Genomic DNA, 57671 nt, shown 5'->3' on the forward strand with positions numbered 1-57671 from the left:
TACCCAACTCCGATAATTTGTGGTTACGCTGGTCGGCATTATTGCACGACATTGCCAAACCCAAAACAAAACGTTTTGTTGAAGGCCTGGGCTGGACTTTCCACGCGCACAATTTTGTTGGGGTTAAAATGATCCCCAAGATCTTTAAGCGTATGAAATTACCGCTGAATGAAAAGATGAAATATGTTCAGAAGATGGTAGGCCTGCACATGAGGCCAATTGTGCTTTCAGAAGAAATTGTAACCGACTCAGCTGTTCGTCGCCTGCTTTTTGAGGCCGGTGATGACATCGATGATTTAATGACACTTTGTGAGGCCGACATCACATCGAAGAATCCGGAGAAGGTGAAACGCTACATGAAAAACTTTAAAGTGGTTCGCCAAAAGTTAAAGGAGATTGAAGAGAAAGATGCGATACGCAACTTCCAGCCTCCGGTTGATGGCGACCTTATTATGGAGACTTTTGATTTGTCGCCATGCCGCGAAGTTGGCCTCCTAAAAGATGCCATTAAAGAAGCTATTTTGGATGGAGAAATTCATAACAATTACGAGGAAGCTTTTGCTTTTATGATGAAAAAAGCAGAAGAAATGGGGCTAAAAGCAAAAGATTAATCCACCTGCAACTTTAACAGAATCGGCAAATGGTCGCTAAATCCGCCATTGTATCGAAAGCCCGTGTAAGTACGATACAACTTTCGGCCTCCGCGCGTTTCATCTGGCTCAAATAAGAAAGGGAGTTTGCAAATTGTTGCATTTTCAGGTTTGGCGCTTAACCCATTTGTTGCGGTCAGCAATCCCGGTGACACAATAATCTGATCGAAAATAAACCACTGCCCCTGATATTTCAAAGTCCCTTCTTCCTTATTCATCCAGGGTAAAGATAGATTGTATAAACCAGCGGATTTGTTTTTTAAAGGATCAGTAGCACCAAGATCCTGTGCTATACTTTCATCTATTGGCTGATCGTTAAAATCACCTACGATAACCACTTTTGCCTTATCATTTTTTTGAATGATTTCCTTGCATTTCGATAAAAGCAAACGAGCAGCCTGTTGCCGTGCCGGTCGTGTTTCCAACAAACCGGAATACCGCGAAGGCCAGTGGTTTACAAACACGTGAATGGAATCACCACCATTTACTTCTCCCAACACATAAAGTATTTCGCGACTTCTTCTAACACCTCCATTTTTATCTTCCAGCGGATAATACGCATAATCAAGCGGATAAAAGGATTCGGAATTATAGATCAGGGCTACATCAATTCCACGCGGATCAGGCGACTCTTTATGGATAATTTTGTAAGGCATTGCTTGTATTGGTGTATCTTCAGTAAGTTTTTCCAATACATAACGATTCTCGATTTCGGCCAAAGCTATTAAATCGGGCATTTCCCAACCTCCGGCACTTAGTATTACTTTCGAGATATTATTGATTTTATTTTCGAAACGTTTTCGTGTCCAGTGTCGCTCTCCGGCAGGCGTAAACTCATCATCGGCAGTTAACGAATCGTTTCGTATATCAAACAGGTTTTCTACATTATAAAAGAGTATTGAAAATTCGGCATCACTATTTTGAGCATTACTTATTGCAATGAGCAGAATTAGGGATAAACAAAAAAGGAAGTGTTTCATTTTACTTTTCAAAGCGTTCGTATGCTCCCAGGTCGGGGCCATCTTCGCCGGTTCGGCTTCTGTTCAGTAAGTCGAGCGGAAACCGTTCAGAGTATTTTGTTGCTCCCACATCTTTTGCTGCCGATAAGGTATCCAACTCGAAGTTGTAATCATCATACGGATCAACAAATCGCGGATCAAATTCCATCCCGATCATCGCATTAATGTAATGATTTGTGTTGCTCGTATTCAAAGTATCAGGTGCCTGAATAATACAATGGTCGAAAAGGTAATTGAATGTGTTCTCTTCGTTATCACCCAACTCCAGTTCGTTTCCAATATTACCATAGATAATGCTGTTTCCAAATGTTGCCTTGGTCAAATCACCATTATACGAAACTTGTTCACCATTTGAATTTTCAACAACCAGCACATTCGAAACAACCAATGATGGTGTGGTTCGTACAGCCTGTCCATAATTACCCCAATAGTTGGCAATAGTTGAGTGGTAAAATTCATATTCGCCACCTACCAGCAGAGCTGCCCCATAAAATCCACAGTTGGCGATGAGTGTGTTATATGCATAAATCTTCGACTTCAAAGCAAAAATCCCTGCATAAGCCATATTTTCAATTTTCGTATTCGTAAGCGTTACCGAGGCATACCCTTCGTTTTCAATGGTTCCGACCTGCAACCCAATATTTGCATTTTTAATGGTGGTGAAATTGAATACGTTATCATGACTACCAGAATACAATACAATGCCATTCCACTGGTCGGGAATATTTTCATACGATGGTTCCAGACGATCGGCCCGGAATATGATCGGCGATTCAAAAGTACCATCGGCTTCTACATTTCCACGAACATACATCCCCGCACCTTTGTGGAAATATATTTTTGTTCCCGGCTCAATCGTTAACGTCGAGGTACTGTCAACATAGGCATAATCGTAAACCAGATAGGGTTTTTCAGCCGTCCAGGTAGTTGTTTTAATCCGTTCGCTTTTGATCAGTTTAAAATCCTGCCCGTAAGCTTCCAGCATTATACTTTGGAAATTTGTGTTGGTTGTAAATTCAATCGAATCCTGCACAACCATTGGCAGGTTTTGTCCGGTTGGATCGATGGTAACCTCAACAAAAATATAAATACTGTCTTTTGCAGGTAATGTAACCTCGTACAGTTCGCTACTTTCAAAACCGTTAATATTTAACCGGAAACTGGAAGCATCGCCTCCCGCCAAACGAATACGTGAAATCAAAACATCCTCGTTGTAAGGGTTACTCACCGTAAAACGCCGGGTTGTTGAGCCAATGGAAGTAAAAATGGTATCGAATGTTACGGTATCAGCAGAAAACTGAAGTTGCGCATCAGTAGACGTCAAATATCCCTCGTCCTCACATGAGAAGAACATGACAAGCACAAGGGCTGCAGCCAGTATTTGAAGTAAATATTTAACCAATTCGAATTAATTTATATCCTTATAACGTCCACTTTTCGCCGTTATTTTACAAATATAAAAAATCAATTCACAATTTTTAACATTTCTTTGCAATCCTTAGCTGTTTACGGCATTTTTTTCAGAAATAAGTAATAAACCAAGCATTGTTATTGCCCCATTTAGGATAAGCAATTCGAATCCAAACTGATAGCCATTAAAAAGTACCTCGGAGTAACTTGAAATAAAGTAGCACAAAACGGGTGCAAAAATGCCGATGTACGGCACCCACTTATCTTTCACTTTTCGCGATGAATACATGCCAAACAGAAACAACCCTAAAATTGGACCATAAGTATATCCGGCAACGGTAAACACGGCCACTACAATGCTCTGATTATTAATGGCTTCGAAAACAAGAATTACCGCAATTAACAGCACTGAAAACATCAAGTGCGACAACATTTTTATACGGCGTTTCTTTTCTTCAGGGTATTTATGGATTTTCAGGAAATCGACAGTAAACGATGTTGTTAACGCAGTTAATGCCGAATCGGCACTTGAATAGGCCGCTGCTGTAATACCCAACAAAAAGGCAATTCCCACCGGCAACCCAAAATATTTTAAAGCCAACATCGGGTAAAGATCGTCGGTATTTTCAGGTATGCTAATTCCATGCTCGCGGGCAAAAATGTACAACATTACTCCCAGGCTCAGAAACAGCACCACAGTGAACAGAAACGACAAACTAAACACCAGCATATTTTTCTGTGCCTCCCACTTATTTTTGCACGTCAGGTTTTTTTGCATCATATCCTGATCCATACCAACCATAACAATGGTGATAAACATTCCCGATACAAACTGCTTGAAAAAGTTATTTCCCGAGCGCCAGTCCCAGAAGAAAAGTTGCGAGTTATTATCATCAGCAATGGTTTTCACCAAGCCTGACAGATTCAAATCAAGGCTTCGCGAAATGGCTACAATGGTAAAAATAACCGCACTTACCAAAAAGAGTGTTTGCAGCGTATCGGTCCAAACAATGGTTTTAATACCTCCCTTAAAAGTATAAACCCAAATTAGTGCGATGGTAACAATTACAGTTAACGAAAACGGAATATTAAAAGCATCGAAAAAGGCGATTTGCAACACCCCCGCCACCAAAAATAACCGGAATGCTGCCCCGATCAGCTTCGAGATCAAAAAGAAAAAGGAGCCGGTTTTGTATGATCGTGGTCCGAAACGTTCATCAAGAAACGAATAGATAGAAACCAGGTTGAGGCGATAATACAAAGGCAGTAAAATACCTGCTACCAGCCAGTATCCCACAAGGTTTCCGAGAACAAACTGCAGGTACGAAAAGGCCGAATTACCAACTTCTCCCGGAACAGAAATAAACGTTACTCCCGAGAGTGTGGCTCCAACCATACCAAAGGCTACCAAATACCACGGCGATTTTCGGTTAGCAGTAAAAAAGGCCTGTGTATCGGCGTTTCGCGCGGTTAACCACGAAATAAAAATCAGTACTAAAAAATAACCAAGTACAATTCCCAGAACAAGATATGGACTCATAGTTTTTGTTTATTCGAAATCGGGGTATAATAAATATTTTTTTCTCAGTTGTTTAAATTCTTCCAGCCCGGGTTGCCAGCTTTCAATAATTTCAGCTTCGCTTTTCCCTTCTCTGATTTGTTTGATGATCAAGTCGGTTCCGGCAAGCAAGTTCAGCCAGCGTTCACGTGTTAGGAAATCAGACTCGTTCTCGTATTTATTGTAGAAGTCGAGGAAGTATTTCAAGGTAAATTTTGGCGATTCTTCCAATGTTCGCAAATCAACACCGTAACATTTTTTGTCTTTGTTTAGCGGATCGATCGCCACACCGGGAACACTACGAGGGGTAAATTCAAAAGTGCCAAGATTTTCGTTTAAACCACCCAACACCTGAAACGGAAAATCGGTTCCGCGTCCAACGCTTACACTGGTAGCTTCAAAAAAGCATAACGATGGATATAAACGCACTGAAAGATCGTTGGGCAAATTTGGCGATGGGCGTACCGGCAAAGAATAAACCATCGAATGATCGTAGTTTTCTACCGGAATAACCGTAAGATCGCATTTTTTACTGGCAGCGTGCCAGCCTTCGTCATTGATCATATTTGCGAGTTCGCCAACCGTACATCCGTGAACAATAGGAATGGGATCGAGACTTACAAACGATTCAAAACCTTCTTCCCTGATTGGTCCGGCCACATAATCGCCATTCGGATTTGGACGATCGAAAACAATTAGCGGAATATCATACTCAGCACAGGCCTCGATAACGTAATGCATGGTTGAAATGTAGGTGTAAAAGCGGCAACCTACATCCTGAATATCGAAAATAACCACGTCCAGTCCATCAAAATGTTCTGCAGTCGGTTTTTTGTTTTTTCCGTAGAGCGAAAAAACCGGCAAGCCCGTGTTTTTATCCAGCCCGTCCACTACTTCTCCTCCGGCCGAAACATCGCCTCTGAAACCATGTTCAGGCGCAAATATCTTTTTAACATCAACTTCGTGATTCAATAAAAAATCAACCAGGTGCTGGCCTTTAGCAATAGAGGTGTTGTTTACAACCAACCCCACATTTTTGCCTTTCAAGGCATCTAAATATAGCGAAGTACGCTCCGCTCCTACAATAATTTCATTATCTTGCAGTGCCAGGCAACCACTTGCCGAGATCCATAAAACTAACACTAAAAAAATCCTGAACATAGGCTTTAAAATATTACATTTGCGCAAGCGAAGATAGTTTTTAAATTTTTTAAAAAGCAATCATTTAGTTAAAAAATTGAAACGGAAACGAATTAAAATTATCATGCGCTATTTGTACTATTTTATTTCGATGAACGTTAAACGTGTAGCACAAATTTTTAGCGAATTTACAACGATGAAACCAACACCTGTAATATTTCTACTTTTTACCATTTTAGTATTATCTCTGGCGAACTATACCTCGGCCCAGGAACCTCCGTATCTGAAATACAAGAACGATGAATGGGTAAACCAGCAACTCGAAAAAATGAGTTTGGATGAGCGTATTGCCCAGCTGATGATGATTACCGTTTACCCGAAACAGAACAATGCGGCCAAGGCCATTTTCAGGAAAAGAATACAGGACTGGAAACCTGGTGGAATTCTGGTAATGCAAGGCTCGCCCACAAAAAATGCCGATTGGATCAATCAGTTCCAGGAAGCTTCTGAAACTCCACTTTTGGTGGCTATCGACGGCGAATGGGGGCCAGCTATGCGAACCGACAGCACAATTGTTTATCCTTACGCACAATCGTTGGGGGCGGTGCAGGATACTTCCCTCCTTTACCAAATGGGGCAGGATTTTGCCAGCCAGTTAAAACGTATGGGAATTCAAATGAATTTTGCTCCGGTTGCCGATATTAACACCAATCCGTTTAACCCGGTTATCGGTTTTCGTTCGTTTGGAGAACAAAAACACAATGTAGCTGAAAAGTCGTGGATGGTGGCAAAAGGCATGCAGGACAACAACGTTATTCCGGTGGCCAAACATTTTCCCGGGCATGGCGATACCAAAACCGATTCGCACAAAACATTGCCGCTTATTCCGCATTCGAAAAGTCGTATCGACAGCATTGAAAGTTACCCGTTCCGATATTTATCGGATAAGGGAATTGCAGGAATTATGTCGGGGCATTTAAATGTTCCTTCGCTCGATGATTCAGGGATTACCTCATCGCTTTCGAAAAAAGTAGTTACCGATTATTTGAAAGATGAGATTGGCTACAAAGGTTTTGTGGTTACCGACGCCATTACCATGAAAGGCGTACAAACTACGGAAGGAAGAGCTGAACTGGAAGCCCTGATCGCCGGAAACGATATGATAGAGTTTGTGGATGATGCCGGAAAAGCTGTGGCAACCATAAAAGCGGCCATTGCCAACGGCGAAATTACCGAAGATGAAATAAACGAAAAGTGCAGAACCGTTTTGGCGCTAAAACGCTGGGTGGGACTAAACAACTACCAAGCGGTAGATTTAAAAAATATCACTGCCGATCTTAACGCTCCCGAATATCAGGTTACCAACCGAAAACTGATAAAAAAATCGATGACAGTCGTTATAAATAACGACAGTACACTTCCGGTGCAGAACCTAGAGAAACGCAATATTGCAACAGTAATGATTGGTGGCGACCAAAATTCGGCCTTTCAAAATATGCTGGCAAAATACACTGGCATGGATCATTTTTGGCTGCCAAAAGATGCCTCCGAAAAAACCTGGGCAAATCTTCGTCATGAACTGAGCAACTACAACTTCGTTATTGCCGGAATTACAGGAATCAATAAATACTCATCAAACGATTATGGCATTTCTGAAATACAAAAACAAGCGGTTATTGATCTTGTACATGAACAAAACGTGGTATTTACGCTTTTCGGGAACGCTTATGCATTAAAACACTTCGCCAACATTCATCATGCCGATGCATTGATCGTGGCTCATCAGGATAATGAACTGACACAAGAACTGGCAGCACAGCTTGTTTTTGGGGCATTCAAAGCCAACGGAAAACTTCCGGTTACCTCCGACAGGCGTTTTAAAGCCGGTGATGGATTAGAAGTTGCCTCCAACCAAACGTTTTCATACACCATTCCCGAGGAAGCCGGAATGAGTTCTGCTATTCTGAACCGGAAAATCGACTCGCTGGCGAATCTTGGAATTTCGGAAGGTGCATACCCCGGCTGCCAGGTTTTGGTGGCCAAAGACGGGCAGGTGGTTTTTCACAAGTGCTACGGTTTTCAAACTTACGACAGCATTTACCCGGTAAATCAGAATAATATTTACGACTGGGCTTCGGTTACGAAAGTTACAGGGCCGCTACCTGCAATCATGAGATTGGTTGACGAGGGAAAAATGAACGTAGATGATAAGTTTAGCAAGTACTGGCCTGATTTTATTGGCAGCAACAAAGAAAACCTAAGCTTTCGTGAGATCTTAGCTCACCAGGCTCGTTTGGCTTCATGGATCGCTTTCTGGACAATGACCGTACAGAAAGACGGCACACTCGATAAAAATGTGTTTAAAGATCAGCCTTCGCTACAATTTGATGTTCGCGTGTCGGAACATTTGTGTATGAATCACGACTTCAGAACAACAATGTTCGATACCATTCGCACCTCAAAACTTCTACCCCGAAAAAAATACCTCTATTCGGGATTAAGCTTTTACCTTTACCCAGATATTATTGAAAACCTTACCGGCACTCCGTACGAATCGTATGTAAAAAACACTTTCTACCGGCCTTTGGGGGCGCATACCATTACCTTTAATGCTTACAAACATTTTCCGCTTAGCCAGATTATTCCTACCGAAACGGATGACTTTTTCAGAATGGAAAAACTGCGGGGTTATGTACACGACGAAGGAGCGGCAATGATGGGCGGCGTATCGGGAAATGCCGGTTTATTTGGCTCAACAAACGACCTGGCCAAAGTATTTCAAATGTACTTGCAAAAAGGATATTTTGGTGGACGGCGATATATTTCCGACTTAACGCTTAACGAATTTACACGTATCCAGTATCCCGAAAATAAAAACCGCAGAGGGCTTGGTTTCGATAAACCTAAGATCGACAACTATAAAAATAACCTGGAAGATGCCTACCCTGCAGTGTCGAGCAGCAAAAGCAGTTTTGGGCACAGCGGATACACCGGAACTTTTGCCTGGGCCGATCCCGAAAACGGGCTGCTATACATTTTTATGTCGAACCGTGTTTACCCTACCCGCGACAACAGCAAACTCTACGAATTGAACATTCGTACAGCGATGCATCAGGCCATTTACGACAGCATTATCTCTGAATAAAATCCGGACGACATTCTTCCCTTAAAAAATGTTAACAGATACCTGAATACAACCTGTTCTACAACATATCGCCAAAATCGAATATCGCTACATACCAGCCTTTTACGATAACTAAAAACCTTCGTAATACACATAATTTTCCTCTTGTGTTATAACATTTAACAATCGCTGTTCGTGAAGCTTTTATTATTAAATTATTAATTATAATTTTAATGCACGTTCTTTACAAATACAATATTTATTAATTAATACCACAGCGATATGGAAAAAAGAATAACATTTAACGAGCTGCGAAAAATTAAAGACAGCTTACCTGACGGTTCGATTAGACAAATAGCGCAAGAATTTGAATTAAGAGAAGAAACTGTCAGGAATTATTTCGGAGGCGCTAACTACACCGATGGAAGAGCAGTGGGAATTCACATGGAGCCGGGACCAAACGGAGGAATAGTTCTCCTGGACGATACGGCAATTTTGGAACGAGCGCAGCAATTAGCTGGTACAGCGGTTTAATAGAGAAAAAAATAAAAATATTTAAGAAACTGTCCTATATTTATGGGGCAGTTTTTTTATGTCAATTATATCTAAACCATTACCTCATGAAGAAATTTACATTTTTTATTTCACTTGCATTTCTAACAGCATTATTTAGTTCGTGCGAAGCACCCTGGCAACCGGTGTTTAATGGCGAAAATCTCGATGGATGGGAAACATTCATTGGAACTCCGCTTACCGGATTCGAACAGCTACACGAACAGGCTACACCCGAAGAAGTATTTAAAGTTGTTGATGTTGACGGCGAAAAGCTTATTCACATTTCAGGAGAAGTAAACGGCTCGCTGGCTACTGTCGATACTTTTTCCAACTACCACCTGGAATTGGTATTTAAGTGGGGCGATCAGGTTTACACCAATCGAAACAGCGGACTGCTGTATCATAGTTTTGGCGAATTTGGTGAGGCTATTGGCACATGGATGACCAACATTGAATGCCAGCTAATGCACGAAAAGCTGGGAGACACTTACCTGATGAACAACACTTGCTGCGAAACTGAAATCACAAAAACTGACGAAGGTTTTCAATTTTCAAAAGGCGGAGAACTTACCCAATTTGGAAAAGACTTTAACGGCCCGGGTATAAAAAAAGCGGTTGATGCAGAAAACCCATTAGGCGAATGGAACACTGTTGAGCTGTACAGTTACGGCCGCACTACGGTTCATGTGGTTAACGGACAAGTTACCATGGTAAATACCAATACCGGAATTAATGAAGATGGACGTATAAAACCGCTGAGTTCAGGAAAAATCCAAATCCAGTCTGAAGGCGGTGATTTATTTGTAAAATCAGTCCGGATAAAACCAATTAAGGAAATTCCTGCCGAAATCCTTCAATAAAAAATATACTTTATACCCGTTTCTTTCGCAAACGGGTATATTTTTGCGCAAATTTTAAACAAATACAAAAAACATGAGTGGTAAAACTTTACGTGAACAATTAACCTTCAAAAACACCGTATTGGGTGTACAGTTCTTATTTGTGGCTTTTGGTGCTACCGTTTTGGTGCCGCTGCTTGTGGGCATCGATCCGGCAGTTGCTCTTTTTACAGCAGGCATGGGCACGCTGATTTTTCATTTTATTACCAAAGGACAGGTACCTGTTTTCCTTGGTAGCAGCTTTGCTTTTATTGCACCAATTATTGAAGCCACAAAACTTTATGGCTGGCCCGGTACACTTTCAGGAATTATTGCTGTTGGTGTGGTTTACGGCGTAGTTTCAGCACTGGTTAAATTACGTGGATTAACCTTTGTCGAGCGTCTTTTCCCAGCGGTTGTTGTTGGCCCCATCATCCTGTTAATTGGATTATCGCTGGCATCCACTGCTGTTGACATGGCAAAAACCGACTGGCTGATTGCCGTGGTTTCGTTACTTACTGCCGTAACAGTAGTTATTTTCGGGAAAAAAATGATCAAACTGATTCCTATATTCATTGCCATAATTGTTGGTTACGTTCTTTCCATAATAATGGGGAAAGTTGATTTGACCCCCATTAAAGAGGCTGCTTGGATAGGTTTGCCCGAGTTTACCGCTCCTAAATTTAGCTGGCAGGCTATTTTGTACATGATTCCGGTAGCCATTGCCCCGATTATCGAACACGTGGGCGATATGTATGCCATTGGTGGTGTATGCGACAAAAACTTTATTGAAAAACCAGGTTTGCACCGTACGCTGCTTGGTGATGGTATTGCCAGCGGACTGGCCGGTTTTTTCGGAGGTGTGCCTAACACCACTTACTCTGAAGTAACCGGAGCCATAACACTTACCAAGGTTACAAATCCATTTATTTTACGCATAGCGGCAATAACCGCAATTGTTTTTGCTTTTGTTGGAAAAATCAGTGGTTTCCTGAAAACCATTCCACAGGCAGTGCTGGGCGGAATTATGCTTCTCCTTTTTGGAATGATCGCATCTATCGGTATTAAAACGCTGGTTGATTCAAAAACCAACATGAATGAAACCCGTAACCAGGTTATTGTGTCAATTGTTCTGACCGTTGGAATTGGTGGCGCGGTTATTTCTTACGGAACCTTCTCGCTGGCAGGCATTGGTTTGGCTGCTGCTGTTGGTATCATCCTTAATTTGGTGTTACCTGCAACTAAAAAAGAAGATTTATAAGAAGGATCGAGTTGCTTGCTTCGAGATAAAAAAAGGATCGGATCTTTTAAAAGATCCGATCCTTTTTCTTTTTCCTATAGGAAATTATATCTAAGCTCTATTTCTGACATTCCCTGGGTGCAGACAGCTTGTCATAAATTCATTTCCGGCTTTCCGCGCCTGCGGAAACTTTGTTTTGAACTCATTTCTAACTTTCCGGAGCTGCGGAAACCCTGTTCCGAACTCATTTCTGACTTTCCGCGCTTGCGGAAAGCCTGTTTGCAGTTGAGTTTGGCCTTTCCGGAGCTGCGGAACATTGTTTTCGTATTTTTTTTTACTTAATCTTCCAGGCCATCAAGGCTTCTCCGTGCCGGATATAAAGTACTCCGTTAGCCACTACCGGATGCGAAAAATGCTCCTGGCTTCCCATCGTTACTTTAAATAAACCAGCCTGATTAAGTTTACCGTTTTCGTAATTGAAAAGACGCACATCGCCGTTGGTACCATAAACAATAAATTTATTATCGGCATAAATGGTGCAGCCAAATGACGATCTTACTCTATCCAAAACACTTCCTGTTTCCTGATCCAGTATATTCAGGTATTTATTTTCGGTAGTAACAAACAATTTATTGTCGTGTAAAACAAAACCTCCCATATTATTCTTCACCTCTTCATTACTCCACACTTCTTTTACACTGCTCCCGTCGGCCGAGAGTTCCAGTTTTGTGGTACCCTTTCCTTTATCATCGTTGGTAACAACATACAAATACGGTGCTTTATAAACAGGCGAATTGGCATGATCGCCATCGTAGCGCATGGCAATATCGTATTTCCAAAGCAAGTCACCACTTGCGCAATCAACGCCAAACACATAGTGCCGCGATACGGAAACAAAAACTTTTCTCGAAGGCAGGTTCACAAGAATTGGTGAAACAAAGTGAGTGGTATCGCCGGTTGCTTCCGATGTCCAGATGGTTTTTCCGGAAAAGCGGTCGAGCTTGGCTACGCTGATATCTTTTCCTCCTGGGAAACAATAAACCGCGCGCTCGTCAATAACCACCGACTCGGCATAACCAAAATCATTCAAATGCCCTTTCAGGTCGTTTACCATATCAACTGCCCACAGTTCTTTCCCGGTATTCAGGTCAAAACAGGCCAGTCTTCCCAACCCCGAAGTTGCATAAACCATGTTGTCCACCACGGTTGGTGTTGACCGTGCTCCCGGAAACCGGGCAGAGTATCCGTCTCCTACAAATGATTTTCCGTTTGGCGTTTTCCACAATAAGTTACCGTTCAGATCGAAAGCAAACAGTTTGCTGATCCCGTTTTCAACTCCTACAATCAGTAATTTATCTAAAGTAATTACCGGGGCGGCATAACCGGGACCAAGGTTTTCGGTTGACCACAATAACTGCGGACCATTCTCGGGCCATTCGTTGAGCAGGCCGGATTCGTTGTACTTTCCGTCACGGTCAGTACCGCGCCACTGGTAAACGTTTTGTGAAATTGCAAATTGACTGATAAATAATAAGAGAATCAGACAAAATAAAGAATTGATTTTTTTCATTTTCGGTTATTTAATTTTCGGTTTGTTGACAGAGTGTTGACTCATGCGAATATAAATAAAAAACAGGTGAGACCATGTTAACGCATTCTTAATCACTCTGTCAGAAAACGACTCTGAAAATAACCCTGTAGCTTTATTCTTTCAATTCGCCTCCTGTTTTTCGGGCAGATAACGCCAAAAGCGCCGCGGCATGTGCTGACGTTGTAATTTGAGGTTTTTACGCTCTTCAATAGTGATGTGCTTAAAGTACGAGCGCCATAGTTTTTGATAAAAATCTTCGCCCTCGTGCAGCAACTCCTCTTTTACCTGGCCGTTGTATGCATTAAACTGCTTTTTTGTAAGCACCACTTCTTCTACCTTATCGTTACCGTACAAAATTCCGTAGTTGCGCCGCAAATCATAAATCAGCCAGCGCTGGTCGGTAAAACGTTTTTGGTAGTGATTAATGATTAGCGGAATGACATCGTATTTAGGTTCGATACCACAAAAATACATCCGGTCTTTGGTGCGCTGAAACCGCACAAACTGCATCATTCGCATGGCCTCCTTTTTCACCTTTTGCGAGGCTTGTGTGAGATACAACACATCCGGATCGCCATAATCGGTTTCCAGGTTCAAATGCCCGCTGAACATACGACGTAAGAAGCGGTATATTTTCATCTCAATCCCCAGCTCTTCCGACAGGTAAGCATAAAACAATAGTTGTTTGTTTTTCCCCGACAGGTGTTTCTGAATGCCTTTCCAAACCCGCTCGGCTTTTTGGGGATCGGTTGCAATATCAATGCTTTCAACAAAAAGATAGCGCTGCTCGCCATAACGCGAACATATATCAACCGGAAAATCTTTCCGGCTGTAACAATCGAAAACGCAGGTTAAAAATCCCTCAAAAGTATTATCGTAGGTGTATATTTTCATGTAATCTTAAGAACATAAATTTTAGAAATCTTCATCCCCTCGCTCCTTCGTCGCGATACCCCCTTCGAAGGGGGATTTAGGGGGATGATTTACAGTTATCAAGCCTGCTACTTTTTAGCCACTAATGCAACATTGGCAGCACCGGTTTAAAATCGGTGAACAGCTTCAACTGCGTATCAAGCGACTTTTTGTATTTCGAATTCATTTCGCACAATAATTTGTGCTTTAATCGCTGCGGTTCCCATCCCATTCCCGGCGATGGTAGTTCGTTACACGTTATAAAATACTTGGCACGTTTCATCACTATCCCCAGTTTTTTAAGATGCAATGAATTTAGCCGGCGGTGTTTGCGCGCCAGGATAATCTTCTGTGCCGACTGCACCCCAACTCCGGGAATCCTAAGGATCATTTCGTAATCTGCACGGTTAATATCCACCGGAAACAGGTGCATATTTCGCAGGGCAAATCCCAGTTTCGGGTCAACGTCGAGATCAAGGAACGGCTGATCATCGCTTAATATCTCTTCGGCTTTAAAATGGTAAAAACGCATCAGCCAATCGCTTTGATACAGGCGGTTTTCGCGCACCAACGGCGGCCGGTTAATCGCAGGCAAACGCTCATCGTAACTGTTCACCGGCAGGTAGCCTGAAAAATATACGCGTTTAAGGTTTTGCTTTTTGTACAATCCCGACGACAGCAAAATAATCTGCCGGTCGGTTTCGGGAGTGGCTCCAACAATCAATTGTGTGCTTTGTCCGGCCGGAGCAAAACGAGGTGCCTTACGGTACTTTTGCCGTTCTTCCTTCGCCACCAAAATCGAATCGCGGATTTGCCCCATGGGCGTAACAATATCAGGGTAGTTCTTTTCCGGTGCCAGCTTTTTCAGGTTCGGCTCAGTCGGGATCTCCATGTTCACACTTAGCCGGTCGGCCCAGATCCCGGCCTCATGAATTAACTCGCGGCTCGCCCCCGGAATTGCTTTCAAATGGATATAGCCGTTGTAATTTTCTTCTTTACGCAATTTTTTAGCCACCAGCACCATTCGCTCCATGGTGTAATCAGGGCTTTTTATCACGCCCGAACTCAAAAACAATCCTTCAATGTAGTTTCGGCGGTAAAAACCAATGGTAAGGTCGACGATTTCCTGTGCCGTAAAAGTTGCCCGTGGACGGTCGTTCGTGCGGCGATTGATACAGTAAGCACAATCGTAAATACAATTGTTGGTCATCAGTATTTTAAACAGGCTCACACAGCGTCCGTCTTCGGTAAAACTGTGGCAAATGCCGCACGCCACACCACTGCCAATTCCTTTGCTGCTATTTGCCCGGTTGCTTCCACTCGACGCACACGACACATCGTATTTTGCCGCGTCGGATAATATTTTCAGTTTCTCATGTACGGATTCATTCATGCTCGTTTCATCTCATATTGTAGTTTGTAGTCAAAAAAATCCCCGGCGTTTATGCCGGGGATTAGGAACCTCAGTTCATTTTGGGTTTAAACATTTAGGAACATTAAGGAAATATGTTGATCAAAAACAAATACACTCTATTTTGATAATTATATTATCATTTTCGTCGATAATAAATTAATCATTTCTTTTTAAACTGCAAGAATATTTTTTACTTTTGAAGAAATAATTTTTCCCACATGAACTATTTTGGCAAGAATATAAAGCTGTTACGAAAAAGAAAAAAACGCACACAAAACGAGGTGGCTGTAGCGATGGAGTTAAAACGAACTTCGGTAAATGCACTCGAAAATGAGATCAGCCAACCTACAGTTTCGCACCTTCAGGCTTTTTCGAAATATTTTGGCATCGCCATCGACACACTGATTAATGTGGATTTGCAACAATTATCAGAAAGTCAGTTTGCCGATCTGCAAAATGGTTTTGATGTGTTTATACGCGGCTCCAAGTTGCGGGTAATTGCCACAACGGTTGATTCAGACAACAACGACAATATTGAGTTTGTAAACGAAAAAGCCAAAGCCGGTTATGTAAATTGTTTTGCCGATCCGGAGTACATCGGGAAACTTCCGGTTTTTCAGTTGCCATTTTTGTCGAAAGAAAAGAAATACAGGGCTTTTACCATCGAAGGCGACTCGATGTTGCCCATCCCCGCCGGATCGATCGTAATTGGCGAATTCATTCAGGATTTCTTCCATATAAAAAGCAACGATGCCTATATTATTGTTACGCGCGACGAAGGCATTGTTTTTAAGGTGGCACATAATAATATTAAAACCGAACGCTCGCTACACCTGGTTTCGCTGAATAAAGAATTTCAATCTTACGACTTGCCAATAGCAGAAGTTACCGAGGTTTGGAAATTTGTATGTTACCTGAATACCAAAATTCCGGAACCTGAAACTGACATCGATCGCCTGATGAAACAAATGGACGATATGCAACAGGCCATCAAAAAGCTCGGATCAAAAATTGGATAAGACCAAAGCAACTACTCTCGTTTTCCTTTCGTAACTTTAAAAAAGTTTGACACGGAAAATGCAGGAAGCTTTATTCTATAGCAAAATCACAAACGGACAAGTTCAGTGCGAACTCTGCCCGTGGAACTGTATTTTATCCGACAGCCAAACAGGAATTTGTAAAGTGCGAACCAACCACGGTGGCGTTTTAATCACCAACGTGTATAATAAAGTGACTGCGCTTGGTTCGGATCCCATCGAGAAAAAACCGCTTTACCATTTCCACCCCGGCAAAAACATATTATCGGTTGGCGAAGTGGGTTGTAACCTGCAATGCAGCTTTTGCCAAAACCACCGGATCTCGCAATGCAAAGCTTCTGAGTTCTCAGGCTTTCACAACATCAGCGCTGAGAAGATTGTAAAAGAAGCGCAAAAAACGTGGAACAATATCGGCATCGCATACACCTACAACGAACCTTTTACTTTTTACGAGTTTCTATTGGACACCGCACAACTGGCTCATTCAAAAGGGTTAAAAAATGTAGTGGTTTCCAATGGTTATATCAATAAAGAACCGTTGCAAAAATTGCTGCCATTTATTGATGCTTTTAATATCGATCTGAAAGCTTTCTCGAACCACTTCTATAAAAAATACACCAAAGGGAAATTGCAACCGGTTTTAAATACACTCAAACAAATTGCTGAGAGTCCGGCCCATCTGGAAATTACAACCTTGGTTATTCCAGGGTTGAACGATGACATAATAGAATTTAAAAACATGGTAAATTGGATGAGCAGCGAATTAGGAGACTCAGTTCCACTGCATCTTTCGCGCTACTATCCGCAATACAAGTTAAATGCACCCGCCACGCCAATTGAAACATTAGTTGAGTTGTACGATGTGGCCAAAACACAACTTCAACATGTTTATCTTGGAAACGTTAGCGACCAGGAACGATCAACCACTTATTGTACGAACTGCAACGCGCCGCTAATTTCACGAAACCACTACCATACAGATATTACAACGCTTGATGCGGATGGAAAATGTAAAAAATGCGGGACTTACGCTTCTGTAATTATTTAGCAAGCATTTCGTAAAGCACACCCTCGCGCAAGGCAAAATCGGTTTGCACGATCTGTTTAATTCCAATGGCAGAAATCAACGTTTCAATCAGGATTACTGCCGGCACAATCAGGTCGACACGTACATAATCCATTCCTTTCATTTGCAAACGTTCGTGACGGGTAGATTTCAGCAATTTTTCGTAAACCGTATAAAACTCTTCCAACGTAACGACTTGTGTTACCCGTTGTTTCTCCCCCGGATTTACCTCATCAATCATATCAGCAATCGTATCAAAAGCACCGGAGCAACCAATTAAAGTTGCAACCGTTTTTTCTTTACAGTTATGAATTGCCATTTGATGTTCGGCTGCAAAAAATTGCTGAAGTTCGCGAATCTGCTCATCCCTTATCGGGTCAGAAAGATCAAACGAATTAATGATCCGCGACATGCCTGTTGGCCGGCTTTCTTTCCAAAGAATTGCTTCTTGGTGGGTTAATATCAGCTCGTTGCTACCGCCACCAATATCAAGAATTACAGAAGGGAATTCAATTTTTTGAAAAGCCAGCAGAACACCTTTAAAAATGAGTTCAGCTTCTCGTTCGCCGGAAATAACTTCAACGGAACAAGAGCAAATCTTTTCAATTGCGGCTACAAATTCCTCCTTATTATCGGCTGTACGCACCGCCGATGTGGCAAAAACTTTTATTTCATCAACACCAAAAGTGTCCATCACCTTTTTATGCGAAACAAATGCTGCTTTTGTCCGAAAAGTAGCTTCATCGCTAATTTGATTATCCCTGATTTTTCCGTCGCCCAGTTTCACCATTTCCTTGCTTTGGTGCAAAAGCTTGAAGTCTGCACCATTTATTTCGGCAATAAGCAGGTTGCAGGTGTTGGTTCCTAAATCGATAACAGCAATGCGCATAAAATAATTTTGAGATGTTAATGGCGCCAAGTTAATACACCTTTGCTATAATATCCAAAGCTTTCGATTGATTTCATTCAGGTTTTCCGAACTGCCGCTATTTTTTAGTTCAGGCTGATTGTATTAATTTGCACAACAACATTTAAGTATGCAGCAGCAACTGAAACAAAAAATACAATCGCTCGGATTTCTCGATCACGCCATTCTTCCGGTTTCGTTTTTGGAGGAAGAAGAACCGCGCCTGAAAACGTGGCTCGAAAACGAGATGCATGGCGAAATGGGCTATATGAACCGCAATATCGACAAGCGTCTGAATCCTTCGTTGCTGGTTGAAAATGCGAAAACAATTATTGTTGTGCTGCTGAATTATTTCCCGGAAACAACGCAAGATGATCCAACAGCGCCGGTGCTTTCGAAATACGCTTACGGTACCGATTATCATTTTGTGATGAAAGACAAACTAAAGGAGTTACTTCAGTTTATTCAGGAAGAAATTGCACCTTGCACAGGACGACCTTTTGTTGATTCGGCACCGGTTTTAGAGCGCGCCTGGGCACGAAAAGCAGGTCTTGGCTGGGTAGGAAAAAACAGCAATCTCATTTCGCCGGAACACGGTAGTTTCTTTTTTATTGGCGAACTGATAATCGATATTGAACTACCTTATAACGACCCAAAACTGGTGCACGACCATTGCGGACGATGCACAAAATGTATTGATTCCTGCCCCACAAAAGCCATTGTTGCCGAGCGCGTGGTTGATTCCCGGAAATGTATCTCGTACCAAACCATTGAAGTGCGTGGCGAAATGGATGCCAATTTAAAAGGCCAGTTTGAAAACCGGGTGTTTGGCTGCGATATTTGTCAGGATGTGTGTCCCTGGAATTTAAAATCGGAACCGCACAACGAAGCAGGGTTAAAACCTCACCCCAAACTTTTAACACTTCAGAAACAGGATTGGGAAAATATGGAACGTCAGTTGTTTAACGAGCTATTTAAAAACTCGGCGGTAGAACGAACCGGTTATAAAGGGTTGCAACGAAACCTAAGATTTCTGAGAAATGACGAAGAAATTCAAATTTGAAACCATCCTGATCAACGGGCCGTTTAAAGGCGTTTATGCTGAATTTCCTTTTGACAGCCGGAAAGAATTTGGAACGAAACGACATGTGTGGTGCCAGGTTTCTATTGACAATCATGTTGTTTCAATGAATTTATTACCAAACGGAAAAGGCGGCCACTGGCTTCATCTGAAGAAAGAAATAAGGGATAAAATTGGTAAACGCGAAGGAGATAACGTAACTATTGAATTGCAACAAGCACTTAAGCCTCGTACGGTTGAAATTCCGGACTACCTGCAGTGGCTGCTCGACAACGACGGCGACATGAAGAAATATTTTGACAAGCTTCCCATATCCGGCAAGAAATTCTGGGTTCAGCATATTGAGGAATCAAAAAATGACGATACGAAAGTGGAGCGGATTAACCGCTTTTTTGAATTCCTTCACAAACATTATGCACATAAAAGCTGAGCCGGTCTCGCACAAAATCCTATTTTTGTTATTCAGAATTAACCTAAACTTTTAAAAATGAAAAATCTAACTTCTCTCATTTTTGCAGCAGTAGTTTTATTCACTGCTTCGTGTACACAAAAAAACCAACAAACAACAGCCACGCAGCAATCGCCAAATTTTGTGGTTATTTTTATCGATGATATGGGATATGGCGACCCTTGTTGTTATGGAGGTACGGGATACAGCACTCCAAATATCGACAAGCTTGCAGCAGAGGGTATGCGTTTTACCAACTTTTACGCCGCGCAACCTGTTTGCAGTGCTTCGCGGGCAGGGTTACTCACAGGGTGTTACCCTAACCGCATTGGAATTTCAGGCGCACTGTTCCCTTACAGCAAGGTGGGCATTAATCCGGATGAAACAACTATTGCCGAGATGCTGAAAGAAAAAGGTTACGCAACCGGAATTTACGGGAAATGGCATCTTGGACATCATAATGCGTTTTTACCACTTCAAAATGGATTTGATGAATATGTTGGGCTACCCTACTCCAACGATATGTGGCCACTATCCAATACCGGGCAAAAACTTCCTGAAGGACATGACCGGTTAAAGAACCCGCCTCTTCCGGTGATGCATAACAACGATGTGCTTTTTACCATTAACAGTTGGGAAGAACAAGACACACTTACCACTCTTTATACCGAAAAAGCGGTCGACTTTATTAACCGAAATGCCAACCAACCGTTTTTCTTATACCTGCCACATTCCATGGCACATATCCCTTTGGGTGTTTCCGATAAATTTCGCGGAAAAAGCGAGCAGGGTTTATACGGCGATGTAATGATGGAAATTGACTGGAGTGTTGGACAGATTGAAAAGGCGCTTGCTGAGAATGGGCTTAGCGAAAATACTGTTATTATTTTTACCACCGATAACGGTCCGTGGCTCAATTTTGGCAACCATGCCGGATCATCCGGGGGATTACGCGAAGGTAAAACCACCAGCTGGGAAGGCGGACAGCGTGTACCGTTTATTATAAAATGGCCAGGAAAAACTCCGGCAGGAACAATTTGTAATAAACTTGGCTGCGCCATAGATATACTACCCAGTTTTGCAGAGATAGCCGAAACATCGCTTCCTGATTTAAAAATAGACGGTACCAGTATTGCTGAACTTTGGAAAGGAAATACCACCGCCAATCCTCGCGAAACCATTTTGTTTTATTACGGCAAAAACAACCTGAATGGCGTTCGCAAAGGAAACTGGAAACTGGTTCTCCCCCATACATGGGCATCGTACAACACCGAACCGGGAAGAGACGGGAATGGTGGAAAGCGTATTCAAATGACCGTTGAAACACCCGAGCTTTATAACATGATGCGCGATCCGGGAGAACAGTACAATGTTATAGAATATTACCCGGAGAAAGCCGCCGAGTTGATGCAGGTAGTTGAAAAAGCACGTGCAGAACTGGGTGACTTAAACGTGGGAATGGAAAAAGGTTCGGGCAACAGGGATATTGGCAAGTTGTAGGCTTTCGCCCCTAACCGGAATCCTATTTGTTGATGTATAAACCTTCAAGGTTTTAAAAACCTTGAAGGTTTAAATTTAATCAGAACGGCTTAATCGTTAATTTATATTTTTTCACATCGGGCCGTACGCGGTATTTTTGCAGTTGGCGGATGGCCGTACCCCCAACTCCCGAAACTTCGTAATCCACATTCAGAATCGTAGCTGGAGCTTCCTCCAACTGGTAGGTGTACATGGCGCGCGACAAGTTATCGGTGGTGTATTTATGCAGGCTAAAATTCAGCCGTTCATTTCCTTGTATCAATAATCCACGATCGTCGTCGTTATGCACTTTTAGCCAGCGCACGTCGCTGCGGTTACCGTATTCCTGCGGGATAATGTAAGGCACATACATGGAGTCAGCAGTTGAATGATACAGACCAACTTTTGCCCCTGTTTTGCGGTCGGGGTAGTTTTCAAACGGGCCGCGGCCATACCATTGAACCTGGTTAAAACTTTTTGGCAACTGAAACTGTAGCCCAACCTTTTGCAACATTTCAGGCATTGGGCCATGCGGAATAACTTCCTGATCCAAGTGAATGCTTCCGTCGGCAGAAAATGTCCAGGTTTGTTTTTGCTCGAATGCCGAATAAAAAAACCACTGATCTTTTCGTCTGGCCGGATCGAGGCTTGAATTGGCAAATACAACCATTTTCAATGTCAACTCGTTGTCGCTCACCTGCAGCAATTCATAGTCGTCTACTTCTGAAACCAGATCGCGCATTCCCAGTGTTCGCAACTGGTTATCGATACTTCGTCCCATCCCCGGTGTAACATTGCTGTCGCCAAACATGTAACTCCCCCACGGATCGATATCGTTGGCAATTGGCGCACGCCAAACCATAAATTCAGGCCCGCCCTCGAGGTACTCGGTGCCTTTGTATTTTAATGATTCAAAACTTCCTGTTTTTTTACTAATGGAATAGCTAAAATCGTTGCCGTTTATCCGTATATAATTGTCATCCTCTGTGGCTGTTACCTTCTGGTTGTTCTCTTCCTCATCAACAAAATAAAAATCGGTTGGCACTGCAAACTGCTCCCAGGCAATTTCGTGGCCTTTTGGAGCCCAGTTCAGGTCTTCTTTTAACACAAACGAAACTTCCAGCAGACACTCCGTGGTTGATTCAATTCGTGGCCTGCGGTAATCAATAGTTACTTCACCTGTTTCGCCTGCCGGAATATCGCAATCAAAAAATCCGCGCTGACTGGTTTCGCCGTCTACTTTAATCTGCCAGAATCCTTCCAGCTCATTTAAATTTTTGAAATGATGACGATTGGTTACTTTCAACACACCGTTTTCAATGTCAATAGCTTCAATTTTTACCGGCTGCCCCGATCGTTTTATCTGGTTGATTTCAGGTTGAACCGTTCTGTCGGGCCAGATAATTCCGTAAGTTCTTCCGCCCAAACCAACAGCGTAAAAATCACCGTCTTTTTTATCTTCCTCAAAGTTCAGATGTAACACCAGCCCGTCTTTTTCCTTCTCAATATTATTAATATTTACAGCCCGGTTAAACACCCGCACATCGTCGATCACCATAAGCGACAAACGGCCTGAGTGTTCGCCCTGATCCTGCGTTTCGGCCTCGCGACCAATACAAAGCGGGAACGGTGTAGAGCTAATATTTCCCGAAAACGAAGTAGTGGCTACCCGTTTATTATCGATGTAAAGCTGCAGTTGGTTTCCGTTGTAAATACTGGTGATACGATGCCAGTTTTCATAAAAATTTTCACCAACTTTTGCTTTGGCAGAAATACGATCGTTTCCAAACACATAAAATTCAAGCGTTTCCTCATCGGCCATTTGAATACCATAACCGTGTGCTCCTTTGGCAACAAAAACATTGGACTGAGGAATTTCTGATGGTTTCACCCAAAAATCAATGGTTAGCTGATTTCCAGAGATATCCAGACTCGGGTCGCGGTAAAACTCCACCCAATCATCGTGTCCCGAGAATTCCAGTCCCCAACCATAAACGCCCTGCTGAAATAGGGGGCGTCCCATTATCTGTCCATCATTTTTTTGTGGCGACAGATCCGGCAATATCCAGCGTGGCGTTTTTATTCCGGGGCTGATCCAGTCCCAAATGGCACCACCTGTTAATCGAGGGTATTTCCAAATGTACTCCCAGTATTCGTCCATTCCGCCCAGGCCATTTCCTGTGGCAGCCAGGTATTCATCCATAAACGACGCGCGCATATCGTTGCCAGGTAACACTTTGCCCTGTGCAAGGTTTTTATAATCCACCGGAATCCAGTAACGCGGCCCCACCAAATCCTCGAAAGGAATATAAAAAGCGTTTCCGCCATACATCCACGCCGGGCGGCTCGGATCGATCGCTTTTCCTGTCTTAATTACTTCGTTGATATTTTGTCCGCTTCCCGATTCGTTTCCGGCACTCCAAACAATCACTGCCGGATGATTCCGGTCGCGGTATACCAGTTTCCGCGAACGGTCGCGATACATTTCGGTCCACTCCGGTTTTTCCGATAACCAGATATTGTTGTGCGCCTCATCGCCCACTTCATCAAAAATGTACATGCCCAGTTCATCGGCCAAAGCAATATATTCAGGTGTTGGCGGATAATGACAGGTTCGCACACAGTTAATGTTGTGCTGTTTCATCAGCAGCAAATCCTGCTTTAACGTTTCCAACGGTACCGCCTGCCCGTGTTCCGGATGATGCATGTGGCTGTTTACACCATTTAGTTTTACCGGAACGCCATTTACTGTTAAAATCTTATCCTTGTATTCCACCTCGCGGAAACCGATTTTTTGCGTGAAGGCTTCAGTAACTTTTCCATCAGCATTTTTTAGTTGCACCAGAAGAATAAAAAGGTTCGGAAACTCAGCCGACCACTGTGGCGGCTCAACCACCATAGCAGACAACTGCACCTTAACATATCCAATCGAATCCACTTCGAAATCTTTGCGAAGCGACCCATCTTTTAAAATTGTCCGGCCTTCCGAATCATAAACATCAACAACTATTTCACCCGATTCTGCTTCCGGCAACTGATTCTGAATATGGGTTTCCACCGTCAGATTTGCATCCTTATAATTTTCATCAAAGTCGGTTACCACATAATAATCGTGGATAAAAGTTTTTGGCTGGGCATACAATTTTACATCACGAAAAATGCCCGACAGTTGCCACATGTCCTGGTTTTCGAGGTACGAACCATCGGAAAAACGAATCACCTGAACCGACAGATCGTTTTCACCTTTCTTTATAAACGGTGTGATATTAAACTCAGCCGGTTCAAAACCGCCCTGATTGTATCCAACGCGTTGTCCGTTCACCCAAACATACGAGGCCGACTTAATACCCTCAAAACGCAACATCACCTCTTTGTTTTCCCAGCTTTCAGGAACGGTAAATTTCTTTTTGTAGCATCCGGTCGGATTGTAATAATCAGGAATATTCGGTGGATCATTCTCAAACGAGATGGCCACATTCCGGAATTTCGGATGCCCATAACCTTCCATTTGCCAGTTCGATGGAACTTTTATTTCATCCCATCCTGTTGTTTCAAAATCCGGCTGCCAAAAATCTACAGGCACTTGTTTTGGCGTTTCCACCCACTTAAACTTCCACTGGCCGTTTAGCAATTTATAGTTCGCGCATTTCTTTGGCATATTCTGAATGGCGTCATCAGCCGATGCGTAAGGAATATGAAATGCATGAGGTGCATTTTGTCCTTTTTCAAAAACGGCTGGATTTTGCCAGTCGTTTGGAAGGAAATCAACCTGCTGCGAAAAAGTACTGAGATAAAATGTGAGAATTAAAAACAAGGTGGTCGCTCGTTTCATCTGTTAAAAATTTTTTGATTTCTGAATGTTCATCCGCCAGCTGGCGGAGAATACATTCAGGAACTCACATAAATTTTTATCATTCTTCTTTGTGAATTTAGAATGAGGAAAATTCATGTTCGTTTCATCATAGTTATTGTTTGTCCGATTGTTACCCTTAAAAATACTTTTACTTCCCGAAAAAATACCATAAAGTTCAAATCTTTAACAGAAAAAATGGAAAATTTTATAATCCTCAATCAAAGTGGAATAGTATGAATTAATAACTTTGACTCCCAAAATATTTACGATGAAACCTATTCTGCTATTACCTGTTCTTTCGCTTGTATTTCTTTTTGCTTGTAACACTACTCCGCAAAAAAGCGCTGAAACAACACAACAACAAAGCCCAGCTATTCATACACTTGGTGATGATGGTGCGTGGTGCTGGTTTTCCGATCCGCGTGCGATATACACCGATGCCGATAAAATTGTTACCGGTTGGGTAAAAAAAGACGGATCGATTGAGGTGGCTTCCTTAAATCCGGAAACCGGTGATGCAAAATTCAAAACCATTTATTCGCAGCTTGAAGTTGACGATCATGATAATCCGGCTTTTACGATGCTTCCAAATGGAAACCTATTTACCATGTACGCCTGGCATTCAACAGGTAAAGGGGTTTTGAGCAATACCACAACAAAGGGTACTGATATTGGAAGTTTTGGAGAGAACGTGGTTTTCAAACCAAAAACCGAAGAATTGCTGACGAATTTTCCAAGAGAAACTTACACCTATGCCAATCCTTTTGTGTTAAGCGAAGAAGATAATAAACTGTTTGTGTTTGGCCGTTGGATTGGCTATAAACCCAACCTGATTATTTCGGAAGACAACGGCGAAAGCTGGAACGAACATTATGTGGTAATGAGCGATGTTCCGTTTACACACAACAACCGGCCTTACGTAAAATATCATTCCGATGGTAAATCAAAAATCCACATGATATTTACCGATGGGCATCCACGGAATGAACCAACCAACTCGGTTTATTATTGCTATTACGAAAAAGGTGCATTCTGGAAAGCTGACGGTACAAAAATTTGTGATCTCGGCGGTCTGCCGTTTCAGGTTACTGATGCTACTGTGGTGTACAAAGCCGATGAAGAAACCGGCCGTGGCTGGATTTGCGATATCGTTGAAAGAGAAGGTACACCTTACATATTGTACTCTCGTCACCCGCAGGAAACCGATCATCGTTACTATTACGCCTGGTACAATGCCGACACAAAAACCTGGGAAGACCATGAAATTTGCAAAGCCGGGAAATGGTTTCCGCAAACGCCAGAAGGCCAAACGGAGCGCGAACCGCATTATATGGGCAACATGACTTTCAACCCGAATAAACCCAACGAAATTTACCTGTCGCGAGAGATAAACGGCGTTTTTGAAATTGAAAAACGTACTACGGCCGATGGTGGAAATTCGTGGGACATTGAGCCAATTACGCAAAATTCAACATTGGATAATGTACGGCCATACATCCCCCGCTATCAGCCAAAAGATGCAAAAACAGTGGTATTATGGATGGAAAACAACAAGTACATTCATTACACCGATTACGATTGCAGCATAAAGTACTACATTGAACCTTAGAAAGATTAAATCATTGGGCATTGGGTTCATAGATTTCTAATCTTGATTAACGATTTTTGATTGCAGAAGAAATGGCAGATTGAAAGGTCATGAGTCATTGAACTTTTTAAATTTGGCAATTTAACAGTTTTCAATCTTGAGCCATTTTTTCTAAAATAGCATCTTTTTGCCTATTTCTTTTCCAATCAGAATTAAAAGTATAATTTTGCGTGTACGCTAACGGAAATCTATTAACTAATAAAATTATTTCATGAAACATCTATCAACTGCGGCCGCCGCACTGGCAATTCTGTTTTCAGCATGCACGGGCAGCAACCAAAAATCAACTAATTCTGAAAAAGAAAAGAATATGTTTACGGGAGCAAAAGGAGAAGTGAAAATTATGACCCTCGACCCGGGACATTTTCATGCAGCTTTGGTGCAAAAATCGATGTACGACCAGGTTGATCCGCTTGTAAACGTTTATGCACCTGATGGTGCAGATGTAGAGGATCACCTGAAACGAATTGAAGGCTACAACACACGCGCAGAAAATCCTACTTCGTGGGTAAAAAAGGTTTATAAAGGTGAAGATTACCTTGAAAAAATGCTGGCAGAAAAACCCGGCAACGTTATGGTAACGGCAGGAAATAACAGGAAAAAAACCGATTATATTTTAAAAACTGTTGAAGCCGGAATTAATGTGCTGGCCGATAAACCAATGGTAATTACGCCGGAGGAATTTTCGAAACTTGAAAAAGCATTTCAGGTGGCCGAGGAAAATGGGGTTTTGTTGTACGATATTATGACCGAGCGCCATGAAATTACCACCATGTTGCAGCGCGAATTATCGCAACTTCCTGAGGTTTTTGGCACGCTTGTGAAAGGAACTGAAGAAGAACCTGCAATAACAAAAGAAAGTGTGCACCACTTCTTTAAATATGTTTCGGGAAATCCGCTAAAACGTCCGGCATGGTTTTTCGACACAAATCAACAAGGCGAAGGTATAGTTGACGTAAATACCCACCTGGTTGATCTGATCCAGTGGGAAGCTTTTCCTGAAGTTATTTTATCGAAGGAAGATGTTGAAATTGTTTCAGCCCGTCGCTGGACCACCGATCTTACTCCCGAGATGTTTAAAAAGGTCACCTACCTTGATGAATATCCGGAATATTTGAAAAAAGATGTTGACGGGGATATTTTAAAAGTATACTCTAACGGAGAGATCAATTACAAGCTTAAAGGAATTCATGCCAAAGCATCGGTAATCTGGAATTTTCAGGCTCCGGAAGGTGCGGCTGATACCCACTACTCGATTATGCGTGGAACCAAATGTAACCTTGAAATTATTCAGGGAGAAGCAGAAGGTTATAAGCCAAAACTGTACATTGAATCGACCAACGCTGATGTGAAAGAATTTGCCGGAAGCCTGAATAATGCTGTTACCGGCCTTGCAGAAACATACCCGGGGATCGCTGTAGAAAAAATTGGCGATAACAGGTGGATAATGAATATTCCGGAAGAGTACAGTGTGGGTCACGAAGCTCATTTCGGACAGGTAACCGAAAAATATCTGAAGTATTTAGTTGATGGTAAACTTCCGGAATGGGAAGTACCAAATATGATTGTAAAATACTACACCACTACCGAAGGTTTGAAGGCTGCTTTAAATAACGAATGATGATTAACGAATGTCGATTGCAGATTTAAGAAGTATCTTCCTTAATAATAATCTGTCATCAAAAATCATTAATCGATATACTCAAACCGGGTACCATTGATTTCAATAATTTTGAAAAAAAATAAGGGTTTCACTGTTCGTGAAACCCTTAATAATATTGGCCGCGCAAATCTTTTAAATCTGCGTTCTCAGCGTTCTAATCTCTTAAATGAATAAATTCAAATTCGACTGGTCAGCTTCTTCCAAATAAGTAGCCACACCGCCAATTTCAACACCTCCCATCAGCTCTTCTTTGTCAACGCCCATAACATCCATTGACATTTGGCAGGCAATCATTTGCACTCCGTTTTCCATGGCTGTTTGCAGCATGTCTTCCAGCGAGTCCACTTTTTTAGCCAGCATGCGCTTTTTCATCATTTTAGCACCCACTCCCATCATGTTCATTTTCGAGAGTTTCAAATCGCCGGCATCTTTGGCCATCATCGAACCAAACATTTTGCTCATTATGTCCTTTTCAACATGTGGCTTGTCTGATTTTTTGATCACGTTCAATCCCCAGAAAGTGAAGAACAAAGTTACCTTGCTTCCCATGGCTGCCGCTCCGTTGGCAATTACCAGCGATGCCAGCGCACGATCCATGTCGTCGCTAAAAACCACCATGGTTTTATTTTTTGCCGGTGCCGCACTTGTCTTCTTACTGCTTTCCTCTTGTTTTTTACCTTTTTCAATCAGGGCTTTTACTTTTCCCTTTTCAGCAGAAACCGAAACCAGTTTATTACCGGTCATGTTACACCACGACTTCACATCTTTCATAAAACCCATGTCGGTGGCAATTTGCTCCAATCGCTCCCCGGGTTTAATATTTTCAATTTCCTGTTTCAGCTTCAAAATCGGGCCGGGACACTGCAAACCGCAAGCATCAACCTGAATGGTTTTTACCGCCACTCCTTCATTAACTAACTGTCCATTATCCGCCTTCCCGCGATAGATGTGATCGTTTTTGGTAATGTAGTTGGCCTCGAAAATATCTTCGTTACTCTGTTTGCAAATCGAGTGCTCGTAAGTTTTGTATCCACCGCTGAGGTTGTAAACCTCGCTAAAACCCGATTGTGTAATAATCCGGCAGGCAATGTAACCGCGCAAACCAACGCCGCAATAAACAATTATCTTTTTGTCTTTTGGCAACTCATCCAATCGTCCACGCAAATCGTCAACCGGAATATTCACTGAACCCTCAATATGTCCCAGTTCATTTTCTGCTGCAGTGCGAACATCAAGCAATACAATGTTTTCTGAATGGAAGTTATGAATCTCATCCCAGCTTACGATTTTAAGTTTGCCGCTCACGATATTTTCTGCCGCAAACCCCGCCTGGTTTACCGGATCTTTTGCCGATGAGAATGGAGGGGCATAAGCGTGTTCAATATCCTGCAGATCGTAAATGCTTCCACCTTGTTTCAGTACGGTTGCAATCAGGTCGATTCGTTTGTCAACTCCTTCGTAACCGATCATTTGCGCTCCATACAATTTTCCGTTTTCAGGGTGGAAAAGGATTTTCAGCGTATATGGCAAAGCATCGGGATAATAACCGGCATGCGAGGCACCGTGAATGATATTTGCTGTGTAAGGCATCATTTCATTCTTCAGCGTTTTTTCAGGAATACCGGTTGATGCCACAGTAATATCGAACACTTTGGCAATTGCCGTTGCGATGGCACCTTTGTACTTCCGCGTGTTTCCGCTAACAATATTGTCAGCAACAATACGGCCTTGTTTGTTGGCCGGACCAGCCAGATAAATATTGCTCAGTTTTCCTGTTATCGGATGCGGGAAAGCCATCGCATCACCCAGTACATAAATATTCTCATCGTTGCTCAGCAAGTACTCGTTGGCAATAATTCCGCCATTAGGAGCGAGTTCCAATCCGGCTTCACGAGCCAGTTTATTCTCAGGTTTTACTCCAATCGACAGAATTACCAGATCCGTTTCAATCTGTCGTCCCGATTGCAAGGTAACATTCAATACGCCACCTTCACGTTTAAATGAAGTAACACCGTCTTTTAAGAAGAACTCCACCTGTTTGGTTTTCAGGTGCTGGTGAACTACTGCCGCCATTTCGTAATCGAGCGGCGCCATCACCTGTTTGGCCATTTCCACGATCGACACTTTCATTCCCAGATGATGCAAGTTTTCAGCCATTTCTAACCCAATAAAACCGGCGCCAACTACAACGGCTCTTTTAGGTTGATGGTCGTTGCAGTAGGCCTTAACCTTATCGGTATCGGCAACATTGCGTAAGGTAAAAATCGATGGATCTTTAATTCCGGAAATCGGAGGTTTGATCGGTTCTGCGCCCGGCGACAATACCAGCTTATCGTACGATTCAGTGTAATCCTCGCCGGTTTCCACATTGCGAACAACAACCGCCTTATTTTCGCGATCAATTTTTACCACTTCATTAAAAACCCGAACCTCAACGTTTAGGCGGGCTTTAAAACTCTCGGGTGTTTGCAAAAGCAATTTTTCCCGATCTTTAATAACATCTCCGATATAATAGGGCAATCCGCAGTTTGCATATGAAATATGTGCTCCACGTTCAAACATTATTATCTCCGCCTGCTCGTCTAATCGACGCAGCCTGGCCGCCACTGTTGCACCACCGGCAACTCCTCCAATGATTAAATATTTAGACATTTCGTATTGTTATATGTAGATATCTATATTTTTAGAGCACAAAAATATATAATTAACTTTTGCTCATTTTAAACACAAATGGCGGGTGGTAAAAATTAACACAAATTTATCAGTCAAAAGTCATGACTTTGAAGGAACGGATTGGAGCAAAAAAAAACAGCTCTTTCAAAATGAATTAAAAGAGCTGTTTCTCTGAGAAGTAATTTTCTAAACTATTTAACCGGCTTATCAACAACCAAGCGTTTCGTTTGATTGGCCAGCTTGTAAGCTACCGAAAACGCATACTGTGTAACCCTTTTCATTTTATGGTAATCGATTTTATCCAGCTCATCGGTAATTTCATGATAATCGTCGTGCAGACCGGTTGACAAGCCAAGAATCGGCACACCGTTTTTATAAAAGTGGTAGTAATCACTGCGGGTTAAAAAGGCTTTTGTCAATTCATCGCTCGGTACAAGTCCCAGGTCTTCACAAACCTCATCGCTGATATCCAGCAGCTCGGAACTTTGCCTTCCCGAAATAATGTACATTCCGTTAGGACCTGCCAGACTTTTTGAGTTCACATCCACTGAATCCAGTTCCGTTTCTGCCGAGCGACCGATCATATCAAGGTTAATATCCACCAGTGTATTTTCCATCGGTATAACCGGATGCTGTGAGTAATAATCAGAACCCAGCAGCCCCTTTTCTTCGCCGGTTACCCATGCAAAAACGATGCTTCGTTTGGGTTTCTTTTTCATGCTCTGAAATGCCTCGGCAATTTCCAACAGGGCAACAGTACCTGATCCGTTGTCGTCGGCACCATTATAAATACCGCCTTCGCCGTCGGTTCCCAGATGGTCGTAATGCGCGGTAAAAACAATGCACTCTTTCTTTAATTCCGGATCGCTGCCTTCAACCACTGCGATGACATTCTTTCCGACAATTGATTCATTTGCTTTAATCAGGTAAATTTCTGTCGTCAGGTTGTTTATGGCAAATGATTTTGGGCGCTCACTTTTGCTGATCTCCTGTTGTAAACCGGCTAAAGTTTTCCCTGATCCTTCCAACATTTTATTACCCAGTTCTTCCGTTCCAAAGATCAATCTTATAGGAAGAATAAGCGAGCTTTTTGCTCCTTTTAGGGTCAGACTACCACCGGTTGCATATTTTCGTATACTTTCAATGTATTCGGGATTTGGATTCATTGGATCGTTCACCAAAAGCACCGCTTTTGCGCCTCCCATCATGGCTCTCGACATTTTTTTCATTTCGGTATCCATGTCAGGCCCGGATCCTTCTTTAGCCTGTTCGAGGGTGCGGGTCATCACCAGCACAATCTTACCCTTTAAATCCAGGTCTTTTGTATCATTGTATTTTGTATCCTCGTTGTACCAACCATAACCGGCAAACACCACTTCGCCCGAAATGGTGTCGTTTTTTGGAGGCCCTCCCAGCGAAAAAATATCTTTTGTTTGGTAACTTTTATTTCCGTTGGCGTCTTTTAAACTTAATACCGTCTGGTCAGGATCAGGTGTTACAGCCTGCAATTCAACATTTTGGAAATAGCCTTCAACTCCGGGAGTCAGTCCCATTTTTGCACATTGAGCTTTCAGGTAATCCGCGGCGAGATCAAGTCCCGGCGTTTCGGTAAAAAAATCGCGACCGCGCATATTATCGCCGGCAATAAATTCCAGGTGTGCTCTCAGGTCATTCTCGGTAATGGTTTGTAATTCGTTTTTTTGAGCAACAGCCACTATCGAAACTGCTACACAAAGCAGTGTGAAAAGAAGTTTGGTGTTCATGTTCTTCGGTTTGAAATATTATGATTAAAACTCTATATCTTTTTTGTTGCCCAAATCAAAACCTACTAAAAAGCAAAGATCGGCAACACGTTTTATTTTTTCAAAGTTTATTCTTTCAATCTCATCACCAACTTTGTGGTAATCGGCATGATAACCGGTGGCATAATTTAAGATAGGTACACCATATTTGTGGAAATGGTAATGATCGCTGGCACGTAAAAAACGCTCTTTTGGTAAACTGGTGTCGGGAACCAATCCCAACTCGGCACAGTGTGTTGCATTTATTTCAGCCAATTCGGGCCACACATCGTTCGAAAGGGTGTACAATCCATCAAAGTCTTTCACTTTTTTGGGCGAATCTTTCCAAACATCGTCGCGTGGGCCATCGTAAACGCGGCCTACCATATCAAGATTAATGGAAGCCACAGTTTTATCCAGCGGAAACAGCGGATGATCGCAATAGTAACTCGAACCGAAATGCCCTTTCTCTTCGCAGGTTACCCACAGAAAAACAATACTTCGTTTCGGTTTTACTTTTAACGATGCAAAAGCTTCGGCCACTTCCATAATGGCCACTGTTCCCGATCCATTGTCGTCGGCGCCGTTGTATACATCACCATCTTTTCCAACTCCCAAATGATCGTAGTGCGCCATAAATACAACATATTCGTTCTTTAAAACCGGATCTGATCCTTCAACATATGCAACAACATTTTTTGCTTCCAGCAATTCAGGTTCTGCTCCTGATTTAAGGCTCAGTGTTTCCGCAACTTCAGTAACTGCCTCCGATCCGGCAGCCACCTTTTCAAGGTACTTAAGGTATTGTCCTTTTTTACCCAGCAAGGCATCGGCAACTTTTGAGGTGGCCAGTAAAACGGCAGGTTGCGTGGTAATATCGTCGTTGGTTTTTACGCTGTACCCCGACCTACTCATCCAGCCTTGCAATTGCTTAAAGGTTTTATTTTCCGTGTCTTTCGGATTGGTAATCATCAGCAAAGCTTTCGGTTGCTTTTCCAATATGGCACTTATTTTTGTGCTCTCTACACTGTTTTGCCACTCAAATTTTTCTTCGCCTAAAAACGATTCAGCACTTCCCTGAGCTACAATTACAAGCTTGTCATTTATATCCAGCGAATCAATATTTTCGCCAAAACCAATAAATGTAACGGGTTCCTCATCAAGACTAAAAATGCCGGAAGTCTGGGTCAGTTTTACCAGCTCTTCCGACCGGTAAACCGACTTCCCCTTTTTATTTTTTACTTCAATAAAATCATCTGTGCCCGGTACGGTGTGTAAAATCGGAACTATCTGAAAATAGTTATCTACAGCAGGTTTCAGCCCAATTTCTTTTGCATAAGCGGCCAGATAGTTCGCCGTTATTTCAAGGCCATCAACTTCGGTACCCAATGCGCGTCCCTGCAATTCATCAGACGCAATAAATGTGAGGTATTCTTTTAATTCAGGAATATCAATTTTCGACAATGCTTCGTTCTGCGCACTGGCCGAAAAAAGAAACGCCAGGAGGCTAAAATAAACAAGTACAGTTTTACGTATTAACATACGGGTGATTTTAAAAAATGAAGTAAATATTATCTTTGTATAGAAGCGAATTTAACAATTAAGCGAATACAGGCAAGCTATAAATAACAATTTGACACCTTTAAATGTGAATTCTTAACCATACTTCAAAATTTCAGGAAAAATGAAAACAATCAAAACACTTTCGGTAATTCTTTTAACCGTTTCGTTATTACTGCTGATCCCATCGTGCGCCGTTAATCCGGTTACCGGACAGCGACAGCTCATGTTGATGTCGGAAGAGCAGGAAGTTGCACTGGGAACGCAATACGACCCGACGGTAATTTCAACATTTGGTTTATATGAGGATGAAGCATTGCTGAATTTTATTACCAAAAAGGGAACAGAAATGGGGAAGATTTCGCATCGCCCTAACCTGCAATACCATTTCAGGCTCTTGGATTCGCCGGTGGTAAATGCTTTTGCCGTGCCGGGCGGATACATTTATTTAACCCGCGGAATTTTAGCCCAGTTTAATAACGAAGCTGAATTGATGGGTGTTTTGGGACACGAAATGGGACACGTTACCGCTCGCCACACGGCGCAACAACAAACGAGGCAACAACTTAGCCAGGTTGCCCTTGCCGCCGGAATGGTAGCCGTACCCGAAGTGGCACAGTTTGCCAATGAAGCTATGGCCGCAATGCAACTTCTATTTTTAAGTTTTAGCCGTGCCAACGAACGAGAAGCCGACCGACTGGGCGTTGAATACTCATCGAAGATTGGCTACGATGCCAATAAAATGGCCGACTTTTTTGAGGTGTTGAACAAAATGCAGATGGCAAGCAGCCACGAAGGTGTTCCCACCTGGATGTCGACACACCCCGATCCGGGGCAGCGAAATATTGCGGTAAAACAAACTACTGCTGAGTGGCAAGCTCAATTGCCCCAACAGAATTACGCGGTAAACACCGACGAATATCTTAAAATGATCGATGGAATTGTGTATGGGGAAAATCCACGCCACGGTTTTGTTGAGAACAGCATGTTTTATCACCCCGATCTGGCCTTTCAATTCCCGATACCCAAAAACTGGACACTGATCAATTCACCGCTTCAGGTGCAGATTGTTCCTGAAGACAAAAATGCGGCTATGATTTTTGAGCTGTCGCAGGAAAAAGGTGCCGACGCGGTTGCACAAAAAACGATATCCGACTTAAAACTTACGCTGGTAGACAAAAGCAACCTGACTCTGAACGGCCTGAATGCTGTTGCAACAATTTCGGACCAGGTATCGCAAAACGATGCAGGTCAAGAGCAGGTGGTAAAAATCCTGTCGTATTTTATCGAAAAAGATGCAATGGTTTATACCTTCCATGGCCTTTGTTTGGATGCGAATTTTAGCAACTACAAACCCGCGTTTGAGTCGACAATGAAAAACTTTGCGCGACTTACCGATGCTTCGAAACTGAATATCAAACCCGACCGGATAAAGGTAATTTCTATCAATAGTGCAACGGTTTCGTTAAAAGATGCTTTCGCTTATTACAAAGTTCCGCAAGATAAATTCGAAGAAATGGCCTTACTAAACAACCGCGAATTGAGCGATGTGTTGAAACGTGGAGATATGATTAAAATTTTAGGAAAATAAATTAAAATTCAGAAAACAACTTTTATTAAAATGAAAAAGACATTACAAACAATTGTATTAACAGCCATCTTCGCTGTTACAGGTATTTTTATTGGAAACGCCCAGGAACTGGGGGTGCGTTTTGGAGATGTTTCGGCCGGTAGCGTTGCTATTGACGGAATTTTTTCGACAGGAGAATTTAACCGCCTGCATGCCGACCTTTCGTTTGGCGATGGTGTTGCTGCCGACCTGCTTTGGGATTTCCTGTACCGCCCGATAACCGACGAAGCATTTAACTGGTATATGGGCGTTGGACCGTACCTGGCAATTTTAGATGAAACGGTGTATAAGGAGGGCGTAAAAGACAGCGAAACCAATTTTAACCTGGGGGCTGCCTTTGAAATCGGACTTGAATACCGCTTTGTGAATATCCCGATCGCCCTTGGGCTTGACTACCGCCCGTCGCTGGAAGTTATCGACGAAACCAGCCTCCACTGGGGAGGTTTTGGTTTGAATATCCGCTATGTGTTTGAATAAACCATTGAAGTAAAATAAAAAGAAAAGCGTGCCAGTGGCACGCTTTTTTTATGCTGTAATTTTTCGTTAGGATTGAACCCTATTCCGGTATTGGTTTATTGTTTTTAATAGCGTCCGTTGCCTCACCAGCCATTGCTAAAATCGTTTCCACCACTTTGGGATTCTTATCAGCAACATTTTCTTTCTCACCCGGGTCGTTTTCTACATCGTATAGATGTGCTTTATCCAAATTTCCTGTCCAGTGTTCTCCCGGCAAAATCAGTTTCCAGTTTTTGTATCTGACGCTCATTAGCTTTCCTGTTGCTGTAAAACCATACACAGCCTTATGAGGTGCAGCAACTCCTGCTTCATTTTTCATGAGAGGCAAAATATTTTTACCATCGATTACCCTGTCGGCAGGAATTTCCGCACCGGCAATGTTGGCAAAAGTGGTAAACAAATCCATTCCGGTTACCGGCACATCGCATTCCGTCTCAGCAGGAATTACATCCGGCCATTTCATAATACACGATACCCGGATTCCACCTTCGTAGCGCTCCTGGTATTTGCCTTCGCGCAAAATATGTTCGCGGTCAGGGTCGGTAAAACCAAATTTGCCATAGCAATTTTCCAATTCTTCGTCGCGGTGCACCAAAGGGCCATTATCCGATGTAAATACAATAATGGTATTGTCTTCAATTTTCAGTCGCTTTAAAGTATTTAGAATGATGCCAACCGAACGGTCGAGGTATTCAACAGCGTCACCATAGGCAGCCGCTTTGCTTTGCCCTTCGAAACCTTTTGGCACAAACCAGGGCGTGTGCGTCTCAATATTCGCATATTGCAGGTAGAACGGTTTTTCCTCCTGTGTTGCTCTGTAAATAAACTTGCAGGCTTCGCGTGTAAATAATGCCGGCAACTCGGCCAGATCATTATTATCACATCGCTTTATAATCTGTGCCTGCTCGATCAACGGAATTTCCGGATCGCTGATGCCATTTGGCCGCCATCCCGAATTTCCGATGCGCTCCGGGCCATGGTCGTTGGGATAAGGAATTCCCAGAAACTCGTCGAAACCATGAACACAAGGCAAATATTGCGGCAAGTGCCCTAAATGCCATTTCCCATATAATCCGGTCGTGTAGCCCTGTTCTTTCAGCAATTCGGTGATTGAAACCTCCAGCTCGTCTTCCAGTCCGTGTTTCGAATGTGGAAACAATACGTACAAACCAGTGCCATTATTTACCCTTGGCGCATACCTTCCGGTTAAAGTGGCTGCCCGCGATGGGGTACATGTGCCGTGTGGCGCGTAAAAACTCGTAAATTTCATTCCTTCTGCCGCCAGCTTATCCAGGTTGGGCGTATTAATGTCTTTCGAGCCAAAACAACTCAGGTCGTCAAAACCCACATCATCGGCAAGAATATGTATGATATTGGGCTTCTTCACATCTTGAGCCTGAACTTTTGCAAGTGAGAAAATCCCACAAAACAATAACAACAGTTTAATTTTGAAATTCATGATTAATGGATTTGAATTTTTGTATCAGTATTCCTTCTGCGCACTGCAGGATAGGGCGACCAATATCGTCATTCAATTTGGGAAGTTCAAACAAATGCCAGACTTTTTGATTTTTTTATAAAGTATTTTTTAAAAAGAAAATCAAGATCATTACGGCTCCATAGCCATCGCCAGAATGTAGCCCTCGTTTACTTCAAATTTCGACAATTTAATATTCGCGATGTATTCCATCATCACTTTTTTAACCAGCTCCTGATTTGGGCGATTTGCCCGCACTGCTTCGTAGGTATCGCGTGGTCCTTCGGCAAAATCTACAATCACATCCCAGTTTTCGGGTGTTGGGATAGTTACCATACAACGCGGGCTTCCCATTTTTTTGTAGGGCCAGTAATGATAACCGATGTTGTTTCGGATCATCAGGCGGGTCCAGGCAGCAATCCACTCATCGGTATTCTCGCCGGTTTCACCCATATAGATGGGGAGATTCACTGAGTCGCGGAAATCAACAAAATCCTGAATATTTGCCTGCAAGGTATCGCACCAGTAACGGTGACAAGTGTACATTATCTTATCGTCGAATTTCGAATCGGTAAACACTGTGAAGTTACCATTCCACTGGGCACCACCCAGCAAAACAATGTGGTTAGTATCCACCTCGCGAATGGACTTAACCGCTTTCATATACAAAGGCTCCAATTGTTTGTTGAGCATCGCCTCATCTTCAGGAAAATAGGTGGCTATGGGTTCGTTCAACAGATCGTAGCCCAAAATAATTGGCTCGTTTTTATACCGATCGGCTATTTTTCGCCAGATCTCCACAAACAACTCCTGACTTTCTTCACTGACCATTAACCACGGGTAACCGTAACTGTCGTCGATGTTGGCACCGGTTTGTCCTCCGGGCGCATCATGCATATCCAGAATAATGTACAGCTCCGATTCGCGACACCACTCCACCAAACTGTCGATGCGCGCAAAACCATCCTGGTTGGAATAAAGCCCCATGTAATCTTCATCGGTAAACAGTTTATAATGAAACGGCAGGCGAATGGAATTCACACCCGTACTTTTTATGTAGCGGATATCTTCGCGGGTGATGTAATTATCTTTGAATTGTTTCCAGAATTGGTTGGTAAAATCGGGGCCCACTGCTTCACGAAACATCTCGTCGATAAGCCGTGCCGAACTTGTTTTTTGGAACTTGAACATGTAACCTTCCGGATTCAGCCAGTTGCCAAGGTTTATTCCCTGGATAAAGAATTTTTCTCCGTTGGGTGCGATCAGGTCAGGCCCGTTGATGGTAATAAATTGTGTCGCGTCAGCCTGAGGTTCTGCTTTTTGCTGCGCCGGTTGACATGAAAACAGAATGGCACTCATAAACAGCACCCAAATTGATAGATGAATTTGTTTTTGCATGGTATAGTTTAATTGGTTTGTGGTGAAAATAGTAATAATGTTGGGAAAGTGAAAAGCATTTTCAATTCTAAAATACCAAAACCAGATAAGCTATTTGCGGAAGATCTTAGCCACTAATACATTTCAGACAGATTTATGCCTTATCAGGCAGATTTTACTATTTGGCTTAGCCCAAATAGTAAACACAAAACCCAAGGCTGCGCCCACTTCGCTCGGAAAAGCTACGCGATGTCAGCTAAAATTCCTAAAACTCGTCGTCCCTCCTCAAACAGCAGTAATTTTTTTACGCTGCCACCGCTTGTTTTCCGGCTCACCGGCCGAGGCCGTTCCACTGATGCAGCTGACATTGCATCAGTGGAACGGCCTCTTTTGGTCTTCGCATGGAGTTAAAATAAAACCTTAATGAGAGCGGGAAGCTCCGAGTAAGCGAGGAGATCACCCGTCCGAATTTAGGTTTTATGAAAACGGAGAGTGAAGACTAAAAGCAGCCTTGAACTTTCTGCTTCGTCTTTGCTTCAAGGCAAAGATGAAGGCCCCCGGCAGGGAAAATTTCTGAATTTACAGGTTTTGCAACAAGTTAAATCAATCTCATTACAGAATACTACATGCCCAGCAACAACGAATTCTAAATTCAAAGGCATAAAAAAAGGCCTCACAAATTGTGAAGCCTTAAAGAGCGAGAAACGGGACTCGAACCCGCGACCCCGACCTTGGCAAGGTCGTGCTCTACCAACTGAGCTATTCTCGCAATTTGGTACCCGGGGGGGGACTTGAACCCCCACGATCATAATGATCATTGGATTTTAAGTCCAACGTGTCTACCATTCCACCACCCGGGCATCCTTTGCATTATCGTGAATGAGCGAGAAACGGGACTCGAACCCGCGACCCCGACCTTGGCAAGGTCGTGCTCTACCAACTGAGCTATTCTCGCAAAATATTTTTCAAATACCGATATTCAACTTCTGCCAAAAAGTTGTGCTCTACCAATGCCGAAAAACTCAAATTTATAATTTGATTGATTTTAGAGCATCCTCGGCAAACGATGAAATCAAAGATTTCTGGTTTGTCGGGACTGAGCTATTCTCGCATATTTTAATGAACTTGCTTTTTCAAAAGCGATGCAAATATATTGCTATTTTTTTATCTGGCAAAAATTATTGAAGTGCATTAAGAAATTCCTGTCAATTTCTTTATCTCATTTAGCTTATTCAGGGCTTCTATTGGCGTAAGATTATTCACATCAAGCCCGGCTATTTCATCTCTAATCTGCTTTAGCACAGGGTCATCCAACTGAAAAAAGCTCAATTGCACACCTTCTCGTTTTTCGCCAATCTCCTCTAAAGGTTTACTTAAACTTTCCTTTTCTTTTCCACCTTCCAGTTTCAATAATATCTGCTCGGCACGTTGAATTACCGATTTTGGCATTCCGGCCATGCCCGCCACATGGATACCAAAACTGTGATTACTTCCGCCTCGCACCAGCTTTCGTAAGAAGATAACTTTGTTGCCCACCTCCTTTATGGAAACATTATAGTTTTTTACTCTCGGGAAAGCGCCTTCCATTTCGTTCAGCTCGTGATAATGGGTGGCAAACAGTGTTTTTGCTTTGGCGTACGCATGTTCGTGCAGATGCTCCACAATCGACCAGGCGATGGAAATACCATCGTAAGTTGATGTTCCGCGCCCCAGCTCATCGAAAAGGATCAGGCTGCGATCGGAAACATTATTCAGGATGCTGGCCGCTTCGTTCATTTCCACCATAAAAGTTGACTCGCCCAGCGAAATATTATCCGAGGCTCCAACACGAGTGAAAATTTTATCCACAAAACCGATTTTCGCTACTTCGGCAGGGACGAACGATCCCATTTGCGCCATCAGTACAATTAATGCTGTTTGACGCAACAGTGCCGATTTACCGGCCATGTTTGGCCCGGTGATGATAATGATTTGCTGATCTTCCTGATCGAGTTTAACGTCGTTTGCAATGTACGACTCACCAATTGGCAACTGGTGTTCGATAACAGGATGCCGCCCCTCTTTGATCTCGATTGAAGTGGCATCGTTCACCTCCGGACGGAAATATTTATAAGCTGTTGCACACGTGGCGTACGACAAGAGACAATCGATTTGCGCCAGAATGTGCGAGTTTAGCTGAATAGCCGAAATGTATTCCGACAGCTCAAAAATCAGCTCGCCAAACAATTTACCTTCCAGCGCCTGAATTTTCTCCTCAGCACCAAGTATTTTTTGCTCGTATTCTTTTAGCTCCTCTGTAATGTAACGCTCGGCGCTTACCAGTGTTTGTTTACGAATCCAATCGGTGGGCACTTTATCTTTATGCGTATTCCGCACTTCGATGTAGTAACCAAAAACATTGTTAAAGCTGATCTTTAGCGATGGAATTCCGTGTTTCTCGCTTTCGCGTTTTTGAATTTGCGCCAGGTAATCTTTTCCCGAGTAAGCGATCTTTCGTAAATCATCCAACTCCTCCGAGATACCTTCGGCAATCACTTTTCCTTTATTGACGGCTGTTGGCGGATCGGCAACAATCCGCTTTTCAATTCGCGCTCTAATTAAATCGCAAGGATTTAACTGCTCGGCAAAACGGTTTAAGGCCGTATTGTCAACACCGGCACACGCAGCTTTTATCGGCACAATTGCCGCCAGCGCATTTTTCACCTGCACTACTTCGCGCGGATTGATGCGGCCGACCGCAACTTTTGAGATCAGTCGTTCCAAATCGCCCATCTGGCGAAGATGTTCTTCCAGGTTTTCTTTTGTATCCGGATCTTTCAGAAACAGCTCCACCACTTCCAGCCGCTCGTTTATCGGATCGATATCTTTTAAAGGCAGCGCCATCCAGCGTTTCAGCAGGCGCGATCCCATTGGCGTAATGGTTTTATCGATCACGTTGATGAGCGCTTTTCCACTTTCGTGAAGCGGTGCAAACAACTCGAGGTTACGAATGGTAAACCGGTCGAGCCATACATAGTGTTCTTCCTCAATCCGGCTCAATCCCGAAATATGACTTAGTTTCTGATGTTGTGTAATATCAAGGTAATGCAAAATCGCTCCGGCGGCAATAATGCCCAACTGCATGCTGTGCACACCAAATCCTTTTAACGAAGTGGTTTCGAAATGCCGCTTCAGGCGGTCGTTTGCCGCATCGTTGGTATACACCCAGTCTTCCAGATTGAAGGTGTAAAATTTGGTCCCGAACAGATCGTTGAACTCCTTCCCTCTTCCGCGTTGAAACAACACTTCTTTGGGCTGAAACGAATTCAATAATTTGTCGATATATTCAAAACTCCCTTCGGCCGCCAGAAACTCACCGGTTGAGATATCAAGAAAGGCAATACCTGCCCGCTTTTTATCAAAATGGACCGATGCGAGGAAGTTATTCTCGCGGTTTTCAAGGATATTATCGTTGATGGAAACACCGGGAGTTACCAGTTCGGTAATACCGCGTTTCACAATCTTCTTCGTCATTTTCGGATCTTCCAGCTGTTCGCAAATCGCAACCCGCTGTCCGGCCCGTACCAGTTTGGGTAAATAGGTATCCAACGCATGATGCGGGAAGCCTGCCAACTCCACATAACTGGCGGAACCATTTGCCCGGCGCGTTAATGTTATCCCCAGAATTTCCGCCGCCTTTATGGCATCCTCTCCAAATGTTTCATAAAAATCGCCCACACGAAAAAGCAACACTGCATCAGGATGTTTATCCTTGATGGTATAATATTGCTTCATCAGCGGAGTTTCTACATATTTCTTATCATTTTTTGCCATCGTTGAGCAAAGATAACTGTTTCAAAGCATGGAAGAAATCCATGACAAATTTGTTCATCCAAACTTTTCAACAATCGCGATGAATAGTTATTTGCGTGCGGCTTTTAAAGACTTCAGAATTAGCAGAGAATGTGCCAGTGCGCGGATAAAAAATGTTGCTGCCATAATAAAAAACACCGGATGAAATTTTTGCGGAATAAAAGGCGATGAAACAAAAAATATGATCATCCACACCGCAAAAACCAGGTGATAATAACGCACTGCCGAACGCCACTTTTTTCGTAAGTAAACAATTGCAAACAGCAAACTCAGCGGCACCAACCACATAAGGTTGTAATTCGGGCTCATTGCCGGATGTTCGGAATAAATGGTAAACCAGGTAAGCAATAAACCACCCAATCCGTTTATACCGTAAAGCACAATATCAAGCGCGGGCTTCATTTTTTTGTTCTTAAACTGTTTCCAGGTGAAATAGCCTACCACCAGCAACAACAACGAAAATACCACCAGCGGCCCCCAAAGCCATGTCAATCCTTGTTTTTGTTCAGGTGCCTGGTAAAGTACCTGAACCGGTTGCGCAATCTCCTGCCCGTTATCATTTCTTTTTGCCGTTGCAAAATGCTGCATCACATAATCAGGCAAAAACATTTCTTCTTCGAGCGTTGCCTCCCGATCGGATTCAGCAGCCACCAAAAAATCGATACCAAAATTCAGCCACCTTATTTTGTGGTGATAATCTTTTATCAGCGTTCGCAGGGTTTTATGGCTGGCACTGTCGGTATATGTTATGCCTCCATTTACGTTATCGGCAATTACATCGCGTACCCGCGTGGCACAGTTATCAAAGAAAAAATTATAGCGGTACACCCGGTTTTCGGGCTGGGCATTCCACACCAAAAAATCAACAACCGCTTGTTTTTCCTGCGCTGTGAGGTTGAGTTCCTGTTCAAAAACGCTGCGTTTATCTTGTCGGTATTCATTCAGAAAAACATCAAAACGATAAGCGCCAAGCAGGTAATCGGTTTGCCCGGCACAAAAACGATACAGAAAATTGGGGCTGCTAAAATCGAATATTCCGTAATTAAAAGCCACGTCGTAATTCAGCTGCGGATCTTTTACCCGAATGGCCGAATGACCATAAACCGAATACATTTCGTTTCCCGGACTGCAGGTAATGATGCTAACTGTTGCATTGGGAGACAATTGAAATGCCAGCCCATCGAATGCGAGGGCCACAAAAACTACAATTAAAAGCCGCTTCAAGAGATTCATGGAAATTTTCTGCCTTATTTAATTTTCAATAAAGGAACAAAAAAGCTCATTTCCGGCATAAATAAAATACAATATTTTAATTTAGACTTGTTCCAGATTAGAAAAATCAATTCTTTTTTCCAATCTTTGCATTGAATTATTTACAGGATGGGCGTGAAGCTCAGTGCAATAAATGCGCAAGCCACGCATCAGACAGAAAGCAGAGAGGATTATATGAGTTGTAATGGATGTTCGTTCAATAATTCAACAAGTAGCATAACACAAGGATACGACTGGCTGAGTGATTTGCCAGACACCACCGATAAATCAGATATTGTTGAAGTTAAGTTTAAGTCAACCCGCAAAGAATACTATAAAAATGTTGAAAATCTTCCGCTAAAACGTGGAGACCGTATAGTAGTTGCCTCCTCGCCAGGGCACGATGTTGGCGAAGTAACCCTAACCGGTTACCTGGCCGAAAAACAATTTAAGCTGCGGATAAAAAACCCGTCGCGTTATGACCTGAATGTGGTTTACCGCAAAGCTTCCGATGCCGATATTCAGAAACTAAACGAGGCACGCAGCCGCGAAAAAGCCACCATGATACGTGCACGCCAGGCAGCACAGGAACTTGGGCTGGACATGAAAATTGGCGATGTTGAGTTCAGAGGCGACAACAAAAAAGCAATTTTTTACTACTTAGCCGAAGGCCGTGTTGATTTCAGGGAGCTGATTAAAGTATATGCCCGCGAATTCCGCATTAAAGTAGAAATGAAACAAATTGGTGCCCGTCAGGAAGCCGGTTTGATTGGAGGAATTGGCTCATGCGGTCGAGAATTGTGTTGCTCGAGCTGGCGAACCGATTTTTCAAGTATTTCGTCGGAAGCGGCATTGAAACAAGGTTTGTCGCCATCGGCGCAAAAAATGGCCGGTGCCTGCGGAAAACTAAAGTGCTGTTTGCTTTACGAACTTGACGCTTACATTGAGGCAGGAAATGAATTCCCGCGCGAACTACTCGACCTTGAACTGGCATCGGGAATTGCCAAACCTTTTAAAACCGATTACCTGAAGAAAGAGATCTGGTACGGGTTGCAAGGAAGTATGGGAACTACTTTTAACCTGTCGTTAAAACAGGTGCGCGATATCATTCAGAAAAACAAACGGGGCATAAAACCCGAAGTCCAGACCTTCAACGCTCTGCCAAAAGAGCAAAATAGTATGGAAGTTACCCTTGACGAAAGCCTGGATCGTTTCGATGATAAAAAGCCTGCGCGTAACAAAAACCGACGCAACAACAGGGGAACCAACAAAAAGGGAGGCCGGAATTTCGAAAATAAGAGCAATACTGCGCAAAACAAACAAACCGCTTCGGAAGGTGGCGACAAAAACAAAAGGCCAAACAAACGAAGAAATAACAATCCGAACAGAAAACGGAAACAGGGATTTCAGGCTAAAAAGGCACAACCTGCATCGGGGAATAATAATTCCAACTAAGGAATTGAGTTGATAAAATTTCAAGTTCTCAATATTAGTAACCGAGCATAAGAAATCAGTTTTATGCCTTATCAGGCGGATTCTACTCTTTGGCTTAGCCCAAAGAGTAGACACAAAACCCAAGGCTGCGCCCGCTTCTCTCGGAAAAGCTACGCGATGCCGTCTAAAATTCCTGAAACGCCCCCCCGAAACTTCGGGGCTCCTCAAACATCAGTAATTTTTTAACGCCGTCACCGCTTGTTTTCCGTCCGCCAGCTGGCGGACGAGGCCCAGCTTCATTGCAGCTTACAATACAACAGTGAAACGGCCTCTTTTGGCCTTTACGCCATGCGGACTCCTTCTAATGATATATGGAAAGACAGCGACAAACTACTTTTTTCGAATAACAGTCATACCATCACGCAGTGGTAGAATGACCTTTTCCACGCGGTCATCGTTTTTAACCAGCTTGTTGAATTCAAAAATACCAATGGTCTGCGTATCATCGAAACGGGGTTTATCCAGCACTTTTCCGCTCCACAGCGTGTTGTCGGCAATGATGTAGCCACCCGGCTGCATTTTATCGATTAGCAGCTGGTAGTACTGCACATACTCGCGTTTATCGGCATCGATAAAAACCAGGTCGAACGATTGGTCGAGCGAAGGGATCAGTTCTGTAGCAGCCCCTATTTTTTGTTCGATTAAATGCGCCACACCGGCTTTTTCGAAATATTTAGCGGCCAGCGTCTCCAGTTCATCGTCAACCTCAATGGTAACCAGCTTGCCATCTTCGGGCAAACCTTTCGCCAGGCAAATAGCCGAATAACCGGTAAAGGTTCCCAGCTCAAGAATGGTTTTCGGGCGGATCATTTTTGCCAGCATAGTGAGTACCTGTCCCTGCAAATGCCCCGAAATCATGCGGGCACCCAGCACTTTCAGGTTCGTTTCTCGATCCAGTTCAGTTAACACCGGATCTTCTTCATCGATATGATCCAAAATATATTGGTGCAATGCCTTCTGCCTGTCCATTCCCTTCTATTTATAAATCAACGTACTCATCTGGTTTTTGTCCAGTATAATGTTGGCTACTTCCTGGATATCCTCTGCACTAATCGCCTCAATTTTTTTGAAGATCACACGCAAAGGATCCACCTTATCAAACAGCATAAAACTTTTTCCGATGGTGAGCATCATATCTTCGCGGCTTTCGGTTGAAATGGCAATCTGGCCAATCAACTGCTTTTTTGCACGACTTAACTGAACGGCTCCCATTTTTTTGTCGCGCAGCAAATCAAACTCTTTATGCACCAGCGCCACCGCTTTGTTCAGGTTTTCTTTGTCGGTACCGAAATACACGTTAAACAAACCGGTATCGGAATACGCCGTGTAGGCCGACTCCACATTGTACGCCATTCCGCGACGTTCGCGCATGGCCAGGTTTAGGCGCGAGTTTAGCGCCTGTCCGCCCAGTACATTGTTCAGTAGAACCATGGCAATACGCTTCGGGTTTTTAAAATCGAAAGCCAAATTACCCATCACGCAGTGCGCCTGAAAAGTATCTTTTACTACCGTTTTTGATTGCGGCTGGTAATTCACAAACTGCTCTCTTTTCAACTGTCGCAAACTTTGCTCCACCTCGCCAAAATACTTCTCCAGCATTTTTAGCAAAGCCGTAAAATCAATATTCCCCACCGAACTGATCACCATTTGATCGGTATGGTAGTTATTGGCAATAAAGCGGAAAATCATATCGCGGTTAAAAGAACGCAGCTTTTCTTTTGTTCCCAGAATATTGCGGGCGATGGGATGGCCATCAAAAACCTGCTCCTCAAACTCATCGAAGATCAATTCGGAAGGTGAATCGTAGTACGAATTTATTTCCTCTACCACCACCTCTTTTTCGAGGTTGAGTTCTTTCTCGGGGTAAGTGCTGTTAAAAAGAATATCGCTCAGCAATTCGGCCGTGCGCTCGTAATGCTCGCTTAAAAAAGTAGCATACAGCACGGTTTCTTCTTTTGTGGTATAGGCATTCAGCTCGCCGCCAACACCCTCGATACGGCTCAACACATGAAACGACTTGCGCTTGTTTGTGCCCTTAAAAACCGAGTGCTCGATAAAGTGTGCCAGCCCATGTTCATCCTCCATTTCGTCGCGCGATCCGGTATTTATTAAAACCCCCAGATGCCCCACCGGCGAATCGGTTTGCTGATGAATTATTCGAATGCCGTTATGTAATGTATGTATCAGATAATCAGTATCAACCATTGTCTTTTAAACTAATCGTGCAAAAGTATAAAAAGTATTGGATTGCAAGCTCATACCGTATACAAAACGCATGAAAGGTTTCTATGTAAAATCGAAAACATCGATGATCGCCAAAATTTACGAAATGGCTAGTCTGGAATTTGTAGCGCCACACTAACCCGAAAAAAGAGGTGGAACTATCTCTCTTTGGGAGTTTAAGGGCTCAAGTAATTCTATTTCAAATAAAAACGTATAAATAAAGCCCAATCCTATACAAATACGACTAATTCCCTGAGCTGAAAAATTCAATTTTTTTTCACTTTTTTTTGTGTTGAACTTTGTGATTTTAAAAAAATGTATACTTTTGCAACACCAAAATAAAGGGGGTGCTACTTAAAGCCCAACTTTAGAAAGGTGCCATAGCTCAGTTGGTAGAGCAACGGACTGAAAATCCGTGTGTCCCTGGTTCGATTCCAGGTGGCACCACAAAAGGGAAAAACTAAGTTTTTCCCTTTTGTTTTTTATATGTACTTTGTAATGCGATTGTAAATTCAATGCTTCCCATTTGCACACCAATTCCATCCCCAGGTTACGGAAGGTGCCAACGGAGTTTAATTTAAACCAACAGGCAATAAAATCTGGAATACGCTTCCTTTGTTTTCTTCGCTGTTAACACGAATATCTCCCTGGTGCATACCTATCAGTTCCTTACAAATAATCAGCCCCAGCCCGGTTCCGGTTTCGTTGTTCGTGCCGGGCGTACTGCTCGACCCTTCAATGCAAAAAAGTTTTTCACACATCTCGTTGCTAATGCCCACACCGTTATCCACTATCTGAATGGATACATGTTCAGGCCGGCGCTCGCTGATGATTTTTACCTCCTCGCCTTTTTCGCTGTATTTTATGGCGTTCGAAACCATGTTTACAATCACAGTTCTTATCATATTAAGGTCGGCTACAATTTTTAATTCGGGCTGCACCGACACCTTTAGCTTTATGTCTTTACTTTGGGCCTGAATAAAAAGCATATCGGCAGCTTCCTGCACTAAATGATCGAGACGAAACTCGGTGGGCCGGTATTCAATTCGTTTGGATTGAATGCGCGACCATTCGAGCAGGTTCGTTAAATAATCGTACGACTGCAACAATCCTCTGTTTATGTAGTGCGAAAACTGTTTAATCATACTGTTATCGCTCCGTTTTACTTCCTCCTCGAGTAAATCGCTAAAGCCAATCAACGAATTGAAAGGATTTTTCAGGTCGTGTGCAACTATCGAAAAGAACTTATCTTTTGTGGCATTCAGCATTTGCAGTTCTTCGTTTTGCCTCATTATTTTCTCCTGGTTTTTTACATTCCACATGTGCAGGCCAATAATATCGGCAATGGTATACAACAAACCAATAAAGGCACGATCCCAGATTCGTTTCTCGTACACATCATCAAATCCGATAAACCCAACCCATTCGTTGCCCGAATAAATAGGAATTACCAGTATCGATTGAATGCCCTGGTTTTTCAGAACCTCTTTTTCAACTGGAGGGAAATCTTCAACCAGGCCTTTAATTATCTGTTTCTGTTTGAAATTTTCGACCCAGCGGGATATTACGGGTTCGCTAACCGGAATGTGCTGCAATGCAGGATTATCGATTTCGGGTTTCACACCTTTTGCACAAACTTCGTAGGTTTGACTTATAAATCCCCCGTCGGCTGAAAGTTCGAAAATATAAATGCGCGACACTTTCGATGCATTCAGCACAATACCCAATCCTCGTTTTATGCCGTTATTGCCATGGGTTAAAATCGCCTGCGAAAATTCGGCAATGGCATTTTCAAAACGCAACTTCGCCTTTAACAGATCTTCTGATAACTTAATCTTTTTAATAAAGAAAATAAGCGCCAATGTAAACACCAACAGCGAGCCGAGGTACACCAGAAAATCGATAACACTGTTGAGGGTGAATACCGAATCACTGAAAAAGAACTCGACAATATTAAGGGCAATATAAAGCCCGGCAACGGACAATACTGAATAAAACCGCCAACCCCGGATTTCAACAAAAAGCAAAAAATACAGCGATACGGGCAGAATGATGGTAAACTGGAAGTAACCACCGAATTTCATTACAAACGTTCCGAGGTAAATGGCCGACAAAAAAATGCCCAGCAGCACTGTTTTGGCCAAATCATGATGTTTTTTATGATTCAGAAACAGCGGCAGCAGAAATAAAAACAGGTACAGAATATTAAAGTAGAATTCGCCCGGCGAGTAAATAAAATCGAGAATGGAAACCGTTAGCAACACGCCAACCGAAAAAAAGCTGATCATGTTTACCAGCGCAATTGCACTCTTTTCAACAATTAAATACGTTTCAGCAGTGCCCAAATAGGCAATCGATTTGAGTAAGGTTTTTAGATTAGTCATAGCGGTACAAGTTAGTTCTCGCGTGCAATAAAGGTATTTGACAAATAAACTTCCGGTGAGACTGAAATTTTATTGTTTTACCAATGCACAAAAATTAGTCTTTTTTTGAACTATAAACACACAAATGCACTTTTGGTTGTATGCGCTTGTACCAGATTAAACTTTTGCTTGTTTATTGGTAAAAACCGACTGTTGTTTCAGCCATGAAAACACAAACAGCAACTCCCTGACGGCCTGAATTCTTACTCATCCTAATTATTTAAATTCCGTACCTCTGCCAATGAATGAATCTTTCATTTCAGCTCTAACGAATAGCGCACCAAATACATCCTGAAACATCTGGAGAACGCGGGTGGCATTTTCAGTTAATGCCCGGGTTGTATTTCAACAGGAATATCGCTCATTACCCGGTGGATATGGAATAGTGACTGAATGATCGGATCGGCTTCAACCACCAACATTCCCATATTTTCGATTGTATCCTTAACATCTTCGGGATAAATGGCTGCAGTGGCCAAAAGCCGGGCTTGTACTTTTGCCGAATGCGACCCGGTAATCCGGCTAAATTCTTTTTCGATACACCGGATGAATTTTGTCGGTGTTGGATTTAGCAACGTAGCAAATTTATTATCGGAAGCAAAGGTGACCTTGATATTTTCGAAGGCTAAATTCTTATAGTGTTTATCATCTACCGAGACGATAATATCTAAATTAAATTCGTCTCCTTTTCCAATCGGACTACCATCCTCTTTCCAGGCCTTATAGGCAATTTTTAATTTACTGCTCAGCTCCTCATCTATATCATCAATCAATGCCTGTATGCGGTTTGCATGGGCCATCGGTTTAAGTTTTCCGGGAACCGGGATATGAACTATTCGCTCGCGATTTTTTATGTTACTTGTTGGATTCATAGCTTTTGATTTAATGTTATAACTTCAAAATATACGGTCGTAAAAAATGATCACTGCGTTACGCAGCAGGCTTTGTTTTATACGCATTGAGGGGCGTTCTGTTACAAGAGGAAGACGGGCAGCTGACATCAGTATGACGCAATCTCACCGTTCTTGCTGTGCAAGCCACCAACAAAAAATAATAAGGTTGGCTGGAATTGATAAATACAGGCTACTAAGGTTCCCCAATTCGATAAGGTTTATAATTTCTTCGCGTGAAAACCTTATTTTCAAAATTAACCTTAGTGGCAACCCACACACAACATTGCAAAACCTTATTAAGCTTATTCCCAGCGGGTAAGTCCCGAAGCTTCGGAACACTGCAGGGATAACTAAGCACTTCCCTGTTCTATTTTCTGATGATGACAAACCAAAACATTCTGTTTGTTGCCGTGCCAGTTATGAAATCCGTTTCCCTGGCAATCCTTGTACTCGCGGCACGATTTACATTGCCCGGTTTTTGTCCAGTTACGATTTCGGAAAGGTTGAAATTTGTTCTGCCACACTTCGTAAAAATTGTCGGTATAAATATTTCCCTGCGCAAAGCTTCTATCTATATTTGGGCAAGCCGAAATGGAGCCGTCGATTAAAACCGAGCCAATATTTATACCTGCGCGGCAAAAGAAAGAACTATCGCGCACCAGCGATTCGTATTTGCCCACGTACCCCTCGCAACTGAATTTCACATCGATGTTTTTTGTCTTTCGTTGTTCAGCAATAAAATCCATCAGCTCAACAAACTGCTTATTGGTTAATTGCAAGTCGGGATTGTTTGCCGCACGGCCAATCGGAATAATGGTAAATAAACGCCAGGCTTTGACGTTTTTCAAAATTAGCAAGTCTTTAATTTGCCCCAGTTCCTTTATATTTTTCTGATTTACACAGGTAACCACATCAAAGTTTAAACGCATGGACGAAGCTGCCAACTCAATGGCATTTAGCACTTTCTCAAAGCTGTTTTTGTTATTTCGCATCCAGTTATGCGAGGCTTCTAACCCGTCGAGACTAATCGTTAATGCGCCCATTCCGGCATTTAGTAAGGAATAATGCCTTTGCTGACTATACAGTTGCCCGTTTGATACCATCGACCACCGAAATCCTCTCCTCCTCAATTCTGTTCCACACTGTTCCAAATCGTTTCGCAACAGGGGTTCTCCTCCGGTAAACACAACGGTAAAATTTGGGGCTTTATCTTCAATAATGTCAATTGCCTTCAGAAAATCATTGAGCGGCATATCCTTAAAAGCACTGTCTTTTGCACAATCGCTTCCGCAGTGAATACAATTTAAATTACACCGGGTGGTAAACTCCCAAAACAAATAATTTAGTTCGTGCGCACGGGTCTCTATCTTTTTAAATTGCCTGAAAGCATATTTTTTAAGCGAAATCATAGTTTGTCCTTCAACGCGATTTCCAGGTACACCGATTCGCTTATATCCTCAACCGTTTTGAACAAATCCCGAAAAGCTCCATTTTCGTCCCCATCAATATCCTCAAATCCAATTAGTACATTTTCTTCTTTTTCCGAGTAGAACGAGAATTTCCCTTCATCATCAGTTGTTACGTAATAACTGTTATCACCGGCAACCGATACTTTAATCCCCTTTATCGGCAATCCGGTTGTTTCTGAAGTTACCTGTCCTTCAACCAGTCTATCGTATCCGAAATCCTGCGGGGTACCATAACACGCCTGAAAGATGAACATCGCTGATGTAAAACTGAGGCCTTTTAATACATTTCTGATTCGATTGTTTTTCATTTTGTGCTTTTTGTCGAAATTTTTAATGGGCAACTGCTTTATTGCAATAAGAAGAACTTCATTATTTCTGCCTGCAACGGCAAAGGTTTAACTTTTGGTGCTATAAATTTAAACATCTTATGTTAATATCAATAGGTATTTCCCGGAATTCAGCGTCTACTTATTCAGAAAGTATTCATTTAAATCAGAAATCCTGCTATTTTTAGGTTTAACTACAATCAACTTAACCATGACAACTAAAACCTGTATTTACCGTATTGGCATCGCCACACTTCTATTCGTTTTTGTATTGAATTGCAAGGCACAAACCAGTGTTTCGCTGCGTTCGCAATGGCTCGATCCCACCAATTTATTTACCGAAGAAAAACCAACGGGCGAGTTTAGTACTGAGTTTTCGGTTGGCGGCCCCTGGAGCCTGTATTTTTACTACGCCCACGATTTAAAAAACCTGACTCCGATTTATTTAATTGGCGGAGTGAACCACACGCACGAATCGATAAAAGCCGACAGCCTGATTTTTGCGCGACAGGAAGCGCGAATAATACCCAATCGGTCGCGGGTAATTTTTGTCAGTTACCAGTACAGCGAAACGGTTGACAACCTATCGTGGATTCAGCCGGTTATTACCTGGAACTGGAACTTTCTCCGGAACCCCTCAAATTCGGTCCATACCTTTACTGCTGAGGTTTCACCATGGATGTCGATACAACGCGGAGACCGCTACCAGGACGGCGGCTTTATCAACGCGCAGTACAACTATACCAAACACCTCGATAAATGGATACTTTCGGGCAACCTAAAAACCATTGCTGTTAAAGTGGTAGAAAAAGAGTGGGATGCTTTTGTTTTAGGCGAAGTTCTTGATCTTTCAGCAGAATTTGTCCCCCTGAAAACAACGCTTGATATCGTTCTCAACCGGCCACTTATTACCGACGAAGCCGATGACCTGGGATTTACCATCGGAATAGTTAAAGAGTTTTGATTTTAAGTTGAAATAGTTTTAAAAATGTTTCCCGATAATCTTTAAAAGGTCGGCTTTACGAATGGGTTTGCTCACGTAATCGTTAAAATCGTTTCCGTTTGATGCTGCCTTCTGCGTTTCGGGGGCAAAGGCCGATAAGGCAAATATTTTTATCTCCTTATCCAATTCCCTTATATTTTTTACAGCCTCGTAGCCATCCATTTCGGGCATCTTTAAATCCATTAAAATTAAATCGATATCAGAATGTTCTTTATGCATATTTATGGCTTCTACTCCCGTTGAAGCAATAAGTAGTTCTTCGGCAATATCGTTTAACATATACGAAAACAATTTCTGATTAATCTGGTCGTCTTCAGCCAGTAGAATTCTTAGTTTTTTTATGGCAGGTCCACTGCCCGGGTTATTCGTTTCCATAGGGTCATTAGTTTTTGTGAATAGCTAACAAAGCACAGTAAAGACAGTATTGTGCCGGGCAAAGAATCCACAATTTAATTCGTCCTTATTTTATCTTTTTTTGTATAACACATTAAATATAGAGCTTTCATTTCGATTCGCGAAATAAGCGGGTTGCTCATTTTGTTTATTTTTGACAAGAAATAAAAAATTAGAAGTATGAAGATCGTTGTTTTGGATGGCTATGCACTAAATCCCGGAGACTTAAGCTGGGAGAAAATGAAAACATTGGGAGAATTAACCGTTTACGACCGCACCGCTCCGGAGCAAACCCTCGAGCGGGCTGCAGATGCTGAAATTGTTTACACCAACAAAGTTATCCTTAACCGCGAAATTATTGGCAAGCTGCCCCGGTTAAAGTTTATTGGGGTACTGGCAACAGGTTATAATGTGGTTGATACAGCTGCCGCAAACGACGCAGGAATTACCGTTTGCAATATTCCGGCGTACAGCACGCAGTCGGTGGCGCAATTGGTTTTTGCCCACATTTTGCATTTTACGAACAACGTGGCCCTGCACGCCAAATCGGTTGGCAATGGCGAATGGGCTTCAAGTAAGGACTTTGCCTACTGGCTGTCGCCGCAAAGCGAGCTGGCCGGGAAAACACTTGGCATTATTGGTTTTGGGCAGATTGGACAAGCCGTTGCCCGCATAGCACAGGCTTTTGGAATGAAGGTTATTTTTAACAACCGCAGCAAAAAAACTACCGATCTGGATGCGCATCAGGTAGATCTTGACACCTTACTTGAAACCAGCGATTTTATTAGCATCAACTGCCCGCTTACCAGCGAGAACCAGGGATTCATAAACAAAACAAGCATTGCAAAAATGAAACCAACGGCTTTTCTGATAAACACCGGCCGCGGACCACTAATAAATGAACAGGATCTGGCCGATGCGCTAAACACGGGAAAGATTGCCGGTGCCGGCCTTGATGTATTGTCGGTGGAACCTGCCTTACCCGAAAATCCCTTACCCAAAGCAAAGAATTGTTTTATTACGCCACACATTGCCTGGGCAACGCTTGAGGCCCGCCAACGGTTAATGCAGATTGCAGTTGATAATCTAAAGGCGTTTATTGACGGGCAACCAATTAATGTGGTCACCTAAAATTTACTTTATAACAATACAGTTAACCTGACACTAAGATTCTTCACTTGGCAATCAGTATTATAATCTACCGGACAAATAAAAGCTGTCAACAATAAGAAATAGTATTCGCTCTATCGAGCAGATTTTACTATTTGGCTTAGCCCAAATAGTAAACACAAACCCCTAGGCTGCGCCCACTTCGCTCGGAAAAGCTACGCGATGCCGGCTAAAATTCCTGAAACTCGTCGTACCTCCTCAAACATCAGTAATTATATTACGCCGTCATCACTTGTTTTCCGGCTCACCGGCCGAGGCCAGGCTTCGATGCAGCTGACATTGCATCAGTGGAACGGCCTCTTTTGGTCTTCGCATGGAGTTAAAATAAAACCTTAATGAGAGCGGGAAGCTCCGAGTGAGCGAGGAGATCACCCGTCCGAATTTAGGTTTTATGAAAACGGAGAGTGAAGATCAAAAGCAGCCTTGACTTTTTTACTTCGTTTTTGTTTCAAAACAAAAATGAAGGCCTCCGGTAGGAATTGTAATAAAGATTTCTTCAAACCTAATAGCCATATCATTGACTCAAATCTAATCTATAAAAATCAATCTTATTTTCTTATTCGACAGACTTTGTACAAAACTGAACGAATGTATTTGGCTAAGATGTTTAATAATCGTTAAGAATATATAAAGCCCGTCCGGGGCACGAAACCTTTTCCACCCCTCGTGCGTTTTATCAGCACACGAAAAGGGTAATTGTGTTGCTTAAAATACTACATATCGTATTGCTGGCATCGGTGAAGTATATTGTTACTCTTCCTTATGCCATGATTATCGGACTTGATTACAAGTACGCGCTGCTGGCTGTACTTACCGGGGGCATCGGCGGATTTCTGTTTTTTTACTACATCAGCAAACCCTTAAACCGCGAATTAATGCGTTTATGGCCATGTTTCTGCAAAGCTATTCCGAATTCAATGCGGGGGCGTTACCGTAACTGGTGCATCAACAGAATGAAGAAAAAGCCCAAAAGAATATTTACCCGCCGAAACCGTTTTATTTCCCGAATGAGATCGAACTACGGATTTTGGGGTATTATAATTGCCACCCCCGTACTTTTGACCATCCCCATTGGTGCCTTTCTGGCCAATAAATATTATGCCCAACGACGGCACACGGTTTTGTATATGATTTTATCGATAATTGGCTGGGCGGGCGTGTTGTCGGGACTAGTGCATCTTTTCCCCGGCGTATTTCTTTAAACGATAGCGGTTCTCCGGCATCTGAATCAACACCTTATCGGCCTCGGCCAGTTCAAGCTCATCCAATTCGTCAATCGTCACCCATTTTACAGCGTTATGATCGTTCAATTTTAGATTACCTGAAACCCACTCACAAATAAAGGGAATCAAACGAATGACTTTAATTTTATAATCGTATTCTACCGGAGTTAGTGCTACCTGAACTTCCACTGTCAGATTTAATTCTTCGACTATTTCGCGAACGAT

The 57671-nt window shown here is 42.7% G+C and carries 42 protein-coding genes and 4 tRNA genes (2 of these 46 only partly in view); 19 read left to right on the forward strand and 27 right to left on the reverse strand.

Annotated elements, in window-relative coordinates; all coding sequences use genetic code 11:
- Positions 1 to 611, forward strand: the 3' portion of a protein-coding gene (locus G4420_RS03460) for a CCA tRNA nucleotidyltransferase (protein ID WP_163322183.1). 799 nt of this gene lie to the left of the window's left edge; only the last 611 of its 1410 coding nucleotides appear in the window; the start codon falls outside the window, past its left edge; its stop codon occupies positions 609 to 611.
- On the opposite strand, the gene G4420_RS03465 is transcribed toward G4420_RS03460, so the two are convergent.
- The 4 genes from G4420_RS03465 to G4420_RS03480 form a co-directional block, all read right to left on the reverse strand.
- Positions 608 to 1630 (reverse strand): endonuclease/exonuclease/phosphatase family protein, encoded by a 1023-nt coding sequence (locus G4420_RS03465; RefSeq protein WP_163322184.1) that lies wholly within the window; start codon positions 1628 to 1630, stop codon positions 608 to 610. The two genes, G4420_RS03460 and G4420_RS03465, sit on opposite strands and share 4 nt — an antisense overlap.
- 1 nt (position 1631) lies before the next feature.
- On the reverse strand, positions 1632 to 3071 hold the full coding sequence (locus G4420_RS03470) for a hypothetical protein (RefSeq protein ID WP_163322185.1): 1440 nt from the start codon (positions 3069 to 3071) through the stop codon (positions 1632 to 1634).
- Positions 3072 to 3167: 96 nt separating this feature from the next.
- Positions 3168 to 4619: a sodium:solute symporter gene (locus tag G4420_RS03475; RefSeq protein WP_163322186.1), complete on the reverse strand. Its 1452-nt coding sequence runs from the start codon at positions 4617 to 4619 to the stop codon at positions 3168 to 3170.
- Between the two features lie 9 nt (positions 4620 to 4628).
- A complete protein-coding gene (locus G4420_RS03480) occupies positions 4629 to 5798 on the reverse strand; it encodes an exo-beta-N-acetylmuramidase NamZ family protein (protein WP_163322187.1) in 1170 nt (389 codons plus the stop codon).
- A gap of 76 nt (positions 5799 to 5874) precedes the next feature.
- Here G4420_RS03480 and G4420_RS03485 point away from each other — a divergent pair, with 76 nt between their 5' ends.
- From G4420_RS03485 to G4420_RS03500, 4 genes are all read left to right on the forward strand, one after another.
- Positions 5875 to 8922, forward strand: coding sequence for a glycoside hydrolase family 3 N-terminal domain-containing protein (locus G4420_RS03485; RefSeq protein ID WP_163322188.1), 3048 nt, complete (start codon positions 5875 to 5877; stop codon positions 8920 to 8922).
- Positions 8923 to 9183: 261 nt separating this feature from the next.
- The gene (locus G4420_RS03490) at positions 9184 to 9435 is read left to right on the forward strand and encodes a hypothetical protein (protein ID WP_045026204.1); all 252 of its coding nucleotides are present in this window, start codon (positions 9184 to 9186) and stop codon (positions 9433 to 9435) included.
- Between the two features lie 86 nt (positions 9436 to 9521).
- Complete coding sequence (locus tag G4420_RS03495; protein WP_163322189.1) at positions 9522 to 10316, forward strand: 3-keto-disaccharide hydrolase; 795 nt, start codon at positions 9522 to 9524, stop codon at positions 10314 to 10316.
- A gap of 73 nt (positions 10317 to 10389) precedes the next feature.
- Positions 10390 to 11595: a uracil-xanthine permease family protein gene (locus tag G4420_RS03500; RefSeq protein WP_163322190.1), complete on the forward strand. Its 1206-nt coding sequence runs from the start codon at positions 10390 to 10392 to the stop codon at positions 11593 to 11595.
- 313 nt (positions 11596 to 11908) lie between these two features.
- On the opposite strand, the gene G4420_RS03505 is transcribed toward G4420_RS03500, so the two are convergent.
- The 3 genes from G4420_RS03505 to G4420_RS03515 form a co-directional block, all read right to left on the reverse strand.
- Positions 11909 to 13144, reverse strand: coding sequence for an outer membrane protein assembly factor BamB family protein (locus G4420_RS03505; RefSeq protein WP_163322191.1), 1236 nt, complete (start codon positions 13142 to 13144; stop codon positions 11909 to 11911).
- 141 nt (positions 13145 to 13285) lie between these two features.
- The gene (locus tag G4420_RS03510) at positions 13286 to 14059 is read right to left on the reverse strand and encodes a TIGR03915 family putative DNA repair protein (protein ID WP_163322192.1); all 774 of its coding nucleotides are present in this window, start codon (positions 14057 to 14059) and stop codon (positions 13286 to 13288) included.
- Positions 14060 to 14180: 121 nt separating this feature from the next.
- Positions 14181 to 15470 carry a putative DNA modification/repair radical SAM protein gene (locus G4420_RS03515; RefSeq protein ID WP_163322193.1) on the reverse strand — a complete coding sequence of 430 codons (1290 nt, stop codon included), beginning with the start codon at positions 15468 to 15470 and terminating at the stop codon, positions 14181 to 14183.
- A 239-nt stretch (positions 15471 to 15709) separates the two neighbouring features.
- Here G4420_RS03515 and G4420_RS03520 point away from each other — a divergent pair, with 239 nt between their 5' ends.
- Together G4420_RS03520 and amrS are read left to right on the forward strand one after the other, a co-directional pair.
- Positions 15710 to 16510 carry an XRE family transcriptional regulator gene (locus G4420_RS03520; RefSeq protein WP_163322194.1) on the forward strand — a complete coding sequence of 267 codons (801 nt, stop codon included), beginning with the start codon at positions 15710 to 15712 and terminating at the stop codon, positions 16508 to 16510.
- Positions 16511 to 16556: 46 nt separating this feature from the next.
- Positions 16557 to 17576: an AmmeMemoRadiSam system radical SAM enzyme gene (amrS, locus tag G4420_RS03525; RefSeq protein ID WP_204273582.1), complete on the forward strand. Its 1020-nt coding sequence runs from the start codon at positions 16557 to 16559 to the stop codon at positions 17574 to 17576.
- Here the strand turns inward: amrS and G4420_RS03530 are convergent.
- On the reverse strand, positions 17569 to 18483 hold the full coding sequence (locus G4420_RS03530) for a Ppx/GppA phosphatase family protein (RefSeq protein ID WP_163322195.1): 915 nt from the start codon (positions 18481 to 18483) through the stop codon (positions 17569 to 17571). The two genes, amrS and G4420_RS03530, sit on opposite strands and share 8 nt — an antisense overlap.
- Positions 18484 to 18631: 148 nt before the next feature.
- Here G4420_RS03530 and queG point away from each other — a divergent pair, with 148 nt between their 5' ends.
- The 3 genes from queG to G4420_RS03545 are packed head-to-tail and all read left to right on the forward strand — an operon-like array spanning position 18632 to position 21530.
- Complete coding sequence (gene queG, locus G4420_RS03535; protein WP_163322196.1) at positions 18632 to 19564, forward strand: tRNA epoxyqueuosine(34) reductase QueG; 933 nt, start codon at positions 18632 to 18634, stop codon at positions 19562 to 19564.
- Positions 19542 to 20012 (forward strand): DUF1905 domain-containing protein, encoded by a 471-nt coding sequence (locus G4420_RS03540; protein ID WP_163322197.1) that lies wholly within the window; start codon positions 19542 to 19544, stop codon positions 20010 to 20012. The genes queG and G4420_RS03540 overlap by 23 nt, the downstream gene beginning before the upstream one ends.
- 57 nt (positions 20013 to 20069) lie before the next feature.
- The gene (locus tag G4420_RS03545; RefSeq protein ID WP_163322198.1) at positions 20070 to 21530 is read left to right on the forward strand and encodes a sulfatase family protein; all 1461 of its coding nucleotides are present in this window, start codon (positions 20070 to 20072) and stop codon (positions 21528 to 21530) included.
- A 79-nt stretch (positions 21531 to 21609) separates the two neighbouring features.
- Here the strand turns inward: G4420_RS03545 and G4420_RS03550 are convergent, their stop codons facing one another.
- A complete protein-coding gene (locus tag G4420_RS03550; protein WP_163322199.1) occupies positions 21610 to 25380 on the reverse strand; it encodes a beta-galactosidase small subunit-related protein in 3771 nt (1256 codons plus the stop codon).
- A 289-nt stretch (positions 25381 to 25669) separates the two neighbouring features.
- Between G4420_RS03550 and G4420_RS03555 the strand changes: the two genes are divergently transcribed.
- Complete coding sequence (locus G4420_RS03555; protein ID WP_163322200.1) at positions 25670 to 27010, forward strand: BNR-4 repeat-containing protein; 1341 nt, start codon at positions 25670 to 25672, stop codon at positions 27008 to 27010.
- Positions 27011 to 27260: 250 nt separating this feature from the next.
- On the forward strand, positions 27261 to 28670 hold the full coding sequence (locus G4420_RS03560; RefSeq protein WP_204273583.1) for a putative oxidoreductase C-terminal domain-containing protein: 1410 nt from the start codon (positions 27261 to 27263) through the stop codon (positions 28668 to 28670).
- A 204-nt stretch (positions 28671 to 28874) separates the two neighbouring features.
- On the opposite strand, the gene G4420_RS03565 is transcribed toward G4420_RS03560, so the two are convergent.
- The 3 genes from G4420_RS03565 to G4420_RS03575 form a co-directional block, all read right to left on the reverse strand.
- Positions 28875 to 31364, reverse strand: coding sequence for an FAD-dependent oxidoreductase (locus tag G4420_RS03565; RefSeq protein WP_163322201.1), 2490 nt, complete (start codon positions 31362 to 31364; stop codon positions 28875 to 28877).
- A 212-nt stretch (positions 31365 to 31576) separates the two neighbouring features.
- On the reverse strand, positions 31577 to 33148 hold the full coding sequence (locus tag G4420_RS03570; protein ID WP_163322202.1) for a M20/M25/M40 family metallo-hydrolase: 1572 nt from the start codon (positions 33146 to 33148) through the stop codon (positions 31577 to 31579).
- A 24-nt stretch (positions 33149 to 33172) separates the two neighbouring features.
- Positions 33173 to 34708, reverse strand: a complete 1536-nt coding sequence (locus G4420_RS03575) for a M28 family metallopeptidase (RefSeq protein WP_163322203.1) — start codon at positions 34706 to 34708, stop codon at positions 33173 to 33175.
- A 142-nt stretch (positions 34709 to 34850) separates the two neighbouring features.
- Between G4420_RS03575 and G4420_RS03580 the strand changes: the two genes are divergently transcribed.
- The gene (locus tag G4420_RS03580) at positions 34851 to 36317 is read left to right on the forward strand and encodes a M48 family metalloprotease (protein ID WP_163322204.1); all 1467 of its coding nucleotides are present in this window, start codon (positions 34851 to 34853) and stop codon (positions 36315 to 36317) included.
- A gap of 30 nt (positions 36318 to 36347) precedes the next feature.
- A complete protein-coding gene (locus G4420_RS03585; RefSeq protein WP_163322205.1) occupies positions 36348 to 36833 on the forward strand; it encodes an outer membrane insertion C- signal in 486 nt (161 codons plus the stop codon).
- Positions 36834 to 36912: 79 nt separating this feature from the next.
- Here G4420_RS03585 and G4420_RS03590 read toward each other — a convergent pair whose 3' ends face one another.
- The 7 genes from G4420_RS03590 to G4420_RS03620 form a co-directional block, all read right to left on the reverse strand.
- Positions 36913 to 38331, reverse strand: a complete 1419-nt coding sequence (locus G4420_RS03590) for a sulfatase family protein (protein ID WP_163322206.1) — start codon at positions 38329 to 38331, stop codon at positions 36913 to 36915.
- Positions 38332 to 38481: 150 nt separating this feature from the next.
- Complete coding sequence (locus tag G4420_RS03595; protein WP_163322207.1) at positions 38482 to 39747, reverse strand: glycoside hydrolase family 5 protein; 1266 nt, start codon at positions 39745 to 39747, stop codon at positions 38482 to 38484.
- Between the two features lie 675 nt (positions 39748 to 40422).
- Positions 40423 to 40495, reverse strand: a tRNA-Gly gene (locus G4420_RS03600).
- Positions 40496 to 40499: 4 nt separating this feature from the next.
- Positions 40500 to 40586: transfer RNA gene (locus tag G4420_RS03605), tRNA-Leu, on the reverse strand.
- A 22-nt stretch (positions 40587 to 40608) separates the two neighbouring features.
- Positions 40609 to 40681: transfer RNA gene (locus G4420_RS03610), tRNA-Gly, on the reverse strand.
- A 236-nt stretch (positions 40682 to 40917) separates the two neighbouring features.
- Entirely contained in the window at positions 40918 to 43500 is a 2583-nt protein-coding gene (gene mutS, locus G4420_RS03615; protein ID WP_246241520.1) for a DNA mismatch repair protein MutS, read from the reverse strand.
- A gap of 126 nt (positions 43501 to 43626) precedes the next feature.
- Positions 43627 to 44775 carry an Lnb N-terminal periplasmic domain-containing protein gene (locus tag G4420_RS03620; protein WP_163322209.1) on the reverse strand — a complete coding sequence of 383 codons (1149 nt, stop codon included), beginning with the start codon at positions 44773 to 44775 and terminating at the stop codon, positions 43627 to 43629.
- A 189-nt stretch (positions 44776 to 44964) separates the two neighbouring features.
- On the opposite strand from G4420_RS03620, the gene G4420_RS03625 reads away from it, so the two are divergent.
- Positions 44965 to 46284: a PSP1 domain-containing protein gene (locus G4420_RS03625; protein WP_163322210.1), complete on the forward strand. Its 1320-nt coding sequence runs from the start codon at positions 44965 to 44967 to the stop codon at positions 46282 to 46284.
- A gap of 369 nt (positions 46285 to 46653) precedes the next feature.
- Here the strand turns inward: G4420_RS03625 and G4420_RS03630 are convergent, their stop codons facing one another.
- Together G4420_RS03630 and G4420_RS03635 are read right to left on the reverse strand one after the other, a co-directional pair.
- Positions 46654 to 47292 (reverse strand): O-methyltransferase, encoded by a 639-nt coding sequence (locus G4420_RS03630; protein ID WP_163322211.1) that lies wholly within the window; start codon positions 47290 to 47292, stop codon positions 46654 to 46656.
- 6 nt (positions 47293 to 47298) lie between these two features.
- On the reverse strand, positions 47299 to 48528 hold the full coding sequence (locus tag G4420_RS03635; RefSeq protein WP_163322212.1) for a M16 family metallopeptidase: 1230 nt from the start codon (positions 48526 to 48528) through the stop codon (positions 47299 to 47301).
- Between the two features lie 392 nt (positions 48529 to 48920).
- On the opposite strand from G4420_RS03635, the gene G4420_RS03640 reads away from it, so the two are divergent.
- Positions 48921 to 48993, forward strand: a tRNA-Phe gene (locus G4420_RS03640).
- 125 nt (positions 48994 to 49118) lie between these two features.
- Here the strand turns inward: G4420_RS03640 and G4420_RS03645 are convergent.
- From G4420_RS03645 to G4420_RS03660, 4 genes are all read right to left on the reverse strand, one after another.
- The gene (locus G4420_RS03645) at positions 49119 to 50930 is read right to left on the reverse strand and encodes a GAF domain-containing sensor histidine kinase (RefSeq protein ID WP_163322213.1); all 1812 of its coding nucleotides are present in this window, start codon (positions 50928 to 50930) and stop codon (positions 49119 to 49121) included.
- A 365-nt stretch (positions 50931 to 51295) separates the two neighbouring features.
- The gene (locus G4420_RS03650) at positions 51296 to 51841 is read right to left on the reverse strand and encodes a hypothetical protein (RefSeq protein ID WP_163322214.1); all 546 of its coding nucleotides are present in this window, start codon (positions 51839 to 51841) and stop codon (positions 51296 to 51298) included.
- 371 nt (positions 51842 to 52212) lie between these two features.
- Positions 52213 to 53271, reverse strand: a complete 1059-nt coding sequence (locus G4420_RS03655) for a TIGR04133 family radical SAM/SPASM protein (protein ID WP_163322215.1) — start codon at positions 53269 to 53271, stop codon at positions 52213 to 52215.
- Complete coding sequence (locus G4420_RS03660) at positions 53268 to 53639, reverse strand: peptidase associated/transthyretin-like domain-containing protein (protein ID WP_163322216.1); 372 nt, start codon at positions 53637 to 53639, stop codon at positions 53268 to 53270. The genes G4420_RS03655 and G4420_RS03660 overlap by 4 nt, the downstream gene beginning before the upstream one ends.
- A 229-nt stretch (positions 53640 to 53868) precedes the next feature.
- On the opposite strand from G4420_RS03660, the gene G4420_RS03665 reads away from it, so the two are divergent.
- Complete coding sequence (locus G4420_RS03665; protein ID WP_163322217.1) at positions 53869 to 54621, forward strand: hypothetical protein; 753 nt, start codon at positions 53869 to 53871, stop codon at positions 54619 to 54621.
- A gap of 18 nt (positions 54622 to 54639) precedes the next feature.
- Here the strand turns inward: G4420_RS03665 and G4420_RS03670 are convergent, their stop codons facing one another.
- Positions 54640 to 55035, reverse strand: a complete 396-nt coding sequence (locus tag G4420_RS03670; protein ID WP_163322218.1) for a response regulator — start codon at positions 55033 to 55035, stop codon at positions 54640 to 54642.
- A 198-nt stretch (positions 55036 to 55233) separates the two neighbouring features.
- On the opposite strand from G4420_RS03670, the gene G4420_RS03675 reads away from it, so the two are divergent.
- Together G4420_RS03675 and G4420_RS03680 are read left to right on the forward strand one after the other, a co-directional pair.
- Positions 55234 to 56184: a D-2-hydroxyacid dehydrogenase gene (locus tag G4420_RS03675; protein WP_163322219.1), complete on the forward strand. Its 951-nt coding sequence runs from the start codon at positions 55234 to 55236 to the stop codon at positions 56182 to 56184.
- A 737-nt stretch (positions 56185 to 56921) separates the two neighbouring features.
- Positions 56922 to 57425, forward strand: a complete 504-nt coding sequence (locus tag G4420_RS03680) for a hypothetical protein (protein ID WP_163322220.1) — start codon at positions 56922 to 56924, stop codon at positions 57423 to 57425.
- Here G4420_RS03680 and G4420_RS03685 read toward each other — a convergent pair.
- On the reverse strand, positions 57393 to 57671 hold the 3' portion of the coding sequence (locus G4420_RS03685) for a (deoxy)nucleoside triphosphate pyrophosphohydrolase (protein WP_163322221.1). It continues 138 nt past the right edge of the window; the window shows 279 of its 417 coding nt (coding positions 139-417); its start codon lies off the right edge, out of view — the gene reads right to left on this strand; the stop codon is at positions 57393 to 57395. The genes G4420_RS03680 and G4420_RS03685 overlap by 33 nt on opposite strands.

The sequence above is a fragment of the Draconibacterium mangrovi genome (assembly GCF_010586825.1).
GTDB lineage: Bacteria > Bacteroidota > Bacteroidia > Bacteroidales > Prolixibacteraceae > Draconibacterium > Draconibacterium mangrovi.

Excerpts from the sequence above, each read along its gene's own strand:
- G4420_RS03465 (WP_163322184.1), bottom strand. The coding sequence starts at position 1,630 with ATGAAACACTTCCTTTTTTGTTTATCCCTAATTCTGCTCATTGCAATA.
- G4420_RS03475 (WP_163322186.1), bottom strand. The coding sequence starts at position 4,619 with ATGAGTCCATATCTTGTTCTGGGAATTGTACTTGGTTATTTTTTAGTA.
- G4420_RS03480 (WP_163322187.1), bottom strand. The coding sequence starts at position 5,798 with ATGTTCAGGATTTTTTTAGTGTTAGTTTTATGGATCTCGGCAAGTGGT.
- G4420_RS03490 (WP_045026204.1), top strand. The coding sequence starts at position 9,184 with ATGGAAAAAAGAATAACATTTAACGAGCTGCGAAAAATTAAAGACAGC.
- G4420_RS03495 (WP_163322189.1), top strand. The coding sequence starts at position 9,522 with ATGAAGAAATTTACATTTTTTATTTCACTTGCATTTCTAACAGCATTA.
- G4420_RS03500 (WP_163322190.1), top strand. The coding sequence starts at position 10,390 with ATGAGTGGTAAAACTTTACGTGAACAATTAACCTTCAAAAACACCGTA.
- G4420_RS03505 (WP_163322191.1), bottom strand. The coding sequence starts at position 13,144 with ATGAAAAAAATCAATTCTTTATTTTGTCTGATTCTCTTATTATTTATC.
- G4420_RS03510 (WP_163322192.1), bottom strand. The coding sequence starts at position 14,059 with ATGAAAATATACACCTACGATAATACTTTTGAGGGATTTTTAACCTGC.
- G4420_RS03515 (WP_163322193.1), bottom strand. The coding sequence starts at position 15,470 with ATGAATGAATCCGTACATGAGAAACTGAAAATATTATCCGACGCGGCA.
- G4420_RS03520 (WP_163322194.1), top strand. The coding sequence starts at position 15,710 with ATGAACTATTTTGGCAAGAATATAAAGCTGTTACGAAAAAGAAAAAAA.
- G4420_RS03530 (WP_163322195.1), bottom strand. The coding sequence starts at position 18,483 with ATGCGCATTGCTGTTATCGATTTAGGAACCAACACCTGCAACCTGCTT.
- queG (WP_163322196.1), top strand. The coding sequence starts at position 18,632 with ATGCAGCAGCAACTGAAACAAAAAATACAATCGCTCGGATTTCTCGAT.
- G4420_RS03540 (WP_163322197.1), top strand. The coding sequence starts at position 19,542 with ATGACGAAGAAATTCAAATTTGAAACCATCCTGATCAACGGGCCGTTT.
- G4420_RS03545 (WP_163322198.1), top strand. The coding sequence starts at position 20,070 with ATGAAAAATCTAACTTCTCTCATTTTTGCAGCAGTAGTTTTATTCACT.
- G4420_RS03550 (WP_163322199.1), bottom strand. The coding sequence starts at position 25,380 with ATGAAACGAGCGACCACCTTGTTTTTAATTCTCACATTTTATCTCAGT.
- G4420_RS03555 (WP_163322200.1), top strand. The coding sequence starts at position 25,670 with ATGAAACCTATTCTGCTATTACCTGTTCTTTCGCTTGTATTTCTTTTT.
- G4420_RS03560 (WP_204273583.1), top strand. The coding sequence starts at position 27,261 with ATGAAACATCTATCAACTGCGGCCGCCGCACTGGCAATTCTGTTTTCA.
- G4420_RS03565 (WP_163322201.1), bottom strand. The coding sequence starts at position 31,364 with ATGTCTAAATATTTAATCATTGGAGGAGTTGCCGGTGGTGCAACAGTG.
- G4420_RS03570 (WP_163322202.1), bottom strand. The coding sequence starts at position 33,148 with ATGAACACCAAACTTCTTTTCACACTGCTTTGTGTAGCAGTTTCGATA.
- G4420_RS03575 (WP_163322203.1), bottom strand. The coding sequence starts at position 34,708 with ATGTTAATACGTAAAACTGTACTTGTTTATTTTAGCCTCCTGGCGTTT.
- G4420_RS03580 (WP_163322204.1), top strand. The coding sequence starts at position 34,851 with ATGAAAACAATCAAAACACTTTCGGTAATTCTTTTAACCGTTTCGTTA.
- G4420_RS03585 (WP_163322205.1), top strand. The coding sequence starts at position 36,348 with ATGAAAAAGACATTACAAACAATTGTATTAACAGCCATCTTCGCTGTT.
- G4420_RS03590 (WP_163322206.1), bottom strand. The coding sequence starts at position 38,331 with ATGAATTTCAAAATTAAACTGTTGTTATTGTTTTGTGGGATTTTCTCA.
- G4420_RS03595 (WP_163322207.1), bottom strand. The coding sequence starts at position 39,747 with ATGCAAAAACAAATTCATCTATCAATTTGGGTGCTGTTTATGAGTGCC.
- mutS (WP_246241520.1), bottom strand. The coding sequence starts at position 43,500 with ATGAAGCAATATTATACCATCAAGGATAAACATCCTGATGCAGTGTTG.
- G4420_RS03630 (WP_163322211.1), bottom strand. The coding sequence starts at position 47,292 with ATGGACAGGCAGAAGGCATTGCACCAATATATTTTGGATCATATCGAT.
- G4420_RS03635 (WP_163322212.1), bottom strand. The coding sequence starts at position 48,528 with ATGGTTGATACTGATTATCTGATACATACATTACATAACGGCATTCGA.
- G4420_RS03645 (WP_163322213.1), bottom strand. The coding sequence starts at position 50,930 with ATGACTAATCTAAAAACCTTACTCAAATCGATTGCCTATTTGGGCACT.
- G4420_RS03650 (WP_163322214.1), bottom strand. The coding sequence starts at position 51,841 with ATGAATCCAACAAGTAACATAAAAAATCGCGAGCGAATAGTTCATATC.
- G4420_RS03655 (WP_163322215.1), bottom strand. The coding sequence starts at position 53,271 with ATGATTTCGCTTAAAAAATATGCTTTCAGGCAATTTAAAAAGATAGAG.
- G4420_RS03660 (WP_163322216.1), bottom strand. The coding sequence starts at position 53,639 with ATGAAAAACAATCGAATCAGAAATGTATTAAAAGGCCTCAGTTTTACA.
- G4420_RS03665 (WP_163322217.1), top strand. The coding sequence starts at position 53,869 with ATGACAACTAAAACCTGTATTTACCGTATTGGCATCGCCACACTTCTA.
- G4420_RS03670 (WP_163322218.1), bottom strand. The coding sequence starts at position 55,035 with ATGGAAACGAATAACCCGGGCAGTGGACCTGCCATAAAAAAACTAAGA.
- G4420_RS03675 (WP_163322219.1), top strand. The coding sequence starts at position 55,234 with ATGAAGATCGTTGTTTTGGATGGCTATGCACTAAATCCCGGAGACTTA.